We start from the raw sequence: 47,617 nt of genomic DNA on the forward strand, positions 1-47,617 counted from the left end.
GAGGGTTCGACACCGCCGCCCTTGGCGGGTCGGGCATTTCGACGAAGCGGTATCCGGGCCGGGTGATGAAGCGCCGGCAGATCCCCCGGCGCAGCGCCACCAGGTCGCTTTTAGCCTCGCCCTTGTCCATCGCGAAGAACACCTGGGTGTCGTTGAGGGCCCGGACCGCCTGGGCCGTCACGTAGTCGGGATCGCCCACTCCGATACCGATGACGTGGACGGTACGCATACCGCCGAGCCTATCGGCGGGCAACCAGCGCCCACCGGCCCAGCAGTGCGGCCGCGAAGCAGGCACCCACGATTCCCGAGACCAGCAACGGCAGGCGCCCGTCATCGCCCCACAGCAGACCCGCCCACACCCCGGCGACGAGGATGGCCAGACCGCTGCCGCCCTGGAACGCCCCCTGGGCGGTGGCCTGCTGGTCCGCCCCGGCCAGCGCGGAGACCCATGCTTTGCCGACCCCGTCGGTGCAGGCGGTGAACAAGCCGTAGACACCGATCAGCAGCCAGGCCAGCACCGGGTCGCTGGTCATCCCCAGCCCGATGTAGCCGACCGCGAAGAAGACCAGCCCGATTCCGAACACCGCCGAGCGGGGCAGTCGGTCAGCCAACATTCCGGCCGGGAAGCTGGCCAGGGCGTACACCAGGTTGTAGGTGACGTAGGCCAGGATCACCTCGACAACACCGAAGCCGATCTCGTTGAGCCGCAACAACAGCAGCGCGTCGGGAAAGTTCACCAAGCCGAACCCGACCACCACGGCGGTCACCCGCCAGAACCGGCTCGGCAGCTCACCCACCCCCCGCAGGAAAGGCTGGCGGGCGGGCCGTGGGCCGCTGCGCGGCTTTTCCCGGACCAAGGTGATCAACAGAACCGACAGCACCGCCGGCACGATCGCGATGTACAGCAGCGGGGCGATCTGCTGATCCAGCAGTTGATAGCCCACCAGACCGAGCAGTGGACCGATCACCGCGCCGAAGGTGTCCATGGTGCGGTGGAATCCGAAAACCTTTCCGCGGGAACCTGCTTCGATACCGTCGATCAGAAGCGCATCGCGTGGCACGCCGCGCAGGCCCTTCCCCAGCCGGTCGACCACCCGTCCGGTCAGCACGCCCGGCCACGCCCCAGCCATCGCCACGATGGCTTTGCCGAGCGCCGCCATCCCGTATCCGGTGGCGATCAGCGGACGACGGGCGAAGCGGTCACCGAGTGGTCCGACTGCGATCTTGGTCATCGAGGCTGCCCCCTCGGCCGCACCCTCGATGGCACCGACTACCGCCGGTGGCGCCCCCAGAACGGTGGTCAGGTAGATCGGTAGCAGCGGATAGAGCAGTTCGCTGGCGGTGTCCTGCAGGAATGACACCGCAGACAGGACCCGCACGTTCCGATTCAGCCAGGGTGTTCGCGCTCGACGCGGCCTCACGGGTGTGACGCCGGAGCCAACACGAAGAAGTTCTCCTCTTCCTGCACGAAGTGCAGGCACAGCACGGCGTACAAGCCGTACAGGCAGGCCAGCAGATCATCGCTCTGGTCGTCGGTCACGGTACCGGCAACCTCGGCGATCTCCCGGTGGCTGTGCAGTCGCTGAGCCAGCCGGTGGATCTCGGCGTGCATCCGGCTCATGGTGGCGGTGGCTTCGGGGCTCCCCAGCGGTCGGGCCAATGCCGGGTAAAGCGCGCTGTCCTCGGCGTCCTCATGCGGCAGCACGGTGTCGCGCAGGAAGCCGTCCGCCGCGCGCAACGTCACCAGAGCGGCACTGCGCTGTCCCGCGCTGATCTGCTGGGCGACGTCGCGGAGCACGGATAGTTCGTCGCGCATCCGGTCGTGCTCGACGGAAAACCGCTGCAGCATTTCCCGGGTCGGTTGGTCAAGCCGCACCGCTGCAGCCGGGTCACCGCGCAGCGCCCGCAGCGCATTGAGGATCACCGCCAGGTCGATACCCTCCTGCAGCAGCGCGCCGGCCGCCGGCGCCAGCAGGCCGACGGCGGCAAAACCCATGGCCACCAACGACAGTCCCATGCCGACGACTGCGCTCTGCACCGCGATGCGCCGCGATCGGCGGGCGATCATTTTGGCATCGGCCAACCGGTCGAGGCGGTCGGAAGTCAGCACGATGTCAGCCGCTTCGGAACTGGCCGTGGATCCCCGCGCCCCCATCGCGATGCCGACGTCCGCGGCGGCCAGTGCCGGCGCGTCGTTGACACCGTCGCCGACCATCGCCGTCACCGCCCGCTCCCGCTCGACACGAACCCGGGCTACCTTGTCGGCAGGGGTCTGCTGGGCGGCCACCTCGTCGAGGCCCAGTACCGTCCCGATCTGCTGGGCCGGGGCCGGCCGATCCCCGGTGAGCATCACCAGTCGGGTCATACCGGCCGCCCGCAGTCGACGCAGAGTGCGCGGGGCGTCCGGGCGCAACGGGTCGGCGAGCAGGATTGCGCCGACGATGTCACCGTCGACCCGGACCCAGGCCACTACGGCGCCGTCCAGCGAGGCCCGCGACAACACCGAGGCCACCCAGTCCTCGTGCTGCCCGTCGAGGCCGAGGTTGCCGACCTGCACCCGGCGTCCGTCGACGGTCGCCACGACCCCGGCGCCGGCCTCTTCCGCGGTGTCGGTGGGCATGCTCAGCGTCAGTCCGCGCAGCCTCGCCTCCTCGACGATCGCCGCGGCCAGGACGTGTGGAGAGAGCTGGTCAGCGGAGGCCGCAAGCCGAAGCACCTCGTCGAAATCCCAGCCCGGCGCGGTCACCACATCGGTTCCGCGCGGCCGTCCCGACGTCAGGGTTCCGGTCTTGTCCAACACCAACGTGGTGGCCCGGCCGAGTGTTTCCAGCGGCCCACCCCCCCGCACCAAGACCCCGATCCGGGACGCGCGCGACAGGCCGGAGACGATCGCGACCGGTGCGGCCAGCAGCAAGGGGCAGGGTGTGGCGACCACCAGGACTGCTACCGCCCGGGCGGCCGATCCGCTGATCCACCAGGCCAGCCCCGCGACGGCCAGCGCCAGCGGGACGAACCAGGCGGCCACCCGGTCGGCCAGCCGCACCACCGGGGCCGATTCTGCGGCCGCCTGTTTGGCCAGCCGCACGATGCCGGCGTAGGTGCTGTCCGCGGCGGTGGCGGTGGCCCGGATCTCCAGCCCGCCGCCGGCGTTGAGGCTGCCGCTGCGCACCTGCTCCCCGTTGCCGTACCGCACCTGCAGGGGTTCGCCGGTCAGCGCCGAATCGTCGATCTCGGCGTACTCCGAGTGCACCCGCCCGTCGACCGGGAGTACTTCACCAGGGCCGACGATCACAATGTCGGCCACCGCGATGTCGTCGAGGTCGACCACTTCGACGACGTCGGCGGTGCGCCGTCGGGCGGTACGCGGCACCCGGTCCAGCAGCGCACGCAGATCCTTGGTCGCGCGCCGCTCGGCGGCGGCGTCCAACGCCTGACCGGTGGCCAGCATCACCGCGATCAACGCGCCGGCCAGATACTCACCGACCGCCAGCGATCCGGCCAGCGACAGCACCGCCAGGATATCGACGCCGAAGCGTCCCGCCCGCAGGCTGGCGATCACCCACCAACCGGCCGGCAGAATCGCCGCGACGGTGCCGGCGATCCAGCAGTAGTCGGCGATCTGGGGCGCACCACTGATCCGAGCGACACCCCCGGCAACCAAAGCCGCCAGCGTCACAACGAATAGCAGCCCGCGCAGGTTGACCATGACCACATCAGTCTGTCAGTGGGCAGCCGAACAGGTGAAGGGCCGTTCCGCGATAGCATCACCCCGTGTCGACTTTCAGCGGGCTGCCGGCCCACCCACTGCTCGTCCATTTCGTGGTGGTGCTCGCGCCACTGACCGCGATCTTGGCCATCCTATGTGCGGTCTGGCCGGCCGCGCGGCGGCGGTTCGTGTGGTTGGTGGCGGCGTTGGCCGGGATCACAGTGGTACTGACGCCGATCACCAGCGAAGCCGGGGAGTGGCTGTATGAACGCACCCCCGACTCGCCGTTCCTCGATAAGCACGAGCATCTCGGCGAGACGATGATCTACGTCGCGATCGGCTTGGTCGTGGCCGCGGGCCTGCTTGCTTTTCTGCATGTCCGCACGCAACGCGACAAGCACTCGGCCGTCCTCTCGGCGATCGTGGCAGTCGCCGTGATCGTGATCGGAGTCGCCGCGATGATCCAGACCTACCGGGTAGGTGACTCCGGGGCCCGTTCGGTCTGGAACGACGTGAGCACCACGGCGCCGGCCGAGGGCGGCTGACCACCCGGTCTGCTAAACCGCCAACGGCCTTCCCCGGGCGGCCTCTACGATCGGTAGGTGCGATTCACCTACGCCGAGGCGATGACCGATCCGAGTTACTACATCCCGCTGGCCAAAGCTGCCGAAGCCGCCGGCTATCACGCGATGACGATCCCCGACAGCATCGCCTATCCATTTGAGTCCGACGCGAAATACCCGTACACCCCGGACGGCAACCGTGAGTTCCTCGACGGCAAAGCTTTCATCGAGACCTTCATCATCACCGCGGCCCTCGGCGCGGTGACCACCAATCTGAACTTCAACTTCTTCGTGCTCAAACTGCCGATCCGCCCGCCGGCCCTGGTGGCCAAGCAGGCCGGATCGTTGGCCGCGTTGATCGGCAACCGGGTCGGCCTGGGCGTCGGAACAAGCCCGTGGCCCGAGGACTACGACATCATGGGGGTGCCGTTCGCCAAGCGCGGCAAGCGGATGGACGAATGCATCGACATCATCCGCGGGCTGACCTCCGGGGACTACTTCGAGTATCACGGCGAGTTCTACGACATCCCCAAGATCAAGATGACGCCCGCCCCCAGCGAACCGATTCCGATCCTGATCGGCGGGCACGCCGACGCCGCCCTGCGCCGGGCGGCCCGCAACGACGGCTGGATGCACGGCGGCGGCAACGAGGACCTCGACGAACTGCTGACCACGCTCAATCGCTACCGCGAAGAAGAAGGCACCGCCGACAAGGACTTCCAGATCCACGTCATCTCGATCGACGGCTTCACCGTCGACGGATGCAAACGCCTGGAAGACAAGGGCGTTACCGATGTGATCGTCGGTTTCCGCATCCCCTACATCAACGGCCCGGACACCGAACCTCTCGACGCCAAGATCCGCAATTTGGAGATGTTCGCCGAGAACGTCATCGGCAAGGTGACTTAAGAGCCGCCCGGTTCACCCCGGCGCACCTCGCCGGCGTGGGTACCGCGATACGGTCAAGAGGTGGGTGGATATCACGACATCTTTCAAGCCAGCCTCGACGACCCGGCGGCATTCTGGGCTCGCGCTGCCGCAGCGGTGTCCTGGACCAGGGAACCCCGGCGAATCCTTGACGACACCCATCCACCGTTCTACCGGTGGTTCCCCGACGCCGAACTGAACACCTGCTTCAACGCCCTCGACCGGCATATCGAACAACGCGGCGACCAGCCGGCGCTGATCTACGACTCGCCGGTCACCGGAACCAAGCGCACCTACACCTATCGCGAATTACTCGACCACACAGCGCGTTTCGCCGGGGTGCTGCGCGAGCTTGGGGTGGGTAAGGGCGACCGGGTGGTGCTGTACATGCCGATGATCCCCGAGGCGGTGGTGGCGATGCTCGCCTGCGCCCGACTGGGCGCGGTGCATTCGGTGGTATTCGGCGGCTTCGCCAGTCACGAGTTGGCCACCCGCATCGACGATGCGCAACCGGCGGTGATCGTCTCGGCCTCCTGCGGAATCGAGCCGACCCGGGTGGTGGAGTACAAACCAATGCTCGATCACGCGCTGCAGCGGGCAACCCATCAGCCCAAGGCGTGCGTGATCGTCCAACGCGACCGGCAGCGCTGCGATCTGCGGGAGGGCCGCGACCACGACTGGGCCGATCTGATGGCGACCGCCCAGCCGGTTGAGCCGGTGCCGGTGGCCGCCACCGATCCGCTCTACGTGCTCTACACCTCCGGCACGACCGGTAAACCCAAGGGCATCGTCCGCGATAACGGCGGCCACGCGGTGGCCCTGACCTGGAGTATGGCCAACATCTACGGCGTCGGACCCGGGGAGGTGTTCTGGGCGGCCTCCGACGTCGGCTGGGTGGTGGGCCATTCCTATATCGCCTACGGCCCGTTACTGGCCGGGGCGACGACGGTGCTTTACGAAGGCAAGCCGATCGGGAGCCCTGACCCCGGCGCGTTCTGGCGGGTGGTGTCCGAACACGGGGTGACGGTGCTGTTCTCCGCCCCGACCGCGCTGCGGGCCATCCGCAAAGAGGACCCGCAGGGCTCCCACATCGGCCGCTACGACCTGTCCTCGTTGCGGTATCTGTTCCAGGCCGGTGAGCGGCTGGATCCCGACACCTATGCGTGGGCCTCCGAGGTGCTCGGGATACCGGTGATCGACCATTGGTGGCAGACCGAGACGGGCTGGGCGATCGCCGCCAATCCCGTTGGGGTGGAGCAACTCCCCCTCAAGGCTGGATCGCCGACAGTGCCGATGCCCGGCTACGACGTCCAAGTCCTGCACCCGGACGGGTCGGGGTGTGCGCGTGGCGAGGAAGGCGCCATCTGCATCCGGCTGCCGTTGCCGCCCGGTACGTTACCCACGCTGTGGGGGGACGATACCCGCTTCGAGGCGTCCTACCTGTGCGAGCATCCCGGGTTCTATCTGACCGGCGACGGCGGATATCTCGACGACGACGGCTACCTGTTCGTGATGGGCCGCATCGACGACGTCATCAATGTCGCCGGGCACCGGCTGTCGACAGGGGCGATCGAAGCGGTGGTGGCCGCCCACCCGGCGGTGGCAGAGTGCGCAGTGATCGGGGTGGCCGACGAGATCAAGGGCCAGGTTCCGCGCGGGTTCGTCGTGCTTAAGGCCGGGGCCTCGGCAACCGGCCTCGCAGAGGACCTGGTGGCGGCGGTTCGGCACTCGATCGGCGCGGTGGCCTGTTTCAACACCGTCGATGTCGTGCCCGCACTGCCTAAGACCCGGTCCGGCAAGATTTTGCGCAAGACCATGCGCGGTATCGCCGACGGGCACGACGAGCCGGTGCCGTCGACCATCGAGGACCCTGCGGTGTTGGACATATTGCGCCCGGTCTTGAAGGGCGACAAGTGACACGGACGGGCATTCTCGGGCCCGCGCGGTAACGATCCGCCTCTCAGCGGACTCATTCGCCGAGTATCTCTCCACCGACGGCACCTCGGCTGGGCGGGGCGCTGAGCATTCCACGTGCTGTGGATGGTCGGCGACGACCAGGGCGCCTTCAACGAACCTGTCAACCGTTAACTCTCGCCGTGGGGCGTCGTCGCGGGGCCTAGTGAACTAGCGCAGCCGCAGTCCGTAGCTGACTAGGTCGGCTGCCTTCTCGATCAGTTCAGCGAGCGCTTGCGGGTTCTGCCGGAGGTCGTCGTGTCGCCAAGCCAGGCTGATGATGCCGTTCCAGCTCGCCCACAGGATGGTGGCGGTCTTCTGCGGATCTATCTGGCGGACAACGCCTTCGGCGATACCTCGTTCGATCGCATCGACCATCCTGGCGTTCTGCTCGTCGACCCGTTGACTCAACAGCGCCGCAGTATCGGCCGCTGCCGGATAGGGGCCGGGTTTGGTTGGAAATGCAAGCATCCGGAAGAACTGCGGATGGTCCAGCGCGAAGCGCAAGTACTGTTCGGAGGCGGCCAGGAGTTGTTGGATCGGATTGCGGTCGGGCGTGTAGGCGCGATCCATATAGTCGCGATCGACGTCGAGCGCCCGGGCTACCACCGCGGCGTACAGACCTTCCTTGCTGCCAAAGTTGTTGTAGATCGAGCCCACCGCCACACCGGCGTGCTGGCCGATCTCCTCAACGGTCACTTCCTCCACCGGACGCTCGGCGAACATCTGCTGGGCAGCGGCCAACAGAGCATCCATGGTGCGCTGCTTGCGCGGGTCCACACGGCGTTGCGCGACGGCTTCCACGAGGGCGATCGTACTGCGGAAAGCCGATTATTAGAACGCTTGCAATACGTTGAAGCCCACCTTACGATCAGGCGCATGTTGAAACCGTTGCAACAAGTTCCGGTTGGCTGGGAGGTTCACCGTGTCGGCTGACGCGCGCCTGCGGGCCCTCGGCATCGAACTGCCGGACCCGTTCCCTCCGGCCGGCGAATACATCAACGCCGTCCGCACCGGCGATCTGCTGATCCTCGGCGGACACGTCCCGTTCAACCCGCCGCAGACGATCGTATTCGGCAGGCTGGGGGCCGACCTCGACGTCGCCGCCGGGCGCGAGGCCGCACGGCTCGCCGCCATCACCGCGTTGGCCACCCTGCGTTCCGAACTCGGCACCCTCGACGCGGTCAAGCGGATCGTCCTGGTCCGCGGGGTCGTCAACGCCGCACCTGATTTCATCGGCCACACCCAGGTGATCGACGGCGCCTCGGAGGTTTTCGTCGATGTGTTCGGTGACGCCGGGCGACATGCGCGCCTGGCTGTGGGTGTGTCGTCCTTGCCCGCCAACATCGCGCTGGAGATCGAAGTGACCGCCGAGGTCAGGTCGTGACTCGACAAACCGCGGAACCGACACTGGCCACCGTCGGCAGGCTGGGACGCGCGCAGGTCGAGCAGACGCTGCGCCGCGTTGCCAGGATGATGGGCCGGGGCAGGCCGGAACGTCTGGCGCTCAGCGACATTGGATATCCGGACACCCCGTCCGCCCTGGAGTCTGCCAGCCTTTTGCAGGCTGAGGCCCCCGGCGTGCTGGCCGCCCACAGTTACCGGACATACCTGTTCGGCGCCGCCCTGGGAACCAGGGACGGCCTCGACTGGGACGCTGAACTGCTGTTCATCTCCGCGATGCTGCATGATCTCGGCCTCACCGACTTCATCGGCGGTGACGGCCCCTTCGAGCAACGCGGCGCCGCAGCAGCCGAGGCCTGGCTCACCGGTCAGAGCTGGCCTGCTGAACGAGCGGCATTGGTCGCCAAAGCAATCCGGATGCACATGGACGTCGGCCGCGCCGGCAAAGAACGAGCCGAAATCGCACTGCTGCACTTCGGCGCAGCCGCCGACGTCACCGGTATGCGGCTCGAAGACATCCACCCGGAGACCGTCGCGGAAGTCCTCGATGCCCACCCCCGAGCAGGCTTCAAGCGGTTCTTCGCCGAGAAGGTCCGCACCGAAGCGCGGGCCCACCCGGCTTCTGTCACAGCGGGCCTGTGTCGCTGGGGCCAATTCGCCTGGCGTATCGACCATTCACCGTTTCCGGAGTGACGATGATTCAACCCCTCGGCAATCCCACCATGGCGACACTGCTCGCCGCGGGCCTGATCTTCCTGCTCGCCTTGGTCCTCGGGATCTGGAAGTACCGGCAGATGGCTACCAGCCCTGACCACCTCGCCCACCCTTACGTCGACATCGCCCACCGCTCAGCGCTGCTGTATTCGTTCGCCACCCTGCTCGTCGCGGTGTTCGTCGAACTGAGCGCATGGCCGTCCTGGGTGAACGCGGCCGCCTCGGCGACGATCATCGTCTTCTTCGTCGGCGCGATCGGCAGTTACATCCTTCACGGCGCCAAACGCGATACAACGAACCAACTCAGCCAACCGGGCCGCAGCATCCACCTGGCGATGACAGCATTGATCGTCGGCGAGATCGGTGGCTTTCTGGTTCTGCTGGCAGGCTTCTTGCGGGGGTGGATGTGAACACCACCGCTGCACCACCCGCGCTTCTTAGGCCGTCGTCGACGAACATGGGTGAGTGAGGCCCCGGCCCCAACCCCCAACACAACGCCCGGGGTCACCCCACACCGTCTAGAACATCAATGCTCAGCCGCGCAATGTTGCATCTACTGCAATAACTCCGATGTCACGTCGGCCGGGGCCTTGTCTGGGCGCAGTCCGCGCCAACTCGGATGGCGCAACCGACCGTCGGAGGTCATCTCGCCGTAGCGGACCTCCCCGACCAGTTCGGGCCGGACGTAGGTGACGTCTTTGGTCTCCGGACGGGGCAGCGCCGGGTGAAACGGCGAAGTCTGCGTGTGCAGGGGCGCGAGAGTGGCTTTGAGGGCGGCCAAGTCCTTTTCGGTGAAACCGGTGCCGACCCGGCCGATGAAGCGCAGGCCGCCCTCCTCGGGAATTCCCAGCAGCAGTGCACCGATTCCGCTGGACCGGCCGCCCTCACCCCTGCGCCACCCGCCGATCACGGCCTCCTGAGTGTTCCAGTTCTTGTCCTTGATCCACGCCGAGGACCGTCGGCCCGGCTGGTAGGTGGAGTCCCACTTCTTGGCCACCACCCCCTCCCACTTGCACTTGCGGGAGTACGCCAGCGCCTCGGGACCGGCGCCGTCCAGCAGCGGCGGGACGATGAGACCGGTTGCCGCCGAGAGGGTTTCCAGCACCCGACGGCGGTCCCGGTATTGGGCCCGTAGCAGCGACCTTCCGTCCAGGCTGAGGACGTCGAAGGCCCAGAACTGGACTCGGGTGGCCCTCGCCCGGTTCTGCATTTCGCTGAAGTTCGGCACACCGTGGCTGTCCAAAGCGACCACCTCGCCGTCGAGGATGGCGTGATGGTCGGCCAAAATCGTTGCCAACTGCTGCAATTGGGGGTACTCCCGGGAGACATCGCGACCGTTGCGGGTTTGCAGCCGCAGCCGGCCACCGTCGACTTCGACCAGCATGCGGTAGCCGTCGAACTTCCCCTCGAAGGCCCACTGCCGCCCGTTGAGCTTGTCTACCGACCCGAGGGTGGCCAGCATCGGCGCCAGGTCCCCTACATGGTCGACCGGCTGTTCTTTCATCCGGTGCGCCAACCACTGGTCGCCGTCGGTCTGGATCAGGGCGTAGCGTCCTGCGATCCGCTGACCGCGCAGGTCGACGATCACCTCGCCGCCTTTGCCGCCGGGGCCGAGCTTGAACTTCTCCGCGGTGTAGGTGCCGGTGTCCCAGACCACGACTTTGCCTGCGCCGTACTCCCCCTTGGGGATGTCGCCTTCGAAGCCGGCGTATTCCAGCGGGTGGTCCTCGGTATGCACCGCAAGGTGGTTGGCAGCGGGGCTGTCCGGCAGGTTCTTGGGCACCGCCCAGGACACCAGGACACCGCCGCGTTCCAGCCGGAAGTCGTAGTGCAAGCGTCGGGCCCGGTGTTCCTGAATGACGAAGCGGTTTCCCTCTCCGTTGGCGGGTGGTGCCGCGGGTACGGGTTCGGGGGTCTTGCCCGCATTCCGCATGCTGCGGTATTTGGTCAGTTCATCGACAGTCTGTCCGTCCAGGCCAGCCAGCAGATCGCCGTACTCGGCCGCCCGGGTCAGCACCTGTTCGTACTGCAACTGCTCCAGGGCGGGTTCGGCGAGTTCCTCCCAGGTTCGCGGTGCCGCGACGGTCGGCGTCAATCGTCCGCGCAGCGAGTACGGCGCGATGGTGGTCTTGGCGGCGTTGTTCTGACTCCAGTCCAGGAACACCTTGCCCGCACGCAGACTCCTGGTCATGGTGGCCGTCACCAGAGTGGGCATGCTCTGCTCAAGTTGTTGGGCCACCTTGCGGGCAAGCACAGCAGCCCCGGCGCTGCTGATCGGCTCGGCCAGCGGCACATACAGATGCAGACCTTTGCTGCCGCTGGTCAGCGGAAAGACGGGCAACCCGATGTCTTCCATCATGTCGCGCACCGAGTGGGCCACTTCGCACAACTGAGCCATCGTGACGCCCTCGCCAGGGTCGAGGTCGAACACCAGCCGGTTGGCCGGACCGGGACGGCCGTCCGGGCCGAAACGCCATTGCGGCACATGGACTTCCAGGGCGGCCTGTTGGGCGATCCAGGCCAGCGCCGTCGAGCTGTCGATCACGGGGTAAACGGTGTCCCCGGACCGATGCATCAGCGTGCCGCGATGCAGCCATGACGGCGCCGACTTGGCCAGCTCTTTTTCGAAGAAGGCTGTTCCGTCGACCCCGTTGGGCCACCGCTTGCGGGTGGCGGGCCGCCCGGCGATGTGGGGCAGCATGAACTCGGCGATGACGGTGTAGTACCGGAAAACATCGGCCTTGGTGGTGCCGGTTGCCGGGTAAAGGACCTTGTCCGGGTTGGTCAGCCTCACCAGCGGCCCGCTCTTCGCACCGGGGGGCCAGACGTCGGTCACCATCACACGGTATTACCCGCTGATACCGTGGAACAGGTGATCAGGTTCTCGGCCGCGGCGCTGGCGCTCGTCGCGTTCGCCGCCGCGCCGACCGCCGCGGCCGACCCGCAGGACCTCGAGCCCGGCTGCGGGGAGGGGCAGGTAGCCGGCCCTGGCGCGTGCACGCCGGAGCCGGTGGACATCGAGCCGGGGAACGACCTCTTCGGATCGCCCGACCTCATCCCCGGCGCGTTCCCCGGGGCCAACCCCAATCTCCCGCCCGGGCCGACCCCGAAAAACTTCCCCATCGTCATCCCACTCGGAGTGACGCCGTTCAACATTCCCTCCAATCTGCCGCTGGGCCCCACCCCACCGAGCGGTTTCCCCTTTCCCGGCGTCTAACCCGCGGGGATAGCGGCCCGGGCTGGGCATACTGTTCCCATGCGTTCAATCTGGAAGGGGTCCGTCGCCTTCGGACTCGTCAATGTCCCGGTGAAGGTGTACAGCGCCACCGAGGACCACGACCTGAAATTCCACCAGGTGCACGCCAAGGACAACGGCCGCATCCAGTACCGGCGGGTGTGCAGTGAGTGCGGTGAGGTGGTCGAGTACCGCGATATCGCCAAGGCCTACGAGTCCGAAGACGGCCAGACAGTGGTGATCACCGACGAGGACATCGCCACCCTGCCCGAGGAACGCAGCCACGAGATCAACGTCCTGGAGTTCGTCCCGGCCAGTGACATCGACCCGTTGATGTACGACAAAAGCTACTTTCTGGAGCCGGACGGGAAATCCTCGAAATCCTATGTGCTGCTTGCCAAAGCGCTCAGTGAAACCGACCGGGTGGCGATCGTCCACTTTGCGCTGCGCAATAAGACGAGGCTCGCTGCGCTGCGGGTCAAGGACTTCTCCAAACGCAACGTGATGATTGTGCACACCCTGCTGTGGCCGGATGAGATCCGCGATCCCGACTTCCCGTCGCTGGACGCCGATGTCGAGGTCCGCGCACCCGAGTTGAAGATGGCCGGCCAGGTGGTCGAGTCGATGGCCGACGACTTCCACCCTGAGCAGTACACCGACACCTACCAGGAGCAACTGCAGGAACTGGTGGAAGCCAAACTGGCAGGCGGTCAGGCCTTCACCACAGCGGAGGCGCCGGCCAAACTCGACGACTCCGAGGATGTCTCCGATCTGCTGGCCAAACTGGAAGCCAGTGTCCGGCGTCGCCGCGAGGAATCCGCCGCCCGCAGCCAGACCGGGTCTGACACCGGGTCTGATTCCGGGTCTGACTCAGGGCCCGGGGCAGGGCCCGATCCGGCACCGAAGAAGACGCCGGCCAAGGCCGCCGCCAAAAAAGCACCCGCCAAGGCGGCGGCGAAGGCGACTGTCAAAAAGGCACCCGCGAAGGCAACCGTCAAGAAGTAGTCGAAAAGTAGAACGTGTTATAGAAACGTTCGCTGTTTCGGGCGCTGCGCGCCCTGGGACCTTGTTACGGTTGGTGAATCAGCCAGCGACAAGGGAAAAGCGCCCGAAGAGAGGCCCCGTGATCCTCGACAAGTTCCGCCTCGACGGACAAGTAGCCGTAGTCACCGGGGCCGGGCGCGGGTTGGGGGCGGCCATCGCCGTCGCCTTCGCCGAAGTAGGAGCCGACGTCGTCATCGCCTCCCGCACCCTCGCGGACCTGGAAGCGGTCGCCGCCCATGTCGCGGCGACCGGCCGGCGGGCGCATATCGTCGTTGCCGACCTAGCCCAACCGGAGAAGACCGCCGAACTGGCCGCCATCGCGGTGGAGGCGTTCGGCAGGCTCGACATCGTCGTGAACAACGTCGGCGGCAGCATGCCCAATGCGCTGTTGACAACGACGGTCAAAGAGATGCGGGACGCCTTCACCTTCAATGTGCTGACCGCGCACGCCCTCACCGTCGCCGCGGTACCGCTGATGCTCGCGCACTCGGGTGGCGGGAACATCATCAACATCAGCTCGACTATGGGCCGACTGGCCGGCCGGGGTTTCGCCGCTTACAGCACCGCCAAAGCCGCGCTGGCCCATTACACCCGGCTCACCGCGCTGGATCTGTGCCCACGAATCCGCGTCAACGCCATCGCGCCGGGTTCGATCATGACCTCGGCGTTGGAGATCGTCGCGTCCAATGACGCGCTGCGTGAGCCGATGGAGAAGGCCACCCCGCTGCGCCGTCTCGGTGAGCCCGACGATATCGCCGCCGCGGCGGTCTACCTGGCCTCACCCGCGGGCAGCTTCCTGACCGGGAAGATGCTCGAGGTCGACGGCGGACTGATCGTGCCCAACCTGGATCTGCCCATCCCTGACCTGTGACCCGACCCTAAGGAGCCCCCCATGCCCATCCGCGTTGCCCAGATCGGCACCGGGAACGTCGGCGCCCACGCCCTGCGCTCCCTCATCGCCAACCCGGACTATGAACTCACCGCGGTGTGGGTGTCCTCGGAGAGCAAGGCCGGCAAGGACGCCGCCGAACTCGTCGGCCTGGACATCATGACGGGCATCAAAGCCACCACCGACCTGGACGCGGTGCTGGCCACCCAACCGGACTGTGCGGTCTACAACGCAATGGCCGACAACCGACTGGTGGAGGCCCTCGAGGACTACCGCCGCATCCTGGCGGCCGGTGTCAACGTCGTGGGCAGCGGTCCGGTGTTCCTGCAGTGGCCTTGGCAGGTGATCCCCGAGGAGATGATCCGACCGATCGAAGAGGCTGCGCACCAAGGCAAGTCGAGCCTGTTCGTCAACGGAATCGACCCCGGCTTCGCCAACGATCTCGTCCCACTGGCCCTGATGGGGACCTGTCAGAGCATCGAGCAGGTGCGCTGCATGGAGATCGTCAACTACGCCACCTACGACAGTGCGACGGTGATGTTCGACGTGATGGGCTTCGGCAAGCCGATGGACGAGATCCCGATGCTGCTGCAACCCGGCGTGCTGAGCATCGGGTGGGGTTCGGTGGTGCGGCAACTGGCCGCCGGACTCGGCGTCGAACTCGACGGGCTCGAGGAGATGTACATCCGCGAACCCGCGCCGGAGGCCTTCGACATCTCATCCGGCCATATCGCCGAAGGCACTGCCGCGGCATTGCGGTTCGAGGTCATCGGCATGGTCAAGGGCGCCCCGGTCGTGGTGCTCGAGCACATCACCCGGTTGCGCGACGACCTGTGCCCCGACTGGCCCCAGCCCGCCCAGCCGGGCGGTAACTACCGCATCGAGATCACCGGCGAGCCGTGCTACGCGTTGGACCTGTGCCTGTCCAGCCCCAACGGCGACCACAACCACGCCGGGGTGCTGGCCACCGCGACGCGCATCGTCAACGCGATTCCCGCAGTGGTGGCAGCCGAACCGGGAATCCGTACCACCTTGGATCTTCCGCTGATCACCGGCAAAGGCTTGTACGCTGGGACCTTGTACGCTGGGGCGTAAGGGGTTTCACCGCCGGCCCCGGCTACGGAGGACGTCATGGGGCGCACGCTGCTGATGATCCTGGCCATCCTGCTACCCGCTACGCTCCTGGCCGGCCCCGCCGTGGCCGCACCCACTTGCTTTGACAGCGCACCGTTCACCCGGGTGTGCGCCAACCCCGGGCACACCGCGATCACCACCACACCCAATCCCAATATGATTCCCAACTCCGGCTGGGGATACGGCTGGGGCACACCGGTGATCGGGATCGGCGGGGGCGGCATCTGGATCGGGTTCTGACCCCTGACCGAGACCCAGACGCCGACCAAACCCGGCTGGACGCTGCTCGGACCGGCGTTCGTGGCTGCAATCGCCTACGTGGATCCGGGCAACATCGCCGCCAACGTCAGCGCGGGATCCCAGTTCGGCTTCCTGCTTGTCTGGGTGATCGTCGTCGCCAACCTCATGGCCGGACTGGTGCAGTACCTGAGCGCGAAACTGGGTCTGGTGACCGGCCGGACCCTGCCTGAGTCGGTCCGGGACCGCACCGGCACGCCCAGCCGGATCGCTTACTGGGTGCAGGCCGAACTGGTGGCCATCGCCACCGATGTCGCCGAGATCATCGGTGGGGCGTTAGCCCTGCATCTGCTGTTCGATCTGCCACTGGTGGTCGGCGGGGTGATCACCGGACTGGTTTCGCTGGGACTGCTGGCCATCGGCGACCTGCGCGGACAGCGGGTGTTCGAACGCGTCATCACCGGCTTGCTGCTGATCATCACCATCGGTTTTCTCGCCAGCCTGGTGGTCAATCCCCCCCCGGCTGCCGCGGTGGCCGACGGGTTGATCCCCCGGTTCGACGGCGTCGACAGCGTGCTCCTGGCGACCGCCATGCTGGGGGCAACCGTGATGCCGCACGCGGTGTACCTGCACTCCGGCTTGGCCCGAGACCGTCACGGTCATCCGCCCCCAGGAGCGCAACGTGCCCGACTACTGCGGGCGACGCGCTGGGACGTCGGCACCGCGATGCTGGTGGCCGGCACGGTGAACCTCGCCCTGCTGCTGGTGGCAGCGACCAACCTGCGCGGCCAGGAGGGAACCGACACCATCGAAGGCGCGCACAGCGCGGTCGCCGACACCCTCGGCCCCGGGGTCGCACTGTTCTTTGCGGTGGGTCTGCTGGCCTCCGGTCTGGCCTCGACGTCGGTGGGCGCATATGCCGGCGCAATGATCATGCAGGGCTTATTGCGCAGGAAGTTCCCGCTCTTGGTCCGTCGACTGGTCACTTTGCTGCCGGCTCTGCTGGTCCTGGCCAGCGGAGTCGACCCGACGAGGGCGCTGGTGCTCTCCCAGGTGGTGCTGTCCTTCGGGATCCCGTTCGCCCTGATCCCGCTCGTCCGATTGACCGGCAACCCGGCTGTGATGGGAGCCGATGTCAACCGGACGCTGACGTCGGCGCTGGCGTGGTTAGTCGCCGCCCTGATCACCCTGCTCAACGTCGCGCTGATCTATCTGACCATCAGCTAACCCGACGGCCGGGCGCCGAGCATGATCCGACGACGCGGGATCCGATTTCCCGGAAATCGACCGACACGCTCATTCGAGCTTTAACCTCTACAGGACACAGGCCCGCCCGTGACCTGGCCGCTAGACGTTGAGGAGGAACCGTTCCATGAGCGCAGCACAATTCGTAGGCCGCGTTGGCGGAATCGCCACGGCACTGGGAGTCGGCATCGCGATCCTGAGCGCGCCGGCGGTTGCAGGGGCCGAGACCGAGGGCGCGGATTCTCCGTCCCGGGTTTCTGCGAGCGCGTCGCGCGCGGACTCCGCACCTCCATCACGAAGCGCGCTCAGAGCGGCCGCTTCCGCGAGGTCCGAGTCATCGGCGCCGACCCGGGGCCGAGTGACGCGCGAGGTCACCGAGTCGGTCCCGGAGGCGCCGCCAGCACCCCCGGAGGCACTGGCAACCCCGGCCGTCTCCGCGGTGCCCGCACCGGCCGCAGCCACGCTGACCCTGCCGGCCCCGTCGGCCGCGCTTCCGGCGCCTTCTGCGACCGTTGCGTCCCCGTCGGCCGCTGCCCCGGTCGCACAAGCCGCCCTTCCGACATACTCGCCGGTGCCGCCGAGTCCGACGGCCACCACCGTCACCCCGTACGGCGTGCTGGGCGACTGGATGATCAACAAAGACGGCAAGGTCGCCGACTGGGTGGGCCAGCCTTACTGCGGCGAGGGCTCGACCAAAAAGAACTGCACAGCGGAAACCCCGGGTGCCAAGACCATGCAGGAGCCGATCAACACGGTGTTCCAGGTCAAGGCCCGGTCCCTGTACGAGGCGCAACTGCAGCTGAACTGGTCGCTGGTGGTGTCGGGCTTCGGGCCCTCGCCCTTCAGCAGCATCGGCTACTCGGGCATCGTCGGTGACAAGCAGTTCAAGCAGGCGCCCAAGGGCGGGCCGTTGGGACTGGGCTTCCTCCTGCCCCTGCCGGGCGAACTGTTCCAGAACGGTCTGCTCGGGTCGCTCGCCGGCATCGGCCCGGCCTACCGCGACAACCTGTTCCTGCTGACCAACTCGCACCTGCGCACCTTCGGCGGCCAGTCGGATGGCAAGGGTAACTTCATCTTCACCGCATCGGTGAGCGAGGAGGCATTCGATGCCTCCACCGGCCTGCCGAGCCACTCCTTCGAGTCGTACAACCAGGCCCGCCAGAAGCTGGTGACCAACATGACGAAGGCGTCGTGGATCTCGTTCGCGTCCAACCAAGGCCTGATCGAGATGGACAACGCCATCAACCCGGCCGATCCGACGTACACCACGGGCGACCACGACGGCAAGGCGCAGGTCATCGCGATCGGCTCGCTGTTGGGCACGGCGCCGGTCCGGACCTGGTTCTAAACGCACCGCGAAACTGACCCCCCAGGCCTACCCGGCCCGGGGGGTCAGTTTGTGTTAGCGCCGCGGTGGCCCCAGTCCCCCGGCGGAGAGACCTGGATCACATACCGCCCACCCATCCGCCGTCGGCGCCGCTCCGAATGAGAGGTGTGGAAACCAACGGGACCGCCCAGACGATCTCCGGGGTGACGTTCAGGCCGGCACCTGAGTTGACCCCCGCGGTGTACCCCATCCGCGTCACGCACCTGCACCGCGCACCGGTGCAGCACTTCGGCGAGCACCGCAGCTACAGCTGGTACGTCGACGTCGATAACCTGCCGACGGTGCCCTGGTGGTTGCGGCCCTTCGCTCAGTTCGAGGCGGCCGACCACCTCGACGGCGCCCCGGAACACACTCTGCGGCAACGCGTTGACTCCTTCCTCGCCCGGCACGGGGTGTTCATGCCCGGCGGCCGGGTTACCGCGCTGCTGATGCCGCGCGTCTTGGGCCGGGCATTCAACCCGCTGAGCCTGTTCTGGTGCCAGGACGCCGCCGGGATCACGCGGTGCGTGATCGCCGAAGTCCAGAACGTCGACGGCGAGCGACGGGCCTTCCTGCTGCCGGCTGCCGAGGACGGCCCGGCGGCGGTGACCGATGAACTTCGCGGAGCGCCGTTCGCCGGCGCGGACGGCTATTTCCTGGTTCGGGTTCCCCGTCCCGGCGAGGGGCTGGACCTGACCGTCTCGTTGCACCGCAATAACCACGCCGCCCTGGTGGCCACCTGGCGCGGTTCGCGCTACCGCGCCAGCGCGGGCCGGGTGCTGCTGTTGCAATTGACGAACCCCTTGGCGCCCCAGATGGCCCGGCTGGGCCTGCGGTTCCAGGCCATGATGCTGCGATGGCGCGGAATGCCGGTGGCGCCGCGGCCAGTCGCCAGCGGGAGCGTCGCTCGCAAAACCCTTGCCCCCCGGGGGAGTGGATGGCCGGCAAAGACCCATTCGTGGGCCACATCGTGACCAATTTGCTCGACTATCCGGCTACGCTTCGAAGCGATGGGACCGATTACAACGGGCGTACGACGGTGACCACGCCGGATTTGGACGCTCTGCTGCGCCGGGTTGCGCACCGCGATTCGGCCGCCTTCGCCGATTTGTACGATGCCACTCGATCCCGCGTCTACGGCATGGTCTGCCGGGTTCTGCGGGATCGCGGCTACAGCGAGGAGACCACCCAAGACGTCTACCTCCAGGTCTGGCGAACCGCTGAGAGCTACGACCCGGCCTCCGGCAGCGCGTTGGCCTGGTTGCTGACTTTGGCGCACCGCCGGGCGGTGGACCGGGTGCGCGCCGAACAGGCCGCATCCCAGCGCGATTCGCGTTACGGCGCGGCCACCGTGGAGAGGGACACCGACAACGTCACCGACGCGGTGATCTCCGGCGAAGAGCGTCGCCGGGTGACCGCCTGTCTGGAGGGGCTTACCGACACCCAACGCGAGTGCATTGAACTGGCCTACTACCAGGGAATGACCTACGTGCAGGTTTCAGAGCGGCTGTCGGCGAACCTGGCCACGGTCAAGTCGCGGATGCGTGATGGGCTGCGCGGCCTGCGCAACTGCCTGGGTGTGCGGTGAGGGTACGACGATGACCCCAACACGCGACGACCGCGGCGGCGACCTGCTCGACCTGGCAGTCCCCTACGCACTGCATGCGGTCTCGAACTCCGAACGCGACGAGATCGAAGGCAGACTTGCCAGCGTCGGACTGCAGGTCGCAGATGCCTTCTACGACGAAGTCCGGGCTGTTCGCGAAACGATGGCGGTGGTGTCGGCGTCCAACGCCGAGGAGCCGCCCGCGGATCTGCGCAACCGTCTGCTGTCCTCGATCACCGACGACAACGTCCGCACCCTGCCCCGCCGAGATCCGTCGGGGCGCCGTTGGCGGACCGCCCTGCTCTCGGCTGCGGCGGCTGTCGCGGTGGGCCTGACCGCGGTCGGCGTCGGACTGTCGCTGCGACCGCCCGCACCGGCGCCGCAGTCCACCGCCCAGCAGGTGTTCTCCGCCACCGACGTCAACACCGTCTCTGGCGCCATACCCGCCGGAGGCACCGCCACGGTGGTGTTCTCCCGGGACCGCAACGCCGGCGTGCTGGTCATGAACGACGTACCCCCACCAGCACCGGGAACGGTCTACCAGATGTGGTTGGTAAGCCCGGCCGGCGCCTCATCGGCGGGCACAATGGACGCCAAAGCCGTCGCACCGTCGACCACGGCGGTGCTGGAAAACCTTGGCAATTCAACGAAATTGGCGTTCACGGTCGAGCCGGGCGCTGGTTCGACCAAGCCTACCGGCCAGCTGATTGCGGAGTTGCCGCTCACCTGACCGTGTGCTCACCTCGATCGCGGCGACCATCCGTCGGTAGCGCGGGGAGGTCGCCCGCCGGGTCGTCCAACCCCCGAGTCGCTTCGCTCCTGCCCGCCGGGTCCAACCCGAGTCGCTTCGCTCCTGCCCGCCGGGTCCAACCCCCGAGTCGCTTCGCTCCTGCCCGCCGAGTCCACCTAACATGACGCGATGGACCGGCAATTCCGATTCGGGATCGGGATGCGCTCACTCGGATCGGCGAAACGGCTCCGCGACAGGGTTCGCCAGTTCGCCGACTTGGGCTACGACGTCGTGCATTTCCCCGATCACCTCGGGGCACCTGCCCCGTTCCCAGCGATGGTGGCGGCCGCTGAGGCCGCACCGGGTATCCGGGTCGGCACCTACGTCCTCAACGCGGCGTTCTACCGACCCGCTTTGCTCGCCCGCGACATCGTCGATACCGACCTGCTCTGTGAGGGCCGCCTGGAGGTCGGGCTCGGCACCGGGTACGTCCGCGAGGAATTCAAGGCCGCTGGGATCCCTTACCCGAGCGCCGGCGAGCGGGTCGCACATCTGAGCCGCACGGTGGACTATCTGCAGCGGGCCACACCGAATGTCCCGCTGTTGATTGCCGGCAACGGTGATCGAATGTTGACGCTGGCCGCGCAACGCGCTGACATCATCGGGTTCAGCGCGGGGCCAGCCGGCTCGCAGGATGTCAACCCCCTCGCCGAGCGAGTCGCCTTCGTGCGCACGGCCGCCGGGGACCGTTTCGGTGACGTGGAGTTGAACCTGGCGATCACCGCGGTACCCACCGACCGCTCCGGGGTGCCAGACCTCGCGCTCACCCGAGCCTACGCCCCGGGTCGCTCCGATGAGGAGTTGATGGCGATGCCGAGCGTACTCAGTGGGTCGCCACAGCACATCGCCGACACGTTAGTCGCCCACCATGAGGTCTATGGAATGAGTTATTTCACGGTGCAGGACTATCATGGCAAGTACTTCGCACAGGTCATCGATGCACTGCGCTGAGATCCTAGTCCCAGGAGATGGGTATGGGACATGAGGAGACGAAAGGCCAGTGACGACAACGCGATACAAACGCGTTACAACAGTGAAAAGGTGGTGACGACAGTGCACCTGAATATCTCAACTACCGCGCACAAGCGAGGACGAGTGGCGTCCTGGCTTCGCAAGGACTACCCCCGCAGTGCTCCTGATCGCGGCCACAGCTATCTGATCGCGCTCTGCGGAGTCGATTACGCGCCCCGCTGAGTTTCCGCCAACGACAGCGGCACGGAACCCGGAGCCCCGGGGGCGGTAAGCTGCCATGCGGTCCGCCCTCGTAGCTCAGGGGATAGAGCACGGCTCTCCTAAAGCCGGTGTCGCATGTTCGAATCATGCCGGGGGCACTCAATGCCGATGAGCGGTCGAGACTGCGTCAGTCGCCGGGTCAGAACCCATTAGGCCGACAGACGGCATGCTGCGGAATCAGGGCTGCGGAAGGCCCCGGCCCTCAGCAGCGGCCCACCGACGAAGCTCCTCGACTCGGGCGCGATTGAAGTGTTGGTGAATCCTGTCTATCTGCGGATCCTCCGGTTTGCCGCTGGCAGTGAGTGATTCCGGCCATGCTCGGTACAACAGTCCGGGTGTGCGCAGGAAATGTCCCCCGGACACGGCCTCTAGCGCCAGCAGAAGACCCCAGTCTTCGCTGGACCAAACTCCCGGCCACCCACCTAGCATGACAACGAGATCCGTCCGGGCCATGATTGCTGCGGGGTGCAGCGGCGCGCTCTGAAGTCCCAGCGCTGCCCGTTCTTCGATCACATTTACCCACCACGGATTGGGCTCAGAGTCGGTGCGACTAGTGGGTGGAGGCGGGTAACCCGGATGCCGCTCCCACGCCAGAACGGTCTCCATAACCACTCCCTCACTGAGCGGACCCTCGTTCGGTTCCATGCCGAGAGGGTTGGGAACCGTCGTGCCGTCGGGGCGGAGGTCCAGCGTCTTACTGACGACCCAACCCGTCTCCGGGAACTGGATGAATACGTCCAGCTCCCGCGCCAGTGTGCCCTGAGGCAGTACGTCGTCCGCATCGAGCGGCTTGATCAGGCTGCCCGAAGCCCGGCCCAAAGCCATGTTTCGTGACATGGCCGGTCCAATGGACCTGGTATTCCTGGCTACACGGATGCGGTAGTCATTTTCGGGTAGGTCGGATTCGAGCGCACCCTCGCCGTCAATCTGCACGAGCAGTTCCCAATCCCACCCGATGGGCAGACTCTGACTTTCAAGGCTTCGCCAGGCGTCTCTCAACCAGGCTGAGGACCCCGGAAGAACGCACGTGATCACCGAAAGTAAGGGCATCAGCAGCAGCCTTCGACGATCAGCGAGTCCACCCGCCCGGGAAACGGATAGCCGGCGACACGGTCCAACGGCGGCGACGCCACACCCCCCACGACCGCGGCGCTACCTGCTGTGAAATGCGGGCGCAGTGTGACGGTCAAAGGCACGGTTAATCTCCTGGGGGCGTGAACAGGTCTTTCCCGACGGTAATGCATGCCACCTGGGTGCTGCCCAGACGCCTTTTCCGGCCGGATCTCGGTTAACCGGGATCGATGCGCTCGACGGCCGTCATTGACCACTCTGTTAGTTGTAGTAACTTGGGAGCGGTGACGGCCAATGTGTGGATTCTCGGCGGCTACCAGAGCGACTTCGCGCGCAACCTCACCCGAGAGGGCGCCGACTTCGCCAACCTGACCCGGGAGATCGTCGACCGCACACTTGCCGAAGCCATGATCGATGCCGCCGATATCGACGTGGTGCACGTGGGAAACGCCTTCGGGGAGATGTTCGCCCAGCAAGGCCATCTCGGAGCGATGCCGGCCACCGTGCACGAAGGCCTGTGGGACACCCCGGCCACCCGCCACGATGCCGCCTGCGCATCCGGAAGTGTTGCGGCACTGGCGGCGATGGCCGACCTGCGGGCCGGCAACTACCGCACCGCCCTGGTCCTCGGACTGGAATTGGAGAAGACGGTGCCCGGCGACCTCGCCGCCCAGCATCTCGGTGCGGCGGCCTGGACCGGGCATGAGGGTCAGGACGCAAAGTACCTGTGGCCGTTCATGTTCAACCAGGTGGCCGACGAGTACGATCGCCGCTACGGCATCGACGACGCCCATCTGCGTGCCATCGCCGCGGTGAACCTCGCCAACGCCCGGCGCAACCCGAATGCCCAGACCCGCGACTGGCGGGTGCCCGACCTGGCGGCGGATGGCGGCGACGACAAGATCAATCCGCGCATCGAGGGTCGCATTCGCCGGTTCGACTGCAGCCAGATGACCGACGGCGGCGCCGGGGTGGTCCTAGTGGGAGACGAGTTCCTGGCCGAGCATCCCGGTGTGCGCCCGATCGGACGGGTCGAGGGCTGGGGGCACCGCACCGTGGGGTTGGGCCTGCGCCAGAAACTCGATCGCGACGCCGCAAACCCCTATGTGATGCCCCATGTCCGGGCCGCCGTGCAGGAGGCCTTCGGCCGGGCCGCGGTGAGTCTAGACGGCATCGACGGTTTCGAGGTACACGACTGCTTTACGCCCAGTGAGTATTTGGCGATCGACCATATCGGGCTGACCGGTCCGGGTGAGTCGTGGAAGGCGATAGAGAACGGCGACATCGAGATCGGCGGCCGGTTGCCGATCAATCCCAGCGGCGGCCTGATCGGCGGCGGACACCCGGTCGGGGCCACCGGCATCCGGATGATGCTCGACGCCGCCAAGCAGGTGAGCGGCCTGGCCGGGGACTACCAGATCGACGGGGCGCGCCGTTTCGGAACCCTGAATATCGGCGGAAGTACTGCCACCACAGTCAGTTTCGTCATCGGATCCGGAGAAGCCGCATGAATGGACCCCGAAATGGACGTTGACGTCGTCGGCAAGTTCCTGTCCACGCTGCCCGAGGATGATGACCACCCCTACCGCACCGGCCCGTGGCGCCCACAGACCACCGAATGGCGCGCCGACGACCTGACTGCGGTCGAAGGCGAAATCCCCGCCGACCTCGACGGCCTCTACCTTCGCAACACCGAGAACCCCCTGCACCCGGCGCTGAAGTTCTACCACCCCTTCGACGGCGACGGAATGCTGCACATCGTCGGCTTCCGCGACGGAAAAGCGTTCTACCGCAACCGCTTCATCCGCACCGAAGGCTTCGATGCCGAGCAGCAAGCCGGCGAGTCGCTGTGGCCGGGACTGGCCGAGCCGATCCCGCTGGCCAAGACCGACCACGGCTGGGGTGCCCGCACCATGCTCAAGGACTCCTCCAGCACCGACGTCGTGGTCCACCGAGGCACCGCCCTGACGAGTTTCTACCAGTGCGGAGACCTCTACCGGGTCGACCCCTACACCGGCGAAACACGAGGCAAGGAAACCTGGAACGGATCATTCCCACACCCCTGGGGCGTCTCAGCACACCCGAAGGTCGACGAACGCACCGGGGAGATGCTGTTCTTCAACTACAGCAAGCAGGCGCCGTACCTGCACTACGGCGTGGTGGACGCCAACAACGACCTGGTGCACTACGTCGACATTCCACTGCCCGGCCCGCGCCTGCCGCACGATATGGCCTTCACCCGAAACTACGCCATTCTCAACGACTTTCCGCTGTTCTGGCAACCGGAACTGCTGGAGCGCAATCTGCACATCCCGCACTTCTACTCCGACATGCCGTCGCGGTTCGCGGTGATCCCGCGCCGAGGTCAGGCCGGTTCCCCGGGTCGCTCCGCTCCTGCCCTCGGGGCAGACATCAAGTGGTTCGAGGCCGACCCGACTTTCGTCCTGCATTTCACCAACGCCTACGAGGACGGCGACGAGATCGTGCTCGACGGCTTCTATCAGGGCGACCCCAATCCGCTCGACGACGGCGCCGGAGACAAGTGGCAACGCGCCTTCCGGTTCCTGGCACTGGACCGCATGCAGGCCCGCCTGCACCGCTGGCGGTTCAACCTCACCACCGGTACGACCACCGAGCAGCCGTTGAGCGACACCATCTCCGAGTTCGGCATGATCAACGCCGGCCACGCTGGAGACCCGTATCGCTACGCTTACGCGGCTACCGGTAAGCCGGGCTGGTTCCTGTTCGACGGACTGGTGCGCCACGACGTGCAGACCGGTACCGAGCAGCGGATCAGCTTCGGCGATGGCGTCTACGGCAGCGAAACCGCGATGGCTCCGCGGGTGGGCAGCCGCGCCGAGGACGACGGCTATCTGGTGACCCTGACCACCGACATGAACGACGACGCCTCCTACTGCCTGGTGTTCGACGCAGCCCGCCTCGAGGACGGCCCGGTGTGCAAACTCCAAATCCCGGAACGAATCTCCAGCGGTACGCACTCGACGTGGGTGGCGGGCTCGGAGCTTCGCCGCTGGCGGGAGACCGACACCGCGGCGGCCGCCGTCGGGCTCTAGTGATCACCGCCGACGTTCCGACAGCGCTGTCCCCCGGCGACACCAACGCGATCGGCCGGATGCTGGGTGTGCTTGGCGACGAATGGAGCCTGCTGATCGTTCAGCAGTCCGTCATGGGCGCCACCCGATACGGACATTTCGTTTCCCGGCTGCCGATTTCGCACGCCGTGCTGACCAACCGGCTACGAAGCCTGGTAGATCAGGGACTGCTGACCCAGGCCGACGGCGGCTACCTGCCCACCGCCCGGAGCCGATCCCTGTGGCCGCTGCTGCTGCTGATCTGGGAGTGGGAACGCCGTTGGGTTCCCGAGCACGCCGACCGACTGCCCGACATGCGCCACCATCGGTGCGGACGGTCATTCTCCCCGGTGCTGCGCTGCACGTACTGCCGGCATTCGGTGGGGCCGGACAGCATCGCCCTGGCCCTCGGCCCCAGCGGAAGCTGGGAGCGGTCGGCACCAGCGTCGGCAACCCGGCGGCGCTCGGAGTCGCAGAGCACCGACCGGCAGGCGGGCCTGTTCAGCGAGACCATGTCGGTGCTCGGAAACCGTTGGGCCGCAGCGCTACTGGTGGCGGCGTCCCTCGGTGGAACCCGATTCACCGACCTGCAATGTCAACTCGGCGCGCCACCAAGTCTGTTGACCCAGCGGCTGCACACCTTCTGCGAGATCGGAGTGCTGCGCCGAGACCTGCACACCAGCGCGGGCGAACGGGGATGCTATCTGCTGACCGACAAAGGTCGGGCGTTCTTCCCCATCCTGGTAACCGCCGTGCAGTGGGCTCAACGATGGTTTTGCGCTCCCGAGGGACCGGCCATCGTTATGCGCCACCGCGACTGCGGTCAATTCTTCACCGGCGAACTGGCCTGCGATCAGTGCGACGACCGACTGACCGGCGCCGGGGTGGGCGTCACTTCGGCGGCAGAATCTGAAATCCGTTGAGGATCGTCTCGGAGTCGGCGACGTAGGTCTTGTCGTCGGCCTTGACGGTCTGCACCGTCACCGTCGCCACGTAGTTGGCGTCATCGCCACGGTAAACAGTGCCGAGCGAGGCGGCCTTGCGGGCCGGTACCGACGGCAGCTTGCTGCCGAGTTTGATCTCCGGGGTGGTGTAGGTGGAGGACAACGCAGGCGCACCGCACACCTTCCTCGGGGTGGACGCAACATCGGTCAGGTTGAGCTTCTTGGTCAGCTGATCTGTCTGCGCCTGCAGAATCTGCTCCGGCTTCCCCAGGTCGGTGGGCGCCTTCTGCAGGGTCACCACGGCGTTGGGGACGAATCCGTCGGCGGCCAGTTTCGGGCTGCGGATCGCGAACCGGATCTGCTCGGAGTCCATCTGGGTGCTGCGCTCCCAGCCTTCCGGCACCGGGATGCGCAGTTTGGGCTCCTGGTCGGTCCGGCTCGGAATGTCGGTCAGCGGCGCGGACACCGTCTGGCACTTCTCGGCGCTGGGCTTGTTGCCGGAACATCCGGCGGCCGACATCACCAGCGCGACCGCCACCCCGGCTGCCGCTGCCGCCCGGGCAGGGCCGGTCACTGTACGCATGAATTTCCCTTCGTGCGGCTCCGCAGGCAACCGGCCTAGCTTACCGGCGCGGCGTGGGCGAAGTCTGACGCATGGCCGGCCTGGCTTACCGGCGCGGCGTGGGCGAAGTCTGACGCATGGCCGGTTGGGGCGGGGTCAGGCGTTGAGCCGGCAGGACACCAGCGCCCAGATCGAGCAGGCCAGCGTCGCGGCCGCGCAGACCGCGCCGACGTAGAAGCCGTAGCCGACGGAAACCGGCGGCACGGCATAGGAGTGGAAGTACCACCACGTCAACACCGCCACCAAAGTTGAGACCACCACCGCCGCCGCAGCAGCCACCACTGCCCGGGACAGGCCGCGGGCCACGATCGCCCCGAGCACGATCAGCACCGAGGACAGCAGCACGATCAGCTGGCCGGCACCGAACCGCGGCGGCAACGGCATGCTGCCGAGGGTGCCGCCGATCGCACTGGCCCGGCCACCGCCGTCCCCGCTCAGCCACGGCAACCAGGCGCTGATCGACAGCCCGGCGGCGAACAAGGCCACCAGCCAGCCGGGCCGCACGTGTGCCACCGTACGACCCTAACGCCAGCGCCGCCTTCGTGGCTCAATCGCCACCCGGGAGCGGTTTCGCAGTAGCGTTTGGCCATGCGCGATCACATCATCGTCTGCGGGGACGATGCGCTCGCGAAGCGGATCATCGGCGAACTGAGGGATGACGAGTTGTCGGTGGTTGCGCTGAACTCTGCACCGGAACTGGAGGCGGCCGGCGTCGCCGCCGCCCACGCGGTGATCGCCGCCTCCCCGGATGACTCGGTCAACCTGGAGGTGGCGCTGCTGGCCCGGCAGGCCAATCCGGCGGTGCGGGTGGTGGCGCGCCTGGCGAACAGCGTTTTGCATCAGGCCATGAGAGACAGCATCGGCGACGGCGCGGTCCTCGATGTCGCCGATCTGGCCGCCCCGTCGGTGGTGGAGGCGCTGCTGGGCCGGACCGCGCACACCATCCGGGCCGCAGGTGTCGACTTCGTCGTCGCCACCGACTCCGCCCCGCGGGACGGCACGCTGCGCGAAATCTACGGACGCCTCGCCCCGGTCGCGGTGATCCGCGGCGATCACGCCGCACAGCCCGGCGAGGTGATCGCCTGTCCACGCCTCGACGACGAGGTTCGCCTGGGAGACAGCATCACCATCATGGGCCGCGCGGAGGAACTGAGCGCCCAGGGACTGCAGGTCGGTGTTGACGGCGGCGGTCCGTGGCACCGGTCGCCGCCGGTGCGGGCCTTCGACGGCGCGCGGGCGTTCCTCGAGGACCTCAACCCGATGTTCTACCGTGCCCTGGGCATCGCGGTGGCCATGCTGGTGGGGTCGACGTTGATTCTGCGGTTCGCCTTCCGGCCGGACATGGGGTGGGTGGACGCGTTGTCCTTCGCCACCGAGACGCTCACCACCGTCGGCTACGGCGATTTCAACTTCCTCGGTCAGGCGCTGTGGCTTCGGCTGTGGGGCGTGGTGATGATGCTCAGCGGCATCGCGATGATTTCCGTGATCGTCGCCTTTGTCGCCGATGTGCTGCTGTCCCGGCGGCTGTCCCAGGCTGCCAACCGGCAGCGGGTCAGCCACCTCCACGGGCATTTCGTGGTGGTCGGCCTGGGATCATTCGGTATCCGGGTAGCCGGCATGCTCAAGGACGCCGGGTACCCGGTGGCCGTCATCGAAAGCAATGAGGGCAACCGCTATCTCCCGGCGGCCGAGGAGTTGCGCCTGCCGGTGATCATCGGGGACGCCACCCAGCGCACCACACTGGCCGCGGCGCGCGCCGACCAAGCCCGTGCCGTCGCGGTGTTGACCGAGGATGACATGGTCAACATCGAGACCGGCCTCGTGGTGCGCGAGATGGGCGGTGCCTCGGCGCCGTCGCGCACCCGGGTCGTCCTGCGGATCTACGGTAAGGCCCTCGGTGCCGCCGTGGGTCACCGGTTTGACTTCAACCACGTCCGCTCTACCGTCGACCTGGCCACGCCCTGGTTCGTCGGTGCGGCGATGGGCCTGGACGTCCTCGGCACCTTCTCTGTGGGTCAGCAGTCATTCATGGTGGGCGGAGTCCTGGTGCAACCGGGCAGCCGACTGGACGGGATGCGGATTGAGCAGCTGTCGACCCAGACCCGGGTGATCGCCGTCGAACGTGACGATGCCGCCGCCGATGTGTATCCGCGGCGGGACGCCGAACTGCAGGCCGGTGACACCGCCTATTTGGTAGGCCCCTACCACGAACTGCTCCAGACGCTGCGGAAGGGCCGTAACAGCCACCCGCAAAGGGTGCGGCCGCCGACAAGCATCGCCGAGGGCCTCGGTCTCACCGACGGTCTGCGCTGAGGCCCAGTACCCGCACCGCGTTGCCCTTGAGGATCAGCGGGATCACCGCGGGATCGACGTCGAGGGTCTCGAAGTCCCGCCGCCACCGCTCCAGGGTGATGTAGGGATGGTCGGTGCCGAACAGCGCCTTGGTTTTCAACTGCCGGGCGATTGCCCGGACGAGTTGGGGCGGGAAGTACTTCGGCGACCACCCAGACAGGTCGACATAGCAGTTGGCCTTGTGCGAGGCGATCGCGATCTGCGAGTCGACCCACGGAACCGCCGGATGCGCCATCACAATCGTCAGGTCCGGGAAGTCCGCGGCGACATCGTCGAGCAGCATCGGATCGGAGTAGCGCAGCTTGATCCCGTGCCCGCCGGGCAGGGCAGAACCCAGGCCGGTCTGACCGGTGTGGAACAACGTTGGCACACCGGCCGCGGCGATCGCCTCGTAGATCGGATAGAACTGCCGTTGGTTAGGTTCGAAACCCTGCAGGCTCGGATGAAACTTGAATCCCCGGACCCCGTAATCCGCGACAAGTTCGTGCACCCGGCGCACCGCATCGGCCCCGGCCCACGGGTCCACTGAGCCGAACGGGATGAGCACGTCGTTGTTGCGGGCCGCGCCTTCGATCAATTCCTCGACCGAATTGCCGCGGTGCCCGGACGCGGTGGCGGCGTCGATGGTGAACACCACCGCCGCGGTGTTGTGGGTGCGGTAATGCTCGGCGAGGGCATCGACCCGGGCGAAGTGATCGGGCCCGAGTTTGAAGTAGCGGCCGGTGGCCTCGGCCAGCACCGGGTCGTAGGCACACTGCCCGGCGGAGTCGATCTCAACATGGGTGTGGATGTCGATCGCGTCGATCCTGTCGACGTCGACGCCACACTCGTAACGCCCCGACGGGCTCACGAAGCGAAAACCGACACGAAGTTGTTCAGCGATGCGCGGATATCCCCGCGCAGTGCCGCCGCCACCACCATGCCGATGGGACCGAACAGGGCGGGGCCGCCGAGGTGAACGTCCATGGTGACGATCGAGGCGGCCCCGTCCCCGTCAGCGGCCCGGGGGTTCGGACGGACCTTACCGATCAGCTTGACCTTCACCCCGCCGGAGCCGATGCCGTTGAGTGTCATGGCCTCCGGTGGGTTGAAGTGCACGATGGTCCACTTGATCCGGCTGGGCATGCCTTTGACCTCGACAATGGACTCCACGACGGAGCCCTTGTCGAGGCTCTCCGGCAGCTTGGACCGCCAGACCCGGTGAATGGTGAGCCATTCGGAGTACCGGGAAAGGTCGGATGCGTGTTGCCACGCCTCCTCAGGGGATAGCGGAACGTCTACGGAGACCGAGACCTTCGCCATCGAGACTCAGCGGCCGTCGACCTGGCCGTCGACCTTATCGGCAACGTCGGCAGCCTTGTCGGCGACCTTGTCCGCCACATCCTTGGCTCCGTCAGCGACGTTCTCGGCGGCGCCGGTAACGGCCTCCTTGGCGTCGGCGAACTTGTCGGCGACGGCGTCCTTGGCGTTGGCGGCCGCGTCGGAGGCCTTGTCGGCGACGTTGTGGGCCACGTCCTGGGCCTTGTCGACGGTCTCGCCGACGGCTTCCTTGGCCTGCTCGAACTTGTCGCTGACGGCCTCCTTGGCGTCGCCGAGAGCTTCCTTGGCCTTGTCGAATAACGACATGTATTCACCCTTTCGTGGTTTTGGTGGAAAGGTCGCCATCCGGACACCGGACGACGCTCCCCGGGTCAATTTACGCACCTAGTCTTTGGCCCGCCACAGCACCCTCGGTTCCCCCAGAACCCGGCCCTGAACCCACCAGGAGACCTCAATCAACACCGCGGCCACCAGACCGATCATGACGGCCCGGCCCGTGACCGCCGAGTTGGAGGGGTCCAGCATGAACTTCTCCCGGGCTATCGGCAGAGCGAAAATCACCAGGTAGCCGACCGCCGCCCCGGCAACCAGCGCGATCCGCCACCACTGATAGGGCCGCGCTACCACCGCCAGCACCCAGATCGCCCCGATCAACAGGGTGATCAACGCCGCCGTGGAGGCTTGGGTCTGCTGCGCCGTGGTGCCGTCGCGGCCCGGGTAGGCCAGCAGGTAGGAGATGAAGGTGGAGAGCCCGACCACCGCGCCGGCGGGCAGGGCGGCGGTCATCACCCGGCGGACGAACCCGGTTCTGGCCCGCTCGTTGTTGGGCGCCAGCGACAAAATGAAGGCCGGGATGCCGATGGTGAACCAGGCCGCAATGGTCACGTGGATGGGCTGGAACGGGTACAGCAGGGGATCGGTGCCCAGCAGGTGGGAGGCCAGGCCGCCCACGCCGACCAGCAGGGCCAGCAGAACCGAATAGACCGTCTTGGTGAGGAACAGATTGGAGACCCGTTCGATGTTGCCGATCACCCGGCGCCCTTCGCCGACGACGTAGGGCAAGGTGGCGAACTTGTTGTCCAGCAGCACGATCTGGGCCACCGCCCGGGAGGCCGGGCTGCCGGAACCCATCGCCACCCCGATATCGGCGTCTTTGAGGGCCAGCACGTCGTTGACACCGTCACCGGTCATGGCGACGGTGTGGTCGCGGGACTGCAGGGCGTGCACCATGGCCCGCTTCTGATCCGGGCGAACCCGGCCGAAGGTGGTGTAGTTGGCCATGGTCTCGGCCAGAGCATCGGCCTCGGTGGGCAGTTCCCGGGCATCCATGGTCTGTCCGTGCAGCCCCAGCGAACCGGCCACCGCGCCGACCGACACCGCGTTGTCACCTGATATCACTTTGACCGAGACATGCTGGGAGGCAAAGTAATCCAGCGTATCCCGGGCATCGGGGCGAATCCGCTGCTCGAGGACCACCAAGGCGACCGGGGTCACTCGCCCCGGAGCGTCGGCGCTGTCGACGCTGCGGTCCGAGGACCCCAGCAGCAGTACGCGCAGACCCTGTGCGCCGATCTCCTCGGCCTCGGCGGCGGCCGGGGACCCGGGTTCGAGCAACACATCTGGGGCACCGATCACCCAGTTGCCGCGGTCACTCCCCTGATCGGCGAAGGAGGTGCCGCTCCACTTCGTGGCCGACTTGAACGGTGCCGTCGCGGTGGCGGTCCACCCGGGTGCCTGCGGATAGGCCTCGGCGATGGCCTGCATGCTCGCGTTGGGGCGGGAATCGTCGGCGGCCAGGGCGGCCAGGACCGCCGCAACCTGCTCGGGGCTCACTTCGTCCAGCGTCTTGGCTTCGGAGAGTCGCATACCGTTTTCGGTGAGGGTGCCGGTCTTGTCGGCGCAGACCACGTCGACCCGCGCCAGGCCCTCGATGGCGGGCAGTTCCTGCACCAGGCACTGCCGGCGGCCCAATCGGACCACCCCGACCGCGAACGCGATCGAGGTCATCAGGACCAGGCCTTCGGGGACCATGGGAACCAGTGCGCCGACCATTCGCAGCACCGACTCCCGCCAGCCGACGCCGGTCAGGAAAAGTTGGGTGTAGATGGTGAGCAGCCCGGCGGGGATCAGCAGGTAGGTGATGAACTGCAGGATCTTGTTGATTCCGTTGCGCAGTTCGGATTTCACCAGGGTGAACTTGCTGGCCTCTTCGGCCAGCCGGGCCGCGTAGGCCTCTCGGCCGACCTTGGTGGCCCGATAGGCGCCGGCGCCGGCCACCACGAAGCTGCCGGACAGGACCTGGTCGCCGTCGGACTTGGCGATCGGATCGGCCTCGCCGGTGAGCAGCGACTCGTCGATCTCCAGGGTGGCCGCTTCCAGCAGTTCGCCGTCGACGACGATCTGATCGCCGGGGCCCAGTTCGATGATGTCGTCGAGGACCACCTCGTTGGGCAGCAGTTCAGCGGTACCGGACTGGCGGCGGACCTTGGGCTTGGCCTGCCCGACGATCGCCAGGTTGTCCAGGGTCTTCTTGGCTCGCAGTTCCTGGATGATGCCGATGGCGCTGTTGGCGATGATCAGCAGCCCGAACAAACCGTTGATCAGCGAGCCGGTGGCCAGCACGATCAGCAGCAGTACCCCGAGGATGGCGTTGATTCGGGTGAACACGTTGGCCCGCACGATCTCACCGACACTGCGCGAAGCGCGACTGGGCACATCGTTGGTTTTGCCTTCGGCGATCCGGGCGGCGACCTCGGCATCGGTGAGACCGCTGGCGATACTCACGCTCATCGGAAAAATGTTCCCATCTTGTCGGCGTCGAAGTACTCCAGTGTGAGCCGGTCAGCGTCGAATACGGCCTTCGAAACGCTGCCAGCCGGTGCGTTTTCGCTGGTGACATCGAACACGAAAAGATCTCCGTCCCAATGTTTCAGCGGATAGACGTCCGGGCGCGGGCCCACCGAGACAGTCAGCGCGCCGCCGGCTTCGCCGACCGTGGCTGAGCCCCAGTAGTCGTTGGCGTAGCTGCCGGCGTAGGACCGTAGCGGACGCGGCGGGGATGGTTCCGTCGGTGCCCCCTTGCCCACCAACTCGCCGAAAGGGCGATCCATTCCGGCAAAGGCCTCGGCGTAAAGAGCCCGCCAGTTCTCGCGTACCTCGCCGAACTCCACCAGGTCGGTGAACTCGGCGGTGAGCGTCTCGGCAACCCCGACCGGGGTGGCATTGGTGAGGGCCACGATCGCGACGTCGGCCGAAGGGATGATGACGAAATTCGTTGCGGCGCCTAATGCGAACGCACCGGAGTGGCTGAACTGCATCCGCGCCGCAGCGGAAGTACTGACGTTGAAACCGTAGCCGTAGAAGCCGGACCGCATCGCCGGCTCAGTCGGCGGACTGGACACCATCTGCGGGGTCAGCGCGGGCAACAGCGCTTCCGGATCCACGATGGAGGTTCCGTTGTGGCTGCCGTCGGCGAGGATCATCGCCAGCCAACGGGTCATGTCGTTGACCGAGGCGCTGACCCCGCCGGCCGGGGATTGGGCGTCCGGATTACGGGTGTAGCGCGGTTGGTAGGTGTTGGTTGAACTGCCCGGTGCGCGGACGTGCCCGACGGCCTTGTTGGCGCGGTCCCGATAGTCGGCGAACCGGGAACTGGTCGATCCCATGCCCAGCGGACGGTAGAGCACCTCGTCGGTGAGGTCCTCCCAGGATTTCCCGGCGGCGGCGGCGACCGCCTCGGCAGCCGCGGTTACCCCGAAGTTGGTGTAGGCGTAGGACGTTCGGAACTGTCCGAGGGGCAGGAATCGCAGCCGTTCCAACACCGCGCCGCGGCCATAGCCCAGGTCTTCGAGAAGGTCGCCGGCATGGTCGGGCAGCCCGGAGCGATGCGCGAAGAGATCGGCAACGGTGAGCATGCGGGTCACCGCCGGGTCGGACAGCGCGAACCACGGAAGCTTCTCCACGATCGGGGTGTACCACCCGATGGCGCCGGTTCCGACCTGCTGGGCCACCACGCTGGCGGCGATCGGCTTGGACAACGAGGCCAGTTGGAAAACGGTGTCGGCGTCGACCTCCTCCGATGTCCGGCTGTCGCGGACCCCGAACCCTTTGGCGTAGACGGTTTTGCCGCCGTGCACCACCGCGACCGCCATACCCGGTATGCCGGATTCGGTCATCAACTCCGCGGCGATGCGGTCGAGTTGGGCGACAGCGTTGCCGACGGCGTTGTCCGGTAACGCCGCGGCGGGCACCAGTTGCGGTGGCTCGCCGGAAGGCGCGGGTGCGGGCCCGGGCGCCGTGCTCGTGCAGGCTGTCACCGCGGCGACCAGCGCGGCAACGGTGGTGCGTCGCGCCACGGCGATCGGTCTCAAATCCGCCACCACGGCTCGACCGGACCGTTGCTGGCGGGCACCACCCGCCCACCCGGGCGGGGCACCGCGATATCGACGTTGTCGGCGGTCGCCGCGACGACCAGTCGTTCGGCCGGCTCGGCCCAGGGGTGCGGGGCCAGTCGGAAGGTGCACCAGTGAATCGGAACGAGCACGCCCCCGGTTGGCGATCCGGACCCGTCGGCGCCGTTGAGGTCGCGGTGCGCACGCACGGCCTCCTCCGGATTCATGTGGATGTCCGGCCAACTCTTGTTGTAGGCCCCGATCGGCAGCAGCGTGAGGTCGAACGGACCGTGCTGGGCGCCGATGTCGGCGAAACTGGCGGTGTAGCCGGTGTCGCCGCCGAAATAGACGCGGTGCTGCGGGCCGGTGAACACCCACGATGACCACAACGTATTGCTACGGGACAGGAACCGGCCGGAGTAATGCCGGGCCGGTGTACAGGTCAGCGTGAGCCCGTCGTGGGTGTAGCTCGAGCCCCAGTCCAGTTCGACGACACGCGAGGACGGCACACCCCAGGCCCGCAGGTGCGCTCCCACTCCCAGCGGGGTCACGAACATGGACCGCTGCGCGCGCGCCAGCGCTCGGATGGTGTCCATGTCGAGATGGTCATGATGATCGTGGCTGATGACCACGGCATCCACCGCCGGAAGCGCCTCGAGCGGCACCGGTGGTGGATGCAGCCGCCGGGGCCCGATGTTCTGCGACGGCGAGCAGCGTTGGCTCCACACCGGGTCGGTGAGCAGCCGGAAGCCGTCGATCTCCACCAGCGCGGTGGCGTGCCCCAGCCAGGTGACCGACAGCGGTCCGGCGGTCGCGTTCGGCCGGGCATCGGCCAGCGGAATGTCGGCTTTCGGCAGGGTTTGCGAGCGCCCCGCAAACAACTCGAAAAGGATCAGACGGTTCTCTTCGGCTTCGAGGGTGAAAGCCGACGACGGCTCGAGGTTGTGGAACTCCCCGTCCCGATAGTTGGCCGAACCCGCCGCAACAGCGTGGATCGCAGCCGGGCTGGCGCCCAGCGCGGCTGGGGTGCCTCGCAGCGCTTGCAGCAGCCATCCGCCGGCCGCCAGCGATGCAGTGGCTCCCGCCAGCCGCAGTGCGGTCTTTGCGCCGGGCAGCAGCGCCGACACGTCAGGCAGGCCAGGCATCAGGCTCCCTGAAACCTCGCGGCGCGCTTCTCAATCCTCGCGACCTGAGCCTCGATCACATCCTGACTTCCCCACGCGCGGTCGAAAAGGCTCTTGTGCACATCACCCTGCTCCTCGTAGGCACCATCGTCGTTGAGCACACGCTTGGAGTGCCGCAGGGACAGCGGGGCGAACCCGGCGATCTCCGCCGCCCAGGCCTGGGCATCGGCGAGGGTGCCGATGCGGTTGGCCATTCCGGTCATCATCGCGGTGTCGGCGTCGAGCTTCTCGGCGGCCAGCAACATACCCCTGGCACGCCCGTGACCGGCCAGTGAGGCCAGCCGCCGGATACTCCAGTTGTCTAGGGCCAGGCCGTATTTGGCGATCGGAAATTGGAAGTAGGCGCCGGGAGCGACCACCCGCAAGTCGCAGACCATGGCCAGCTGGACACCCGCACCGATCGCCGGGCCGTTGACGGCGGCGATCACCGGAACCGGAACAGCGTCGATGGCCTTGTTCAGCGCGATGGCCTTGTCCGGGAAGTCGGCCGCGAACACGTCGCCGGAGAGGTCCGCGCCTGCGCAGAAGACGGTGCCCGCCCCGGTAAGAACGATGGCATGGACATCATCAGTCGCGGCCTTGGCCACCGCCTCGCGCAGCGTGTCGACCAGTTCGGAGTTCAGTGCATTGCGCCGTTCCGGGCGGCGGAGCTCGATGGTGGTGACATCACCGACTCGCTCGATACCGATCATGGAACCCAAGCCTACTGGCCGGTTTGCGAGGCGACCACGACGCCAGCAGCGCTAACCGGCCGCGGATTTCCAGGCGTAGACGAAGATGAAGAGATTGACCAGCAACATGCCGAAGGCCTGGAGCGCGTCGACTGCCGAGTCGCCGGAGCGGAAGCGGATACCCACCCCGAGTGCCATGAGTAAGCTCAGGCCGCCAGCGGCCGCGATGGTCAGGCCGGGAACGAAGTACCCGGCGAGCAGTCCGAGGGCTCCGGCGACCTCGAGGACACCGGTCAGCTTGCGGAATCTGGCCATTCCGTAACGTTCGAACTCATTCACCATCGCGTTTGCGAAGAGCACACTCAGGCCGTAGTAGAGAAACGCGACAATCGACGCCACTTTTAGCGCCTGGTAGAGCATCCCCATGGGGCTCCGATCGGTTATCGTCCACATCACACCACTCGGCAGCAAGGGCGCCCATGTCAGGTCAATGGATTTCCAACATACTTCAGGTCATCGTCGGTCTGGGGCTTCTCAACGTCTGGCTGGTGCGAGCCCGCTCCTCGACGAGTTACCGCGGTGGCACAGCGGGGTCACTGAAAGAAGAGTTCGCCGTTTACGGTCTGCCCGACTGGACCTTCTACCTCGTCGGTGGACTGAAGGTCGTATCAGGGGTGCTCCTCATTGCGGGCATCTGGTTTCCCGGCCTCGTCCGACTGCCCGCTGCGGTAGTCGCGGCGTTGATGGTAGGAGCGTTGGTCATGCACGCGAAGGTCAAAGACCCGCTGTCCAAGTCTCTGCCGGCGCTGGCCGTACTGCTCATGTCGGTGGCCATTTTCCTACTGAACTGAACCAGTTCCCCCACCCCCCACAGCGCAACATTCTCAGTAGCGCCACTCCCCACAGCAAGGCAGCCTTACCTGGCGGTTTACGACCGCCGATCCTGCGCCGCGGTAAGCAGGGCGCAGACCTGCGCATCGGATGTCTGACTGAAGTCGTCGTAGCCCTGCCCGACCGCAGCGAACCCGGTCGGGGCCCCGAGGCACACCACGTCGTCGGCGACCTCACGCAGAGCGGTGACGGTGTCGGAAGCGCCGATCGGGGCGGCCAGCACGACGGTCTGCGCACCCTGTGCGCGGGCCACCAGGGCGGCGGCCCGGGCGGTCGCGCCGGTGGCGAATCCGTCGTCGACGATCAGCGCCACCCGTCCCGACAGGGGTAGCCCGGGCCTGCCGCCGCGGTAGGTCTCGACCCGCCGGTTCAATTCGGCCCGTTGGGCCTCCTCGACGGCGGCCACCTCGCCGGGCTCAAGCCCGGTGCGCCTGAGCACGGCGTGGTTGAGCACCCGGATCTGCCCTTCACCGATCGCGCCGAAGGCCAGTTCCGGTTGGTAGGGCACCCCGAGTTTGCGCACCACCAGGACATCCAGCGGAGCGCCGAGCGCGTGGGCCACCTCGGCCGCCACCGGGACCCCGCCCCGCGGCAGGCCGAGCACCACCACGTCACGCCCCCGGTAACCCTGCAGCGCGGCGGCCAGGTAGCGGCCGGCCGCGAACCGATCGGCGAATCGCCTCATGGGTCGATTGTTCCGCGCCTGCGTGGGGACGGTCTATTGGGAGGAACGAACCCGGGTAGACACCGGCCCCCGATCGGACGGTGACGCGGCCTTGGCTCTCCGCGTGCCGGCCGGCGGGGAAGCGGCCACGGCGGCGGCCGACGGCAGGGCTCGTGGTGTCCGGTGTTGGGCGGCCGGAAGCGGGAAGACCGCCCGGCCGTTCTTGTCGACGAGTTGCCCGCCGGGAGCCAGATGCGGCCCGGCGTCCGGGGTGAGTTCTGAGTACCCCAGATTGATGATCGGGGTCAGCAGTTTGTTAACCGCGGCCACCGCTTCGGGGAATATCGGCTCGAGTTGGTGCAGGAACGCGGGGTTCTGCTGCACCGTGTAGGTGGTCGTGACGCCCCCGAGGGAGTTGACGGTGGCGGTGATGTGCTCCGGCGGCACCCTGCCGTTCATGACGTCTTGGGCGGCGTTCCCGTAGTGGTCTGTTCCGTGGTAGAGGATGCTGCCGGCGATCGCGTTGAGGACCGCCAGCAGATGCCAGGGTCGATCCGGCCAACTGGCGATGGCGTCGTACTGCAGTTTGAGAACGGTGACGTCGTACGGCGTCTCCGGAACCGGCTTGACCCTGGTTCCGGTCAGTGGGTCATACGTTCCGACCGGCAGGTACGACAGCAGCCCGCCGGGCCGGGCCGGAGCAGCGACCACTCCGAATCGCACCGTCGCGGGGTCCGGCGCATCCGGACGGCCGGCCAGATCGCGTAACTGCTGGTCGACGACCAGCGAACCGAGCGACTCCCCGATCACCAGGGTCCGGCCCTGACTTTGGCTGGCCTGAATCGCCTGATCAAGAGCCGGAACGCCGACGGCGATGGACTGCGCGCCGGTCGCGGTATCGAACCCGGTCCACGGCCACAGCCCGGCCGGATAGTCGACCTGTTTCAGCGCGTAACCCGGCGGTATCCGCTTCAGCACATCGGCGATCGGGATTTCGACCCGTGCGGCGCCCCGCACCCACAGCGCGGTGTCGGAGGAGGCGGAGGCGGGGGCGGGAACGGGGGAAGCACACACCAGCGCGGCCGCCCCGGCGACCGCGACCGTCACCACCAGGCAACGCAAAAACCGGGTATTCCCCCCCATCAGGCTGACGATAGCAAACCGCCGTACCCTCGGCGAAGTCAACGGTCGCCGTCAGGCCAGCGAATCGATCCACGCACGGTGCAACGCCGCGTACCGGCCATCGGCGTCGATCAGTGCGGCGGGGGTGCCGTCCTCGACGATGCGACCCTGCTCCACTACCAGCACCCGGTCGGCGATCGCGACGGTGGACAGCCGATGGGCGATGATCAGAGCGGTGCGGTCGGCCAGGACGCTGCGCAGCGCCCGCTGCACCAGACGTTCACTGGGGATATCCAGCGATGAGGTGGCCTCGTCGAGGATCAGCACCGCAGGTTCGGCGAGGAACGCCCGGGCGAACGCGACGAGTTGGCGCTGTCCGGCGGACAGCCGGCCACCGCGCTTGGCGACGTCGGTGTCGTAGCCGTCGGGTAGAGCGGTGATGAACTCGTCGGCGCCGACCGCCTCGGCAGCGGCCCGTACCTGCGCGTCGGTCGCCTCCGGCCGCCCGAACCGGATGTTGTCGGCGACCGTACCGGAGAACAGGAAGTTCTCCTGGGTCACCATCACCACGTGGCGGCGCAGTTCGGCCTGGGACAGCGCGCGCAAATCGACGCCGTCGAGGGTGACCGAGCCGCGGTCGGGGTCGTAGAACCGCGCGATCAGTTTGGCGATGGTGGTTTTGCCGGCGCCGGTGGTGCCGACCAGGGCCACGGTCTGGCCGGCCGGCACGGTCAGGGTCATCCCGGACAGCACCGGATAGCCGGGCAGGTAGCCGAAGGTGACCTCACTCAGGGCAACGTCGCCGCGCACCGCGTCGAGCCGGACCGGCTCGGCCGGGTCGGCGATTCGCGGCCGCTGGGCCAGCACACCGGCGATCTTCTCCAGCGCCGATGACGCCGACTGGAAGGTGTTGAAGAACTGCGAGATCTCCTGCATGGGTTCGAAGAACATCCGTAGGTAAAGCAGGAAGGCGGTCAGGGTGCCGATGGTCATCTGGTCTTGCAGGACCCGGTAGCCGCCGTACAGCAGCACCATCCCGGTGGTGAGGTTGCCGACGAGTTTGACCGCGGGCATGAAGATGGCCAGCAGGCGGAAGGTGTGTTCGTTGACGTCGCGGTAGTCGTCGGCGACTTCATTGAAGATCTCGGCGTTGCGGGTTTCGCGGCGGTAGGCCTGCACGACCTTGATTCCGGTCATCGTCTCGATGAACTGGACGATCACCAGCGCCGCGCTCTCTCGGACCCTGCGGTAGGTCTTGGCCGACTCGATGGCGAACCATCGCACCAGCAGGATCAGGATGGGGAAGGCCGCCAGGCAGAGCAGGCCGAGGCGCACGTCGAGGAACACCAACAGGACTGAGGTGCCGGCCAGGGTGAGCACTGCGGTCACCAGCGAGTCGAACCCGGTTTCCAGCATGTCCTGGATGGCTTCGACGTCGTTGGTCGAGCGGCTCACCACCCGCCCGGAGGTGTAGCGGTCGTGGAAGGCGATGTCCAGGCGGCCGAAATGGCGGAACAACCGCCGGCGTAACTCCAGCAGCACCTGCTGACCTATCCGCCCCGAGGCCCGCAGGAAGGTCATCCGGCTGACGGCCTGCACGGCCACCAGGGCGGCGAGTGCGGCCACCACCACCAGTAGTTCCCGCGCCGGCCCTCCGGCCAGCAGCGGCGGTATCCCCTGATCGATACCGCGCTTGACCATCAGTGGGATCGCCAGCCGCGCAACGTTTTCGACGATCACGACCGCAGCGAGGATCAGCAGAGCCGACCGATAGGGCCGCAGCAGATCCGCCAGCAGCGCCCGGGCCTCGCTTCCCCGGGGTATTCCCTCGTCGATCGGCAGGTCATCGGGTTGTTCGTCGAACCGGCCCCGCCAGGAGCCGCCGCCGCCGGACGGATCCACGCTCACCGCAGGTCGCCTTCGGAGGCTGCGTAACCGGCCGAGCGCAGGGCTGTCTGGCGCTGCTCCACGGCCTCCTCGTAGGCGTCCTGCAGTTGCCGGCGGGCGGTGTCGTCCTCCCAGCAGGGCCGGGGTTGGGAACCGTCGTCGAGGTCGTCATCGGCGGCCAGCAGATGCCGATAGCGGGGAACCACGGCGAGAAGTTCCTCATGGGTGCCTATGTGGGTGATGGTGTGGGTGACGGCCCCGTCGTCGGCCCCGTCGTCGAACACCGTGTCAAGCAGTGCGACCCGGTCGGAGAGCAGGACGGTGGAGGCCCGATGGGCCACCACGACCGCGGTGACCCCGGCCAGCGCCTCCCGCAGTGCCCGGGTGACGGCGGCTTCGGTGTGCACATCCAACGCCGAGAGCGTGTCGTCGAGTACCAGCACCCTCGGCTGGGCCAGGATCGCCCGGGCCAGCGCGAGCCGCTGCCGCTGGCCGCCGGACAGGCTCATACCCTGCTCACCGATTCGGGTCTGCAAACCGAACGGCAGGTCGTAGACGAACTGCGCGGCGGCGATGTCGACGGCCCGGGCGATCTCGGCGTCGCTGGCCGGATTCTGCGGCGGCCGCCCCAGCACCAGGTTCTCGGCCACCGACATGGAGAACAGTGTCGGGTCTTCGAACGCCACGGCGACGGTGCTGCGCAGCGCCGGCAGGGTCAACTCGCGAATGTCGACGCCGTCGATCCGGATGGCGCCCTCGGTCACGTCGAAAAGCCGGGGCAGCAGCGCAGCAAGGACCGACTTCCCCGATCCGGTAGCACCGACCAGGGCCAGTGTCTGCCCCGGTTCGACGGTGGCTGTGACGTGGCGCAGCACCCAGCTGCCGTCATCATCGGACTCATCAGCCGGCGGGAACCGGAAGCCGACGTCGTCGAACTCCAATCGGCCGCCCTGGGGTGCCTCTGGCCGGGGTCCGTCGGTGATTTCGGTTGGCGCGTCGAAAATCTCGGCGATCCGGTTGGCGGCGGTCATGGCTTCCTGAGTCATCGACAGCAGGAAACCCAGTGAGGCGATCGGCCACACCAGCGAGAGCATCATGGTGATGAAGGCCACCAGCGTCCCCAGGGTAAGCAGACCCCGGCCGGCGGCGTAGGCGCCGAGTCCCAGCACGATGATCAGGGTGAGGTTGGGAATGACCTCCAGCAGGGTCCAGAACTTCGCCGAAACCGCGACCTTGCGAATCTGGGTGTCGTGCAGGTTTTTCGCCTGCCGGTCGAACCGGTCGAAGACGTACTCCTCCCGGCCGAAGGACTTCACCGCCCGCACACCCAGTGCCGCCTCCTCGACGTGGGTGGCGACGTGGCCGGCTTCGTCCTGGGCGGCGCGGGAGAGTCGGGTGAACGTGCGCTCGAAGCGCAGCATGGTGACGGTGACCGGTATCACCGAGACCAGCACCACCACCCCCAGTGGCCAGTACATCGCCAGCAGGATCGCCGTGACCACGCCGATCTGCAGGATGTTGAGCATAAAGAAGATCAACCCATACGACAGGAGGCGGCGAATCGTGTTGAGGTCATTCATGATCCGTGACAACAGCTGACCGGACTGCCAGCGACCGTGAAATGACATCGGCAGGATCTGCAGCCGGGCGTAGAGGTCCTTGCGGATGTCGGCTTCCACACCCATGGTGGCGCGGGAGACCAGCCAGCGGCGGATGAACCACAGCAACGCCTCGGCCACCCCGACGGCGACCGCCGCCGAGCCCAGCACCCACAGACCGTGCGGATCGCGGTTGCGGACCGGCCCGTCGATGACCGCCTTGGTCATCAACGGAATCGCGACGGTGGCCACCAGGCTGATGACGGCGACCACGATCATGGCGATCCAACGCACCCGGTAGGGCTTCAGGTAGGGCAGCAGACGCACCAGATCGGAGACTCCGCGGCGGCGCGCCGGGCGGGCGGCGATGGACACCGCGGGAACACCGTCCGCCACCGCATGCCTCCTCGCGTTCGTCTACGGCCAACGTAGTGGCAGCGGTGGGCCGGGCACGGCCACGCCTCCCGTCCGTATACCCGTCCATCCGGCACTATGGGGTCATGGACAGCGCTATGTCGTCTTCGGGGTCGTCTTCGGGGACGTCATCGGGGGGCTCGGGGGCTTCCGGGGCTTCGGGAGCGTCTCCCCGCGTCCTCGTCGTCGATGACGACCCGGACGTGCTCGCGTCGCTGGAACGTGGGCTTCGACTGTCGGGCTTTGAGGTCTCGACCGCGGTGGACGGTGCAGAGGCGTTGCGCAGCGCCACCGAAACCCGCCCGGACGCGATCGTGCTCGACATCAACATGCCGGTGCTCGACGGAGTCAGCGTGGTGACCGCCTTGCGCGCGATGGACAACGACGTTCCGGTCTGTGTGCTGTCGGCCCGCAGTTCGGTCGACGACCGCGTGGCGGGTCTGGAGGCCGGCGCCGATGATTATCTGGTCAAACCGTTCGTGCTCGCCGAACTCGTGGCCCGGGTCAAAGCTCTGCTGCGCCGCCGCGGGGCGACGGCGACGTTCTCCTCCGAAACCATCCAGGTGGGCCCACTGGAGGTCGACATTCCGGGCCGGCGGGCCCGGGTCAACGGCGTCGACGTGGACCTCACCAAACGTGAATTCGACCTGCTGGCGGTGCTGGCTGAGCACAAGACCGCGGTGCTGAGCCGGGCGCAACTGCTGGAGTTGGTGTGGGGCTACGACTTCGCCGCCGACACCAACGTCGTGGACGTCTTCATCGGCTACCTGCGGCGCAAACTGGAAGCCGGCGGAGCACCCCGCCTGCTGCACACCGTGCGCGGAGTCGGTTTCGTTCTGCGGACCCAATGAGCCCAGCGCCCGCGGCGATTCCGGCCCGCTGATGTTGTCGCGGATCGTCCGCCGCACCCCGTCCCTGCGAACCAGGGTGGCGTTCGCGACGGCGATCGGCGCGGCGATCGTGGTGACGATCGTCGGCACCATCGTCTGGATCGGCATCACCAACGACCGGCTCGAACGGCTCGACCGCCGACTCGATGAGGCGGCCGGTTTCGCGGTGCCGTTCGTGCCGCGTGGTCTGGAGCAGATTCCGCCGTCACCGAACGTCGCCGATGTGGTGATCACGGTGCACCGCGGCGCGGAGGTGCGGTCGAACTCCGACGTGGTGCTGCCGGAGGTGGATTCGGACTACGCCACCATCGTGCTGGAAGGGGTGCGCTACCGGGTTCGCACCGTGGTGATCCCCTACCCCGAGCCGCCCACCACGCTGCAGGTCGGCGCGACCTACGACGACACCATCGCCGACACCAACAACCTGCACCGGCGGGTGCTGATCATCTGTGGCTTCGCCATCGGTGCCGCAGCGGTCCTGGGCTGGTTGCTGGCAGCGTTCGCGGTCCGGCCACTGCGCCGACTGGCCCAGCAGACCCGGGCGATCGACGCCGGCGATGTGGCTCCCGACGTCGACGTCAGCGGCGCCACCGAGGCCGTCGAGATCGGTGAGGCACTCAAGGGTCTGCTGGAGCGGATCTGGACCGAGCAGGACCGCACCAAGGCCGCGCTGGCCTCGGCCCGGGACTTCGCAGCGGTGTCGGCGCACGAGCTGCGCACACCGCTGACCGCGATGCGGACCAACCTGGAGGTGCTGTCCACCCTCGACCTGCCCGCCGAGCAGCGTGAGGAGGTGATCGGCGACGTCATCCGGACCCAGAGCCGGATCGAGGCCACGCTGGGCGCCCTGGAGAGGCTGGCCCAGGGCGAATTGTCCACCGCCGCCGACCAGGTCCCCGTCGACATCACCGAACTGCTGGATCGGGCCGCCCACGACGCGATGCGGGTGTACCCCGAACTTGAGGTGTCGCTGACGCCGTCGCCGACGTGCATCATCATCGGACTGCCCGCCGGCTTGCGCCTGGCCGTGGACAATGCGATCGCCAACGCCGTCAAGCATGGTGGTGCCACAAAAGTGCGGTTGTCGGCGGTCACGTCACGCGACGGAGTTGAGATCGCGGTGGACGACAACGGGACAGGAGTGCCCGAGAGCGAACGAAAATCGGTCTTCGGCCGGTTCGCCCGCGGGTCCACCGCGTCGCGTTCGGGATCAGGCCTGGGGCTGGCGCTGGTGGCACAGCAGGCTGAAATCCATGGCGGCACCGCTGTATTGGAAGACAGCCCCCTGGGTGGAGCGCGGTTGGTGCTTCGCCTTCCTCCGCCGCACTAGCCGCGCCGGGGCTCCTCGTCCTCGGTGCCGTAGACGATCCGCAGCGCCGAATCGACTTCCCCTGAGCCGCTTTCCACGACCACCAAAGAGGCGTCCCCCACAGGTGCCTGTTGTTCGCTGATCACAGTGGCTGCGGGCTTCTCGACGCCCGTGCCATCCCAGCGCAGGAAGCCGGCCTTGGCGGCGCTTTCCTCGTTGGCGAACCACACCTCGGCTTCGATCGCCGCATACTGCGGGCTGTCCGGGCTAAAAAAGAGGCCGGTGTCCTTGTCGCCCTTGATGGTGTAGCCGACCGGCGCAACGGTGCGGGCTGAGACCCGGACCGAGCCGGTGCCGTACGGGTCCTTCTCCAGGATGTCGTCGGCCTTGACGACGATGTCCCGGGCAGCATTCTCGCCCTTCTCGCCCTTCTCGACCTTCTCGACAGCGCCGGCCAGAGGCATCGTCGCGGCACTCGCCTTCGCCGGAACCGTCCGCTCGGGGCCCGCGCCGTTGACCGGGACCTCACGGGTGACCCGCCGGATCATCATCGCGAAAGTGAGCAGCAGACCCAACAGGAAGGAGAACGCCAGCAGCCACCCGTTGACGTCGCGCATCACAGTGCTCCGATCTCGCGGGAGCCGGCGGGCAGGTCGGCGATGGCCTGCTCGCTGCTGGTCCGGTGAATGGTCAGGACGGTGATTACCCACGCCACACCCGAACCGACCAGGAATGCCAGCAGATACCACAACCACTGCGCCAGGAAACCCATTTCGATACTCCCCTAGTTGACGATGATCTCGGTGCGTCGGTTCTGCGCCCGGCCGTCGGCGGTGTCGTTACCCGCGACCGGCCGGGACGACCCGGCGCCCTCGGCGGTGACCGAACCGGCCGGAACTCCCTGGGAAACAAGGTAATCGGCGACCGACTCGGCCCGGCTCTTGCTCAACGGGACGTTGACCTCGTCATCACCGGTGTTGTCGGTGTGGCCGACGACAGTGACCTTTGCCTGCGGGCAGGCCTTGATGGCGGCCGCGACTGCGGTCAACTCGGTCTGGCTGCCAGCGGTCAGGCCGGAACCTTCGGTCTGGTAGGCGATCGGCGAGCGCAGCGCGGCGATGATGTCAGCCTGCAGGTTGTCGCACGAAG

At 67.2% G+C, this 47,617-nt stretch carries 46 protein-coding genes, 1 tRNA gene and 2 pseudogenes; 25 read left to right on the plus strand and 24 right to left on the minus strand.

What is annotated here, in order from left to right:
* From ADBZ5N_RS03110 to ADBZ5N_RS03120, 3 genes are all read right to left on the minus strand, one after another.
* Positions 1-229, minus strand: a 229-nt coding sequence (locus tag ADBZ5N_RS03110; protein ID WP_526256027.1) for an SAM-dependent methyltransferase, incomplete at its 3' end; no start/stop codon positions are given.
* 10 nt (positions 230-239) lie between these two features.
* Entirely contained in the window at positions 240-1,379 is a 1,140-nt protein-coding gene (locus ADBZ5N_RS03115) for an MFS transporter (protein ID WP_526256028.1), read from the minus strand.
* Between the two features lie 38 nt (positions 1,380-1,417).
* Entirely contained in the window at positions 1,418-3,706 is a 2,289-nt protein-coding gene (locus ADBZ5N_RS03120) for a heavy metal translocating P-type ATPase (RefSeq protein WP_526256029.1), read from the minus strand.
* A gap of 65 nt (positions 3,707-3,771) precedes the next feature.
* Between ADBZ5N_RS03120 and ADBZ5N_RS03125 the strand changes: the two genes are divergently transcribed.
* From ADBZ5N_RS03125 to ADBZ5N_RS03135, 3 genes are read left to right on the plus strand one after another with little or no spacing between them, the layout of a single operon-like run.
* On the plus strand, positions 3,772-4,251 hold the full coding sequence (locus tag ADBZ5N_RS03125) for a DUF2231 domain-containing protein (RefSeq protein ID WP_526256030.1): 480 nt from the start codon (positions 3,772-3,774) through the stop codon (positions 4,249-4,251).
* A gap of 57 nt (positions 4,252-4,308) precedes the next feature.
* Positions 4,309-5,178 carry an LLM class flavin-dependent oxidoreductase gene (locus tag ADBZ5N_RS03130; RefSeq protein WP_526256031.1) on the plus strand — a complete coding sequence of 290 codons (870 nt, stop codon included), beginning with the start codon at positions 4,309-4,311 and terminating at the stop codon, positions 5,176-5,178.
* A gap of 60 nt (positions 5,179-5,238) precedes the next feature.
* Complete coding sequence (locus ADBZ5N_RS03135; RefSeq protein ID WP_526256032.1) at positions 5,239-7,113, plus strand: acetate--CoA ligase; 1,875 nt, start codon at positions 5,239-5,241, stop codon at positions 7,111-7,113.
* A gap of 207 nt (positions 7,114-7,320) precedes the next feature.
* Here ADBZ5N_RS03135 and ADBZ5N_RS03140 read toward each other — a convergent pair whose 3' ends face one another.
* Complete coding sequence (locus ADBZ5N_RS03140) at positions 7,321-7,953, minus strand: TetR/AcrR family transcriptional regulator (protein WP_526256033.1); 633 nt, start codon at positions 7,951-7,953, stop codon at positions 7,321-7,323.
* A 121-nt stretch (positions 7,954-8,074) separates the two neighbouring features.
* On the opposite strand from ADBZ5N_RS03140, the gene ADBZ5N_RS03145 reads away from it, so the two are divergent.
* From ADBZ5N_RS03145 to ADBZ5N_RS03155, 3 genes are read left to right on the plus strand one after another with little or no spacing between them, the layout of a single operon-like run.
* Positions 8,075-8,536, plus strand: coding sequence for a RidA family protein (locus tag ADBZ5N_RS03145; RefSeq protein ID WP_526256034.1), 462 nt, complete (start codon positions 8,075-8,077; stop codon positions 8,534-8,536).
* The gene (locus ADBZ5N_RS03150) at positions 8,533-9,246 is read left to right on the plus strand and encodes an HD domain-containing protein (protein ID WP_526256035.1); all 714 of its coding nucleotides are present in this window, start codon (positions 8,533-8,535) and stop codon (positions 9,244-9,246) included. The genes ADBZ5N_RS03145 and ADBZ5N_RS03150 overlap by 4 nt, the downstream gene beginning before the upstream one ends.
* A gap of 2 nt (positions 9,247-9,248) precedes the next feature.
* Positions 9,249-9,677 carry a hypothetical protein gene (locus tag ADBZ5N_RS03155; RefSeq protein WP_526256066.1) on the plus strand — a complete coding sequence of 143 codons (429 nt, stop codon included), beginning with the start codon at positions 9,249-9,251 and terminating at the stop codon, positions 9,675-9,677.
* A gap of 143 nt (positions 9,678-9,820) precedes the next feature.
* Here ADBZ5N_RS03155 and ADBZ5N_RS03160 read toward each other — a convergent pair whose 3' ends face one another.
* The gene (locus ADBZ5N_RS03160) at positions 9,821-12,103 is read right to left on the minus strand and encodes an ATP-dependent DNA ligase (protein WP_526256036.1); all 2,283 of its coding nucleotides are present in this window, start codon (positions 12,101-12,103) and stop codon (positions 9,821-9,823) included.
* A 36-nt stretch (positions 12,104-12,139) separates the two neighbouring features.
* On the opposite strand from ADBZ5N_RS03160, the gene ADBZ5N_RS03165 reads away from it, so the two are divergent.
* From ADBZ5N_RS03165 to ADBZ5N_RS03220, 12 genes and pseudogenes are all read left to right on the plus strand, one after another.
* Positions 12,140-12,484, plus strand: a complete 345-nt coding sequence (locus tag ADBZ5N_RS03165) for a hypothetical protein (protein ID WP_526256037.1) — start codon at positions 12,140-12,142, stop codon at positions 12,482-12,484.
* 39 nt (positions 12,485-12,523) lie between these two features.
* Positions 12,524-13,324, plus strand: a pseudogene (gene ku, locus ADBZ5N_RS03170) (non-homologous end joining protein Ku); the annotation flags it as partial.
* 301 nt (positions 13,325-13,625) lie between these two features.
* Entirely contained in the window at positions 13,626-14,417 is a 792-nt protein-coding gene (locus ADBZ5N_RS03175; RefSeq protein ID WP_526256038.1) for an SDR family oxidoreductase, read from the plus strand.
* Positions 14,418-14,438: 21 nt separating this feature from the next.
* A complete protein-coding gene (locus tag ADBZ5N_RS03180; protein WP_526256039.1) occupies positions 14,439-15,530 on the plus strand; it encodes an NAD(P)H-dependent amine dehydrogenase family protein in 1,092 nt (363 codons plus the stop codon).
* A 36-nt stretch (positions 15,531-15,566) separates the two neighbouring features.
* Positions 15,567-15,809 (plus strand): hypothetical protein, encoded by a 243-nt coding sequence (locus ADBZ5N_RS03185; protein WP_526256040.1) that lies wholly within the window; start codon positions 15,567-15,569, stop codon positions 15,807-15,809.
* Positions 15,810-15,812: 3 nt separating this feature from the next.
* Positions 15,813-17,033: an Nramp family divalent metal transporter gene (locus tag ADBZ5N_RS03190; RefSeq protein WP_526256067.1), complete on the plus strand. Its 1,221-nt coding sequence runs from the start codon at positions 15,813-15,815 to the stop codon at positions 17,031-17,033.
* A gap of 631 nt (positions 17,034-17,664) precedes the next feature.
* Positions 17,665-18,399: a hypothetical protein gene (locus tag ADBZ5N_RS03195; RefSeq protein WP_526256041.1), complete on the plus strand. Its 735-nt coding sequence runs from the start codon at positions 17,665-17,667 to the stop codon at positions 18,397-18,399.
* 146 nt (positions 18,400-18,545) lie between these two features.
* Positions 18,546-19,391: a DUF1365 family protein gene (locus ADBZ5N_RS03200; protein ID WP_526256042.1), complete on the plus strand. Its 846-nt coding sequence runs from the start codon at positions 18,546-18,548 to the stop codon at positions 19,389-19,391.
* A gap of 65 nt (positions 19,392-19,456) precedes the next feature.
* Positions 19,457-20,005, plus strand: coding sequence for an RNA polymerase sigma factor (locus ADBZ5N_RS03205; protein ID WP_526256043.1), 549 nt, complete (start codon positions 19,457-19,459; stop codon positions 20,003-20,005).
* A 10-nt stretch (positions 20,006-20,015) separates the two neighbouring features.
* Positions 20,016-20,753: an anti-sigma factor gene (locus tag ADBZ5N_RS03210; protein ID WP_526256044.1), complete on the plus strand. Its 738-nt coding sequence runs from the start codon at positions 20,016-20,018 to the stop codon at positions 20,751-20,753.
* 189 nt (positions 20,754-20,942) lie between these two features.
* Positions 20,943-21,764 carry a TIGR03621 family F420-dependent LLM class oxidoreductase gene (locus ADBZ5N_RS03215; RefSeq protein WP_526256045.1) on the plus strand — a complete coding sequence of 274 codons (822 nt, stop codon included), beginning with the start codon at positions 20,943-20,945 and terminating at the stop codon, positions 21,762-21,764.
* A gap of 307 nt (positions 21,765-22,071) precedes the next feature.
* A tRNA-Arg gene (locus ADBZ5N_RS03220) sits at positions 22,072-22,144 on the plus strand.
* 79 nt (positions 22,145-22,223) lie between these two features.
* Here the strand turns inward: ADBZ5N_RS03220 and ADBZ5N_RS03225 are convergent.
* Complete coding sequence (locus ADBZ5N_RS03225) at positions 22,224-23,096, minus strand: glycosyltransferase family 2 protein (RefSeq protein WP_526256046.1); 873 nt, start codon at positions 23,094-23,096, stop codon at positions 22,224-22,226.
* Positions 23,096-23,242, minus strand: coding sequence for a hypothetical protein (locus tag ADBZ5N_RS03230; protein ID WP_526256047.1), 147 nt, complete (start codon positions 23,240-23,242; stop codon positions 23,096-23,098). The genes ADBZ5N_RS03225 and ADBZ5N_RS03230 overlap by 1 nt, the downstream gene beginning before the upstream one ends.
* 159 nt (positions 23,243-23,401) lie before the next feature.
* Between ADBZ5N_RS03230 and ADBZ5N_RS03235 the strand changes: the two genes are divergently transcribed.
* The 3 genes from ADBZ5N_RS03235 to ADBZ5N_RS03245 are packed head-to-tail and all read left to right on the plus strand — an operon-like array spanning position 23,402 to position 27,132.
* A complete protein-coding gene (locus ADBZ5N_RS03235; RefSeq protein WP_526256048.1) occupies positions 23,402-24,628 on the plus strand; it encodes an acetyl-CoA acetyltransferase in 1,227 nt (408 codons plus the stop codon).
* 12 nt (positions 24,629-24,640) lie between these two features.
* A complete protein-coding gene (locus ADBZ5N_RS03240; RefSeq protein WP_526256068.1) occupies positions 24,641-26,191 on the plus strand; it encodes a carotenoid oxygenase family protein in 1,551 nt (516 codons plus the stop codon).
* Between the two features lie 59 nt (positions 26,192-26,250).
* The gene (locus tag ADBZ5N_RS03245; RefSeq protein WP_526256069.1) at positions 26,251-27,132 is read left to right on the plus strand and encodes a winged helix-turn-helix transcriptional regulator; all 882 of its coding nucleotides are present in this window, start codon (positions 26,251-26,253) and stop codon (positions 27,130-27,132) included.
* On the opposite strand, the gene ADBZ5N_RS03250 is transcribed toward ADBZ5N_RS03245, so the two are convergent.
* Entirely contained in the window at positions 27,101-27,736 is a 636-nt protein-coding gene (locus ADBZ5N_RS03250) for an LpqN/LpqT family lipoprotein (RefSeq protein ID WP_526256049.1), read from the minus strand. The two genes, ADBZ5N_RS03245 and ADBZ5N_RS03250, sit on opposite strands and share 32 nt — an antisense overlap.
* 135 nt (positions 27,737-27,871) lie before the next feature.
* The gene (locus tag ADBZ5N_RS03255) at positions 27,872-28,288 is read right to left on the minus strand and encodes a hypothetical protein (RefSeq protein WP_526256050.1); all 417 of its coding nucleotides are present in this window, start codon (positions 28,286-28,288) and stop codon (positions 27,872-27,874) included.
* Positions 28,289-28,363: 75 nt separating this feature from the next.
* Between ADBZ5N_RS03255 and ADBZ5N_RS03260 the strand changes: the two genes are divergently transcribed.
* Complete coding sequence (locus ADBZ5N_RS03260) at positions 28,364-30,088, plus strand: NAD-binding protein (RefSeq protein ID WP_526256051.1); 1,725 nt, start codon at positions 28,364-28,366, stop codon at positions 30,086-30,088.
* Here ADBZ5N_RS03260 and ADBZ5N_RS03265 read toward each other — a convergent pair.
* The 8 genes from ADBZ5N_RS03265 to ADBZ5N_RS03300 all read right to left on the minus strand — a co-directional run bounded on the left by ADBZ5N_RS03265 (position 30,069) and on the right by ADBZ5N_RS03300 (position 38,092).
* Entirely contained in the window at positions 30,069-30,977 is a 909-nt protein-coding gene (locus ADBZ5N_RS03265) for an amidohydrolase family protein (RefSeq protein ID WP_526256052.1), read from the minus strand. The two genes, ADBZ5N_RS03260 and ADBZ5N_RS03265, sit on opposite strands and share 20 nt — an antisense overlap.
* A complete protein-coding gene (locus tag ADBZ5N_RS03270) occupies positions 30,974-31,429 on the minus strand; it encodes a type II toxin-antitoxin system Rv0910 family toxin (RefSeq protein WP_526256053.1) in 456 nt (151 codons plus the stop codon). The genes ADBZ5N_RS03265 and ADBZ5N_RS03270 overlap by 4 nt, the downstream gene beginning before the upstream one ends.
* A gap of 6 nt (positions 31,430-31,435) precedes the next feature.
* Entirely contained in the window at positions 31,436-31,753 is a 318-nt protein-coding gene (locus tag ADBZ5N_RS03275) for a hypothetical protein (RefSeq protein WP_526256054.1), read from the minus strand.
* 78 nt (positions 31,754-31,831) lie between these two features.
* Positions 31,832-34,237, minus strand: a complete 2,406-nt coding sequence (locus ADBZ5N_RS03280) for an HAD-IC family P-type ATPase (protein WP_526256055.1) — start codon at positions 34,235-34,237, stop codon at positions 31,832-31,834.
* Complete coding sequence (locus ADBZ5N_RS03285) at positions 34,234-35,808, minus strand: serine hydrolase domain-containing protein (protein ID WP_526256070.1); 1,575 nt, start codon at positions 35,806-35,808, stop codon at positions 34,234-34,236. Before ADBZ5N_RS03285 ends, ADBZ5N_RS03280 begins: the two co-directional genes overlap by 4 nt.
* A gap of 5 nt (positions 35,809-35,813) precedes the next feature.
* Entirely contained in the window at positions 35,814-36,983 is a 1,170-nt protein-coding gene (locus ADBZ5N_RS03290; RefSeq protein WP_526256056.1) for an MBL fold metallo-hydrolase, read from the minus strand.
* Positions 36,983-37,714 (minus strand): enoyl-CoA hydratase, encoded by a 732-nt coding sequence (locus ADBZ5N_RS03295; protein WP_526256057.1) that lies wholly within the window; start codon positions 37,712-37,714, stop codon positions 36,983-36,985. Before ADBZ5N_RS03295 ends, ADBZ5N_RS03290 begins: the two co-directional genes overlap by 1 nt.
* A 51-nt stretch (positions 37,715-37,765) precedes the next feature.
* On the minus strand, positions 37,766-38,092 hold the full coding sequence (locus tag ADBZ5N_RS03300) for a DoxX family protein (protein WP_526256058.1): 327 nt from the start codon (positions 38,090-38,092) through the stop codon (positions 37,766-37,768).
* 80 nt (positions 38,093-38,172) lie between these two features.
* On the opposite strand from ADBZ5N_RS03300, the gene ADBZ5N_RS03305 reads away from it, so the two are divergent.
* The gene (locus ADBZ5N_RS03305; RefSeq protein ID WP_526256059.1) at positions 38,173-38,544 is read left to right on the plus strand and encodes a DoxX family protein; all 372 of its coding nucleotides are present in this window, start codon (positions 38,173-38,175) and stop codon (positions 38,542-38,544) included.
* A gap of 95 nt (positions 38,545-38,639) precedes the next feature.
* On the opposite strand, the pseudogene ADBZ5N_RS03310 reads toward ADBZ5N_RS03305, so the two are convergent.
* The 4 genes and pseudogenes from ADBZ5N_RS03310 to ADBZ5N_RS03325 form a co-directional block, all read right to left on the minus strand.
* Positions 38,640-39,269: pseudogene (locus ADBZ5N_RS03310) on the minus strand (phosphoribosyltransferase); the annotation flags it as partial.
* Between the two features lie 33 nt (positions 39,270-39,302).
* Positions 39,303-40,391: a PE-PPE domain-containing protein gene (locus ADBZ5N_RS03315; RefSeq protein WP_526256060.1), complete on the minus strand. Its 1,089-nt coding sequence runs from the start codon at positions 40,389-40,391 to the stop codon at positions 39,303-39,305.
* A gap of 51 nt (positions 40,392-40,442) precedes the next feature.
* A complete protein-coding gene (locus ADBZ5N_RS03320) occupies positions 40,443-42,272 on the minus strand; it encodes an ABC transporter ATP-binding protein (protein WP_526256071.1) in 1,830 nt (609 codons plus the stop codon).
* 2 nt (positions 42,273-42,274) lie between these two features.
* Positions 42,275-44,251, minus strand: a complete 1,977-nt coding sequence (locus ADBZ5N_RS03325; protein WP_526256061.1) for an ABC transporter ATP-binding protein — start codon at positions 44,249-44,251, stop codon at positions 42,275-42,277.
* Between the two features lie 116 nt (positions 44,252-44,367).
* On the opposite strand from ADBZ5N_RS03325, the gene prrA reads away from it, so the two are divergent.
* Together prrA and ADBZ5N_RS03335 are read left to right on the plus strand one after the other, a co-directional pair.
* Complete coding sequence (gene prrA / locus ADBZ5N_RS03330) at positions 44,368-45,120, plus strand: two-component system response regulator PrrA (protein ID WP_526256072.1); 753 nt, start codon at positions 44,368-44,370, stop codon at positions 45,118-45,120.
* Between the two features lie 31 nt (positions 45,121-45,151).
* Positions 45,152-46,489, plus strand: a complete 1,338-nt coding sequence (locus ADBZ5N_RS03335; RefSeq protein WP_526256062.1) for a HAMP domain-containing sensor histidine kinase — start codon at positions 45,152-45,154, stop codon at positions 46,487-46,489.
* Here ADBZ5N_RS03335 and arfC read toward each other — a convergent pair.
* From arfC to ADBZ5N_RS03350, 3 genes are all read right to left on the minus strand, one after another.
* The gene (arfC, locus tag ADBZ5N_RS03340) at positions 46,486-47,085 is read right to left on the minus strand and encodes a channel accessory protein ArfC, sunset domain variant (RefSeq protein WP_526256063.1); all 600 of its coding nucleotides are present in this window, start codon (positions 47,083-47,085) and stop codon (positions 46,486-46,488) included. The genes ADBZ5N_RS03335 and arfC overlap by 4 nt on opposite strands.
* A complete protein-coding gene (arfB, locus tag ADBZ5N_RS03345) occupies positions 47,085-47,240 on the minus strand; it encodes a channel accessory protein ArfB (protein WP_526256064.1) in 156 nt (51 codons plus the stop codon). The genes arfC and arfB overlap by 1 nt, the downstream gene beginning before the upstream one ends.
* A gap of 12 nt (positions 47,241-47,252) precedes the next feature.
* On the minus strand, positions 47,253-47,617 hold a 365-nt coding region (locus ADBZ5N_RS03350; RefSeq protein ID WP_526256065.1), incomplete at its 5' end, for an OmpA family protein.

Origin of the sequence: Mycobacterium sp. (assembly GCF_044370595.1) — a bacterium.
Taxonomy (GTDB): Bacteria; Actinomycetota; Actinomycetes; order Mycobacteriales; family Mycobacteriaceae; genus Mycobacterium.

Bases quoted from the DNA above. Each gene is read 5' to 3' on its own strand.
- ADBZ5N_RS03280 (WP_526256055.1), bottom strand. From the start codon at position 34,237: ATGAGCGTGAGTATCGCCAGCGGTCTCACCGATGCCGAGGTCGCCGCC.
- ADBZ5N_RS03210 (WP_526256044.1), top strand. From the start codon at position 20,016: ATGACCCCAACACGCGACGACCGCGGCGGCGACCTGCTCGACCTGGCA.
- ADBZ5N_RS03260 (WP_526256051.1), top strand. From the start codon at position 28,364: ATGCGCGATCACATCATCGTCTGCGGGGACGATGCGCTCGCGAAGCGG.
- ADBZ5N_RS03290 (WP_526256056.1), bottom strand. From the start codon at position 36,983: ATGCCTGGCCTGCCTGACGTGTCGGCGCTGCTGCCCGGCGCAAAGACC.
- arfB (WP_526256064.1), bottom strand. From the start codon at position 47,240: ATGGGTTTCCTGGCGCAGTGGTTGTGGTATCTGCTGGCATTCCTGGTC.
- ADBZ5N_RS03275 (WP_526256054.1), bottom strand. From the start codon at position 31,753: ATGTCGTTATTCGACAAGGCCAAGGAAGCTCTCGGCGACGCCAAGGAG.
- prrA (WP_526256072.1), top strand. From the start codon at position 44,368: ATGTCGTCTTCGGGGTCGTCTTCGGGGACGTCATCGGGGGGCTCGGGG.
- ADBZ5N_RS03335 (WP_526256062.1), top strand. From the start codon at position 45,152: ATGTTGTCGCGGATCGTCCGCCGCACCCCGTCCCTGCGAACCAGGGTG.
- arfC (WP_526256063.1), bottom strand. From the start codon at position 47,085: ATGCGCGACGTCAACGGGTGGCTGCTGGCGTTCTCCTTCCTGTTGGGT.
- ADBZ5N_RS03120 (WP_526256029.1), bottom strand. From the start codon at position 3,706: ATGGTCAACCTGCGCGGGCTGCTATTCGTTGTGACGCTGGCGGCTTTG.
- ADBZ5N_RS03295 (WP_526256057.1), bottom strand. From the start codon at position 37,714: ATGATCGGTATCGAGCGAGTCGGTGATGTCACCACCATCGAGCTCCGC.
- ADBZ5N_RS03305 (WP_526256059.1), top strand. From the start codon at position 38,173: ATGTCAGGTCAATGGATTTCCAACATACTTCAGGTCATCGTCGGTCTG.
- ADBZ5N_RS03180 (WP_526256039.1), top strand. From the start codon at position 14,439: ATGCCCATCCGCGTTGCCCAGATCGGCACCGGGAACGTCGGCGCCCAC.
- ADBZ5N_RS03245 (WP_526256069.1), top strand. From the start codon at position 26,251: ATGCTGGGTGTGCTTGGCGACGAATGGAGCCTGCTGATCGTTCAGCAG.
- ADBZ5N_RS03225 (WP_526256046.1), bottom strand. From the start codon at position 23,096: ATGCCCTTACTTTCGGTGATCACGTGCGTTCTTCCGGGGTCCTCAGCC.
- ADBZ5N_RS03270 (WP_526256053.1), bottom strand. From the start codon at position 31,429: ATGGCGAAGGTCTCGGTCTCCGTAGACGTTCCGCTATCCCCTGAGGAG.
- ADBZ5N_RS03240 (WP_526256068.1), top strand. From the start codon at position 24,641: ATGGACGTTGACGTCGTCGGCAAGTTCCTGTCCACGCTGCCCGAGGAT.
- ADBZ5N_RS03215 (WP_526256045.1), top strand. From the start codon at position 20,943: ATGGACCGGCAATTCCGATTCGGGATCGGGATGCGCTCACTCGGATCG.
- ADBZ5N_RS03185 (WP_526256040.1), top strand. From the start codon at position 15,567: ATGGGGCGCACGCTGCTGATGATCCTGGCCATCCTGCTACCCGCTACG.
- ADBZ5N_RS03250 (WP_526256049.1), bottom strand. From the start codon at position 27,736: ATGCGTACAGTGACCGGCCCTGCCCGGGCGGCAGCGGCAGCCGGGGTG.
- ADBZ5N_RS03315 (WP_526256060.1), bottom strand. From the start codon at position 40,391: ATGGGGGGGAATACCCGGTTTTTGCGTTGCCTGGTGGTGACGGTCGCG.
- ADBZ5N_RS03155 (WP_526256066.1), top strand. From the start codon at position 9,249: ATGATTCAACCCCTCGGCAATCCCACCATGGCGACACTGCTCGCCGCG.